General features: G+C 66.2%; 53 protein-coding genes and 1 tRNA gene (2 of these 54 running past the window's edge). 29 read left to right on the top strand and 25 right to left on the bottom strand.

What is annotated here, in order from left to right:
* The 3 genes from DVH23_RS04555 to DVH23_RS04545 form a co-directional block, all read right to left on the bottom strand.
* Positions 1-779: the 5' portion of a transporter gene (locus tag DVH23_RS04555; RefSeq protein WP_114576240.1), read on the bottom strand. It extends 541 nt beyond the left edge of the window; 779 of the gene's 1,320 nt are visible here — the first part of the coding sequence; it begins with the start codon at positions 777-779; its stop codon lies off the left edge, out of view.
* A 16-nt stretch (positions 780-795) separates the two neighbouring features.
* Positions 796-2,238 (bottom strand): permease, encoded by a 1,443-nt coding sequence (locus tag DVH23_RS04550; RefSeq protein ID WP_114576239.1) that lies wholly within the window; start codon positions 2,236-2,238, stop codon positions 796-798.
* Between the two features lie 176 nt (positions 2,239-2,414).
* A complete protein-coding gene (locus DVH23_RS04545; RefSeq protein WP_114576238.1) occupies positions 2,415-2,858 on the bottom strand; it encodes a hypothetical protein in 444 nt (147 codons plus the stop codon).
* A 190-nt stretch (positions 2,859-3,048) separates the two neighbouring features.
* On the opposite strand from DVH23_RS04545, the gene DVH23_RS04540 reads away from it, so the two are divergent.
* The 6 genes from DVH23_RS04540 to DVH23_RS04515 all read left to right on the top strand — a co-directional run bounded on the left by DVH23_RS04540 (position 3,049) and on the right by DVH23_RS04515 (position 7,909).
* The gene (locus DVH23_RS04540) at positions 3,049-3,591 is read left to right on the top strand and encodes a hypothetical protein (protein WP_114576237.1); all 543 of its coding nucleotides are present in this window, start codon (positions 3,049-3,051) and stop codon (positions 3,589-3,591) included.
* Between the two features lie 6 nt (positions 3,592-3,597).
* Positions 3,598-4,632, top strand: coding sequence for a TIGR00341 family protein (locus tag DVH23_RS04535; protein ID WP_114576236.1), 1,035 nt, complete (start codon positions 3,598-3,600; stop codon positions 4,630-4,632).
* Positions 4,629-5,927: a hypothetical protein gene (locus tag DVH23_RS04530; RefSeq protein WP_114576235.1), complete on the top strand. Its 1,299-nt coding sequence runs from the start codon at positions 4,629-4,631 to the stop codon at positions 5,925-5,927. The genes DVH23_RS04535 and DVH23_RS04530 overlap by 4 nt, the downstream gene beginning before the upstream one ends.
* Positions 5,924-6,886 carry a hypothetical protein gene (locus DVH23_RS04525; RefSeq protein WP_114576234.1) on the top strand — a complete coding sequence of 321 codons (963 nt, stop codon included), beginning with the start codon at positions 5,924-5,926 and terminating at the stop codon, positions 6,884-6,886. Before DVH23_RS04530 ends, DVH23_RS04525 begins: the two co-directional genes overlap by 4 nt.
* Before the next feature lie 62 nt (positions 6,887-6,948).
* Complete coding sequence (locus tag DVH23_RS04520) at positions 6,949-7,623, top strand: cytochrome c oxidase subunit II (protein WP_114576233.1); 675 nt, start codon at positions 6,949-6,951, stop codon at positions 7,621-7,623.
* An 85-nt stretch (positions 7,624-7,708) separates the two neighbouring features.
* On the top strand, positions 7,709-7,909 hold the full coding sequence (locus tag DVH23_RS04515) for a heavy-metal-associated domain-containing protein (protein WP_114576232.1): 201 nt from the start codon (positions 7,709-7,711) through the stop codon (positions 7,907-7,909).
* 126 nt (positions 7,910-8,035) lie between these two features.
* On the opposite strand, the gene DVH23_RS04510 is transcribed toward DVH23_RS04515, so the two are convergent.
* On the bottom strand, positions 8,036-8,305 hold the full coding sequence (locus DVH23_RS04510) for a hypothetical protein (RefSeq protein WP_198667834.1): 270 nt from the start codon (positions 8,303-8,305) through the stop codon (positions 8,036-8,038).
* 476 nt (positions 8,306-8,781) lie between these two features.
* On the opposite strand from DVH23_RS04510, the gene DVH23_RS04505 reads away from it, so the two are divergent.
* Positions 8,782-9,357, top strand: coding sequence for a hypothetical protein (locus DVH23_RS04505; protein ID WP_114576231.1), 576 nt, complete (start codon positions 8,782-8,784; stop codon positions 9,355-9,357).
* A 51-nt stretch (positions 9,358-9,408) separates the two neighbouring features.
* Here the strand turns inward: DVH23_RS04505 and DVH23_RS04500 are convergent, their stop codons facing one another.
* Positions 9,409-10,398 (bottom strand): endo-1,4-beta-xylanase, encoded by a 990-nt coding sequence (locus DVH23_RS04500; protein WP_114576230.1) that lies wholly within the window; start codon positions 10,396-10,398, stop codon positions 9,409-9,411.
* 951 nt (positions 10,399-11,349) lie between these two features.
* Between DVH23_RS04500 and DVH23_RS04495 the strand changes: the two genes are divergently transcribed.
* On the top strand, positions 11,350-11,925 hold the full coding sequence (locus DVH23_RS04495; RefSeq protein ID WP_114576229.1) for a hypothetical protein: 576 nt from the start codon (positions 11,350-11,352) through the stop codon (positions 11,923-11,925).
* Here DVH23_RS04495 and DVH23_RS04490 read toward each other — a convergent pair.
* The 4 genes from DVH23_RS04490 to DVH23_RS04475 form a co-directional block, all read right to left on the bottom strand.
* Positions 11,915-12,706, bottom strand: a complete 792-nt coding sequence (locus DVH23_RS04490; protein ID WP_114576228.1) for a hypothetical protein — start codon at positions 12,704-12,706, stop codon at positions 11,915-11,917. The two genes, DVH23_RS04495 and DVH23_RS04490, sit on opposite strands and share 11 nt — an antisense overlap.
* A gap of 235 nt (positions 12,707-12,941) precedes the next feature.
* Positions 12,942-13,043: transfer RNA gene (locus DVH23_RS04485), tRNA-Gln, on the bottom strand.
* A gap of 96 nt (positions 13,044-13,139) precedes the next feature.
* Entirely contained in the window at positions 13,140-13,574 is a 435-nt protein-coding gene (locus DVH23_RS04480) for a metal-dependent transcriptional regulator (protein ID WP_114576227.1), read from the bottom strand.
* Positions 13,575-13,650: 76 nt separating this feature from the next.
* Positions 13,651-14,145, bottom strand: coding sequence for a ferritin-like domain-containing protein (locus DVH23_RS04475; RefSeq protein WP_114576226.1), 495 nt, complete (start codon positions 14,143-14,145; stop codon positions 13,651-13,653).
* Positions 14,146-14,251: 106 nt separating this feature from the next.
* Here DVH23_RS04475 and DVH23_RS04470 point away from each other — a divergent pair, with 106 nt between their 5' ends.
* A complete protein-coding gene (locus tag DVH23_RS04470) occupies positions 14,252-15,076 on the top strand; it encodes an MBL fold metallo-hydrolase (RefSeq protein WP_114576225.1) in 825 nt (274 codons plus the stop codon).
* Positions 15,077-15,172: 96 nt separating this feature from the next.
* Here the strand turns inward: DVH23_RS04470 and DVH23_RS23480 are convergent, their stop codons facing one another.
* The 3 genes from DVH23_RS23480 to DVH23_RS04450 form a co-directional block, all read right to left on the bottom strand.
* The gene (locus tag DVH23_RS23480; protein WP_157972323.1) at positions 15,173-15,751 is read right to left on the bottom strand and encodes a hypothetical protein; all 579 of its coding nucleotides are present in this window, start codon (positions 15,749-15,751) and stop codon (positions 15,173-15,175) included.
* A 966-nt stretch (positions 15,752-16,717) separates the two neighbouring features.
* A complete protein-coding gene (locus DVH23_RS04455) occupies positions 16,718-17,686 on the bottom strand; it encodes a DUF5787 family protein (protein WP_114576222.1) in 969 nt (322 codons plus the stop codon).
* 59 nt (positions 17,687-17,745) lie between these two features.
* Positions 17,746-18,660: a helix-turn-helix domain-containing protein gene (locus DVH23_RS04450; RefSeq protein ID WP_114576221.1), complete on the bottom strand. Its 915-nt coding sequence runs from the start codon at positions 18,658-18,660 to the stop codon at positions 17,746-17,748.
* 232 nt (positions 18,661-18,892) lie between these two features.
* Here DVH23_RS04450 and DVH23_RS04445 point away from each other — a divergent pair, with 232 nt between their 5' ends.
* From DVH23_RS04445 to DVH23_RS04400, 10 genes are all read left to right on the top strand, one after another.
* Positions 18,893-20,128 carry a translation initiation factor IF-2 subunit gamma gene (locus DVH23_RS04445; RefSeq protein WP_114576220.1) on the top strand — a complete coding sequence of 412 codons (1,236 nt, stop codon included), beginning with the start codon at positions 18,893-18,895 and terminating at the stop codon, positions 20,126-20,128.
* A 19-nt stretch (positions 20,129-20,147) separates the two neighbouring features.
* Complete coding sequence (locus DVH23_RS04440) at positions 20,148-20,516, top strand: PIN domain-containing protein (protein WP_114576219.1); 369 nt, start codon at positions 20,148-20,150, stop codon at positions 20,514-20,516.
* A complete protein-coding gene (locus tag DVH23_RS04435) occupies positions 20,517-21,086 on the top strand; it encodes a DNA-directed RNA polymerase (protein ID WP_114576218.1) in 570 nt (189 codons plus the stop codon).
* A gap of 2 nt (positions 21,087-21,088) precedes the next feature.
* Positions 21,089-21,286, top strand: coding sequence for a transcription elongation factor subunit Spt4 (gene spt4, locus DVH23_RS04430; protein WP_114576217.1), 198 nt, complete (start codon positions 21,089-21,091; stop codon positions 21,284-21,286).
* 12 nt (positions 21,287-21,298) lie between these two features.
* Positions 21,299-21,892 (top strand): GTP-dependent dephospho-CoA kinase family protein, encoded by a 594-nt coding sequence (locus DVH23_RS04425; RefSeq protein ID WP_232833698.1) that lies wholly within the window; start codon positions 21,299-21,301, stop codon positions 21,890-21,892.
* 94 nt (positions 21,893-21,986) lie between these two features.
* On the top strand, positions 21,987-22,349 hold the full coding sequence (locus DVH23_RS04420) for a hypothetical protein (RefSeq protein WP_114576216.1): 363 nt from the start codon (positions 21,987-21,989) through the stop codon (positions 22,347-22,349).
* 145 nt (positions 22,350-22,494) lie between these two features.
* Positions 22,495-23,601 (top strand): iron ABC transporter permease, encoded by a 1,107-nt coding sequence (locus tag DVH23_RS04415; RefSeq protein WP_114576215.1) that lies wholly within the window; start codon positions 22,495-22,497, stop codon positions 23,599-23,601.
* Positions 23,601-24,518: an ABC transporter ATP-binding protein gene (locus DVH23_RS04410; RefSeq protein WP_114576214.1), complete on the top strand. Its 918-nt coding sequence runs from the start codon at positions 23,601-23,603 to the stop codon at positions 24,516-24,518. Before DVH23_RS04415 ends, DVH23_RS04410 begins: the two co-directional genes overlap by 1 nt.
* Before the next feature lie 60 nt (positions 24,519-24,578).
* Positions 24,579-25,925, top strand: coding sequence for an ABC transporter substrate-binding protein (locus DVH23_RS04405; protein ID WP_114576213.1), 1,347 nt, complete (start codon positions 24,579-24,581; stop codon positions 25,923-25,925).
* 46 nt (positions 25,926-25,971) lie between these two features.
* The gene (locus DVH23_RS04400; protein ID WP_114576212.1) at positions 25,972-27,072 is read left to right on the top strand and encodes a geranylgeranyl reductase family protein; all 1,101 of its coding nucleotides are present in this window, start codon (positions 25,972-25,974) and stop codon (positions 27,070-27,072) included.
* Between the two features lie 20 nt (positions 27,073-27,092).
* On the opposite strand, the gene DVH23_RS04395 is transcribed toward DVH23_RS04400, so the two are convergent.
* From DVH23_RS04395 to DVH23_RS04385, 3 genes are all read right to left on the bottom strand, one after another.
* A complete protein-coding gene (locus tag DVH23_RS04395; protein ID WP_114576211.1) occupies positions 27,093-28,526 on the bottom strand; it encodes an FAD-binding oxidoreductase in 1,434 nt (477 codons plus the stop codon).
* A 106-nt stretch (positions 28,527-28,632) separates the two neighbouring features.
* On the bottom strand, positions 28,633-29,721 hold the full coding sequence (locus DVH23_RS04390) for an aminomethyltransferase family protein (protein ID WP_114576210.1): 1,089 nt from the start codon (positions 29,719-29,721) through the stop codon (positions 28,633-28,635).
* A gap of 64 nt (positions 29,722-29,785) precedes the next feature.
* Positions 29,786-30,079 (bottom strand): DUF6432 family protein, encoded by a 294-nt coding sequence (locus DVH23_RS04385; RefSeq protein WP_114576209.1) that lies wholly within the window; start codon positions 30,077-30,079, stop codon positions 29,786-29,788.
* 170 nt (positions 30,080-30,249) lie between these two features.
* Between DVH23_RS04385 and DVH23_RS04380 the strand changes: the two genes are divergently transcribed.
* Both DVH23_RS04380 and DVH23_RS04375 read left to right on the top strand, forming a co-directional pair.
* Complete coding sequence (locus DVH23_RS04380) at positions 30,250-31,239, top strand: hypothetical protein (RefSeq protein ID WP_114576208.1); 990 nt, start codon at positions 30,250-30,252, stop codon at positions 31,237-31,239.
* Between the two features lie 85 nt (positions 31,240-31,324).
* Positions 31,325-31,708, top strand: a complete 384-nt coding sequence (locus tag DVH23_RS04375) for a DUF5611 family protein (protein WP_114576207.1) — start codon at positions 31,325-31,327, stop codon at positions 31,706-31,708.
* 6 nt (positions 31,709-31,714) lie between these two features.
* Here DVH23_RS04375 and DVH23_RS04370 read toward each other — a convergent pair whose 3' ends face one another.
* Positions 31,715-32,182 (bottom strand): helix-turn-helix domain-containing protein, encoded by a 468-nt coding sequence (locus DVH23_RS04370; RefSeq protein ID WP_232833697.1) that lies wholly within the window; start codon positions 32,180-32,182, stop codon positions 31,715-31,717.
* A gap of 420 nt (positions 32,183-32,602) precedes the next feature.
* Here DVH23_RS04370 and DVH23_RS04365 point away from each other — a divergent pair, with 420 nt between their 5' ends.
* From DVH23_RS04365 to DVH23_RS04340, 6 genes are all read left to right on the top strand, one after another.
* Positions 32,603-33,652 (top strand): glycosyltransferase family 2 protein, encoded by a 1,050-nt coding sequence (locus tag DVH23_RS04365; protein WP_114576205.1) that lies wholly within the window; start codon positions 32,603-32,605, stop codon positions 33,650-33,652.
* Entirely contained in the window at positions 33,649-34,722 is a 1,074-nt protein-coding gene (locus DVH23_RS04360) for a DUF354 domain-containing protein (RefSeq protein WP_114576204.1), read from the top strand. The genes DVH23_RS04365 and DVH23_RS04360 overlap by 4 nt, the downstream gene beginning before the upstream one ends.
* Positions 34,719-35,669, top strand: coding sequence for a glycosyltransferase (locus DVH23_RS04355; RefSeq protein ID WP_114576203.1), 951 nt, complete (start codon positions 34,719-34,721; stop codon positions 35,667-35,669). Before DVH23_RS04360 ends, DVH23_RS04355 begins: the two co-directional genes overlap by 4 nt.
* Positions 35,670-35,678: 9 nt before the next feature.
* Positions 35,679-37,724, top strand: a complete 2,046-nt coding sequence (locus tag DVH23_RS04350; RefSeq protein WP_232833696.1) for a DUF4396 domain-containing protein — start codon at positions 35,679-35,681, stop codon at positions 37,722-37,724.
* A gap of 82 nt (positions 37,725-37,806) precedes the next feature.
* A complete protein-coding gene (locus tag DVH23_RS04345) occupies positions 37,807-38,790 on the top strand; it encodes a DUF1616 domain-containing protein (RefSeq protein ID WP_114576202.1) in 984 nt (327 codons plus the stop codon).
* 187 nt (positions 38,791-38,977) lie between these two features.
* A complete protein-coding gene (locus DVH23_RS04340; protein ID WP_232833695.1) occupies positions 38,978-39,541 on the top strand; it encodes a hypothetical protein in 564 nt (187 codons plus the stop codon).
* Here the strand turns inward: DVH23_RS04340 and DVH23_RS23475 are convergent.
* Positions 39,538-39,870: a hypothetical protein gene (locus DVH23_RS23475; RefSeq protein WP_157972322.1), complete on the bottom strand. Its 333-nt coding sequence runs from the start codon at positions 39,868-39,870 to the stop codon at positions 39,538-39,540. The genes DVH23_RS04340 and DVH23_RS23475 overlap by 4 nt on opposite strands.
* Before the next feature lie 76 nt (positions 39,871-39,946).
* Positions 39,947-41,665 carry a hypothetical protein gene (locus DVH23_RS04335; RefSeq protein WP_198667833.1) on the bottom strand — a complete coding sequence of 573 codons (1,719 nt, stop codon included), beginning with the start codon at positions 41,663-41,665 and terminating at the stop codon, positions 39,947-39,949.
* A 330-nt stretch (positions 41,666-41,995) separates the two neighbouring features.
* Here DVH23_RS04335 and DVH23_RS04330 point away from each other — a divergent pair, with 330 nt between their 5' ends.
* Positions 41,996-43,849, top strand: a complete 1,854-nt coding sequence (locus DVH23_RS04330) for a polysaccharide deacetylase family protein (protein ID WP_232833694.1) — start codon at positions 41,996-41,998, stop codon at positions 43,847-43,849.
* 519 nt (positions 43,850-44,368) lie between these two features.
* Here the strand turns inward: DVH23_RS04330 and DVH23_RS04325 are convergent.
* Both DVH23_RS04325 and DVH23_RS04320 read right to left on the bottom strand, forming a co-directional pair.
* Positions 44,369-45,343, bottom strand: a complete 975-nt coding sequence (locus DVH23_RS04325; protein ID WP_114576200.1) for a glycosyltransferase family 2 protein — start codon at positions 45,341-45,343, stop codon at positions 44,369-44,371.
* 98 nt (positions 45,344-45,441) lie between these two features.
* A complete protein-coding gene (locus tag DVH23_RS04320) occupies positions 45,442-46,914 on the bottom strand; it encodes a right-handed parallel beta-helix repeat-containing protein (protein WP_232833693.1) in 1,473 nt (490 codons plus the stop codon).
* A gap of 310 nt (positions 46,915-47,224) precedes the next feature.
* Between DVH23_RS04320 and DVH23_RS04315 the strand changes: the two genes are divergently transcribed.
* Complete coding sequence (locus DVH23_RS04315) at positions 47,225-48,778, top strand: hypothetical protein (protein WP_114576199.1); 1,554 nt, start codon at positions 47,225-47,227, stop codon at positions 48,776-48,778.
* A gap of 37 nt (positions 48,779-48,815) precedes the next feature.
* Here DVH23_RS04315 and DVH23_RS25220 read toward each other — a convergent pair whose 3' ends face one another.
* The 5 genes from DVH23_RS25220 to DVH23_RS04285 form a co-directional block, all read right to left on the bottom strand.
* Positions 48,816-51,599, bottom strand: a complete 2,784-nt coding sequence (locus tag DVH23_RS25220; RefSeq protein ID WP_198667832.1) for an oligosaccharide flippase family protein — start codon at positions 51,597-51,599, stop codon at positions 48,816-48,818.
* 444 nt (positions 51,600-52,043) lie between these two features.
* Positions 52,044-53,273: a Fe-S cluster assembly protein SufD gene (sufD, locus tag DVH23_RS04300; RefSeq protein WP_114576198.1), complete on the bottom strand. Its 1,230-nt coding sequence runs from the start codon at positions 53,271-53,273 to the stop codon at positions 52,044-52,046.
* Between the two features lie 3 nt (positions 53,274-53,276).
* Positions 53,277-54,707, bottom strand: coding sequence for a Fe-S cluster assembly protein SufB (sufB, locus tag DVH23_RS04295; RefSeq protein ID WP_114576197.1), 1,431 nt, complete (start codon positions 54,705-54,707; stop codon positions 53,277-53,279).
* 61 nt (positions 54,708-54,768) lie between these two features.
* Positions 54,769-55,680 carry an ABC transporter ATP-binding protein gene (locus tag DVH23_RS04290; RefSeq protein ID WP_114576196.1) on the bottom strand — a complete coding sequence of 304 codons (912 nt, stop codon included), beginning with the start codon at positions 55,678-55,680 and terminating at the stop codon, positions 54,769-54,771.
* Between the two features lie 141 nt (positions 55,681-55,821).
* A protein-coding gene (locus DVH23_RS04285; protein WP_114576195.1) for a DNA polymerase domain-containing protein crosses the window boundary here: on the bottom strand, positions 55,822-56,900 show its 3' portion. The gene runs 2,929 nt beyond the window's last position; 1,079 of the gene's 4,008 nt are visible here — the last part of the coding sequence; its start codon lies beyond the right edge, outside the window — the gene reads right to left on this strand; the stop codon is at positions 55,822-55,824.

Below are 56,900 nucleotides of genomic sequence, written 5' to 3'. Positions count from 1 at the left end.
AACCCGTCGCCGACCGTTGCCGTGCGGACGCCGGCGGGCAGCGACTCCCACTCGCGGCGTAGCTCCGCTACGTCCGAAACTCCCGTCACGGGCGTGGGATCCGCTCGCGAGGGAGAGTCCCCGCGGTCGGGGTCGTCCGGCCGGCGGCGGCCGGCGGCGCCGACCGCCGCCGTCAGGCCACAGACCGCGCCGGTGACGGCCAGGACCGGGAAGCCGGCGCCGGCGCCGGTACCCGCGAAGGTCGCGGCCGCGAGGCCCGCCGCGCCGGCCGTGCCGACCGCGCCGGCGAGGTGACGGGTCCGCGGGTCGCGAAGCGGGCCGGCGTCGCCGGCCCCCCTCGAGCCGTCCGTGTCGGCGAGGGCTCCGGTCGCCGCGAACCCCGAGCCGTCCGGGCCGACCACGCCGTCGGCGTTCCAGGCAGCGAGGAGCATGGCCCCGACGAGGAGCCACCCGAGCGCCGACAGCGGCGTGCCGAGGAGGCCGTCGATGGCGGGCGCGCCGGCCCACACCACGAGGCCGAGGGCCGCGAGCGCCGCGACCGCCGCCCTCGGGAGGGAGTCGCCCGGGCCGAGGCCGCCGATTCCGACGGCGACGGCCAGGCCGACGGTCGCCACGACGCCGGCGGCGATCGGTCCCCATCCGAGGGCGGCGAGGAACGCGGGGAGCGTCCGCTCGGCGAGACGAACCAGGCCGTGACAGGCAACGCTCGCGACCGCGAAGACGAGCGTCGTGGGGCCGAGCCCGGCATCGCTCGGAGAGGGATGAGTGGCGGTATCCATGGTCGGGAGGTGTCGGTCAGCGCAGCCCGCGGTTCTCAAGGGCGTAGGCAACGCGCTCGAGGACGGCGTGCGTCCTGTAGAGGACGCCCGCGACGTGGGGCGCGAGGCGGTCGGCGAGCCGTCGGCGCCGTTGGGCGTCCATCGTGAGGACGATCTGCACCGCCAGCAGGGGTGTGGCGACGACGTTGAGGAGGGCCGTGTACGTCCCGGGGACCGAGCCGCCCGCGGCGTCGGGCGACGGGATCAGCCCGAGGAGGCCGAAGACGGCGTGGGCGGCGAGCCCGCCGACGACGGCCGCGAGGAAGAACGCGGCGGTGACGACGGCAGCCATCCGCGAGCCGTAGTACCGGCGGTAGGTCCGGACCAGCGGCGGGATCAGCAAGTCCGCGAAGACGAACGCGAGGACGGCGCCAAAGGAGACGCCGTTGGTCCAGAGGACGACTGCGAACGGGACGTTGCCGACCGAACAGAGGAAGGTCAGCGAGCCGATGACGGTTCCCATGAGGACGTGGACGAACACGCGCGTCGCGCTCCCGTCGGCTCCGACGCCGAAGGCCGTCGCCCACCACGGGTCCGGGACGACCGCCGCGAGGAGCCCCGCGATCAGGAACCCGAGGGCGATGTCCCGCCGGAGCATCTCCCACTCGGCGATCGTGTTCGCGGTCGCCGCCCGCCAGCGGCCGGGCGAGAGGAGTTCGGGACCGGCGGTCACCGCCTCCGTCGGCGGGTCGTAGGCGCCGAGACAGCCCCCACAACAGAAATAGCGACGCTCGCCGTCGAACTCGCGGCTCTCGGAGTCCTCCTCGCGGAGGTCCACCTCCATCCCGCAGGTCGCACACGTCGGGTCGTCGAACGAGCGGGCGTGGCGACGCGCGACCGCGACCCACTCCGCGGGGACGTACCGGCGGTAGAAAACCCCGACGGCCACCACTGCGACGAGCCCGCCGACGACCTCGGCGGCGAGGAACTGCCAGCCCAACAGGATCACCAGGACGAGTCCGAGCTCGACGACCAGATCGGTCGCCGCGAACTGGAAGACGCCCAGCGTCGCGGCCGCCGACCCGCCCTTCGCGAACAGCGACCGGGTCGTCGCCACCGCCGAGAACGAACAGCTCGAGGAGGAGGCGCCAAAGAGCGTTCCGTAGCCGATCTCGCGCCAGCCGTCGTCGCCGAGGTAGTCCACGAGGACGTCCTCCGGGACGAACTCGCGGATCGCACCCGTGACGGTGAAGCCGAACACCAGCGCCCACCAGCTGTCCCAGGCCATCCCGACGGCGATCCGGACGCCGTAGGCGACGTCCGCGAGCACCGCGCCCAGGAGGCCGACGAGCCGGACGGCGAGTTCGAACCCGCCGCTCGAGCCGGGCGCGAACGCCCGGCCGACCGCGAGGACGGGGTCGATCGCTCCGCCGCCCGCCGTTGCGGGGGGAGAGACGAGTACGGGGATGGGTTCGATCATGGCTGTAGCGGGCGGAGGGAAGTCGGTTGGAGGACTGTAGCGTCGCTATCGGGTCGGACGTCATCCACGCGGGAGCGTGTCGTCCGACCTTCCAGCAGTAATGACCAATGGTTCCAAGGGTATAAACCGTCCTGAATCCTAGCAATTCGAATGAGTCGCCGACCGGGCCGATCGCGTCAGCGGGCGAAGAGCCCGATCGCCTCGTGGCGGTTGAAGAGGTACACCACGCAGACGGCGATCGTCGAGACGAGAAAGGCGAGGATCGCCAGCGCGAGCCCGAGCGCGACGCCGGCGACGAGCGCGCCGAACACGCCCAGAAACAGGGGCGTCGCGACGGCCGCACCGACGTAGGTCCGGGGGTCGGGGTTCCAACGTTCACACGCCGCGTGGACGAACTCGGCGTCCCTCAGGATCGCGGGCAGCGAGACGATCCCGAACGCCGTCAGGACGATCACCAGGGCGACGCTGCCGAGGCTCGAGGCCAACATGGAGCCGCCGTCGTTGAGCCGCCCGATCAGGAGGATGCCCAGGAGACTCGCGACGGGGTAGCCGGTCAGGACGTACCAGTGCCAGGACTCCCACTCCCGCGAGTCGAAGTCGACGTAGTCGTTGGGACTCATGCGACACGCTCGGCTTGGTGGGCCCCGCCAATAAGATGTCGAGAATGGTATCATATCTATACAAAACCCTCGAGATGAGGTTCGGATGACGAGCTACGATCCCTTAGATCTCCTCACTATCTCGGTACCTTATGGGCCGTCGTCCGGTAGGCGGAGGTAGCCGATCGACGGAACCCGATCGGCACCCATCATGATCGGAGACCACGCGTTCTGTCCGACCAGCGGTGCGTCTCTCTCCGAAGAGAGCCACTACGACGAACGGGGAGTGCCCCAGCGGGCGCCCGCGACCGACGACCCCGTCCCGCTCACGACGGGGGGAACCCGGTCCTCGCGGCGTGCGTTGCTCCGGTACTTCCGTCGGTGCCACCGGCGCCACGCCGACCCCGACGGGAAGCTGTACGGGCGCGCGTCGCTCGCGCTCGCGCGGCTCAAACGAACCGCGAACGCTCGGGAGGGCCGCGACGAGATCGTCTGGTACGCCCTCGGCGAACGTCTCGCCCGACACGGGTTCGAGGTCGCGTGGATGCACGCCCACGCCGAACCCCGCTGTCCCGACTGCGGCGGCCGCCTCGCGTTCGAGCGCGGTCCGAGCGGGCTCGTCGCACCGTGTGGGCTCTCGTGTGCCCACGGAGGCGACCGTCTGGACGAGATCCGCGGACTCGTCGCCTCGCTCCACGAGCGTGCGTTCCCCGACGAACCGACCCCTCCGACCGACGACCTCCACGTGCTGTAACTCACCGTGAGCCGCTCGGATACGCGACTGATCACGGTGCTTGCGGAATCGAGCCGAAACGTCGAGGCGGTCGTCGAGGTCCTGAATCGGTACGACCTCGACTACAGCGTCACCGATCGCGACGACGGGAGCTCCCGGACCGTGATCGTCCCGGTGCCGACCCGGATCGTCGAGCGGATCGAGGAGGAACTCGCCACGGCCCCCGGGAACGTCACCGTCGTCGTCTCCGAATCGATGGCCGTCCACCCGGCCGACGACGCCTCGCTTCCCGCCACCGACGACGTCGAGCGCCTCGGCTTCGAGCGCATCTCCCGGAGCGAACTCAGATCGAAGGCCGAATCACAGCTCCCACCCGTGCCCATCTTCGGGGCGATGAGCGCGATCAGCGCCGTCGTCGCGACCGCCGGCGTCCTGCTCGACTCGCTCGCCGTCCTCGTCGGTGCAATGGTGATCGCGCCGCTGCTGGGTCCCGCGATGGGAGTCAGCGTCGCGACGGTGCTTGACGACCGGAGCCTCTTCGCCCGCGGCGTTCGCCTCCAACTGATCGGGCTCGCCGTCGGCTTCGCGAGCGCGCTCGCGTTCGCCGGCCTCGCCCGGACCTCGACGGTCGTCTCGAGCGCGGTCAGCCTGGAGGCCAGCCTCCGGCTCGGGAGCCACACGCTCCCGCCGTCGTTGCTGGTGACCGTCGCCGTCTGTGGCGGCGTCGCCGGCGGACTCGCGATGGCGACCAGCGGGATGACCGACCTCATCGGCGTGATGATCGCGGCGGCGATCATGCCCCCGATCGGCGTCGCCGGCGTCGGGCTCGCGTGGTACGTTCCACCGGTCGTGACCGGCTCGCTCGTCGTCGTCGTGCTCAACATCTTGGCGATCAACCTGGGCGCGCTCGGGACGCTGTGGGCGCTCGGCTATCACCCCCACGACCGGGCACGGATCGTCACCGCTCGGTCGACGATCCTCCGGCGGGTCGTCCTCATCACGCTCGCGCTCGTCCTCGCGATCCGACTACTCGAGTACGCCTCCGGAACCCTCCACCCATGACGGACAGCTCCGACGACACTGACGACCTCGACGACACCGGCGACGGCGACGAACCGACCGACAGCCCCTCCGAAACGGCGCTTCCCGCGGCGGGTCCGCCGCCGGAGCGAACGGAGTCGGGTGATCCCGGCGAGGAAGCCGGCGGGGCGGACGACGACGCGGATGACCCCACCGACTCCACGTCCACCGATTCCACCGCCACGGATTCCTCGCTCGGCCTCTCGTTCGTAACCTACGTCCTCCGCCTGACGTACGCCTTCCTCGTGATCGGTGCCGGCGTCCTCGCCGCGGGCGCCCGGATCGCGTTCCACCATCTGGGAGACGCCGACCGACGGGGCCGCAGCCGGCGATGGCTCTTTCTGGAGGGCGACCGCGGCGTGATCGTCGCCGGGTTCGTCGGCGGCGTCTTCGCCGTCGCGATCCTCCTCGGAGTGAGCGACGTCATCGGCGTCCGCGAGAGCCGGTTCGTCACGACGATGTTCTCGACGATGATCGCCGGCCTCTTCTCGTTCATCCCGATCGTCGTCTCGGTCAACCAACTCATCGTCTCCCGGCTGTTCGGGACGCCCGACCGGCTCAGCGAGCGCATCGACGACGTCCGGGAGTTCCGCAGGCGCGTCGAGTCCAGAACGCCCGGCAGCGGCGTCAGCCCGACGGAACCCGGCCCCTTCTTCGCCCGCCTTGCCGGCACGCTCGGCAACCGGGCCGACACGCTCGCCGCCCGCTGTGACCGAACCGACGACGACGACCGCTCGCCCGCCCTCGAGGCGGTCAGTGCGTACGCCGTCCGGACCGGCGATCACGCCGAACTGCTCTGTGACCGTCTCAACGAGGGCCCCGAGTCGGTGTTCGACGTCGTGCTCCCGGCGCTGGATCGGGACTACGCCAGCGACGCGAACGAAGCCCGGCGGCTGGCACGGCGCTTCGACGAGGAGCTCTCGACTCGCACCCGGACCCTGCTCTCGGAGCTTGGAGAGCTCAACGTCGTCGTCGACGCGACCCGCCAGTACTTCATGGCGATCTACCTCCAGCAGGAACTCGCGCGGCTCTCGAGGCGGATCACCTACAGCGGCACCGCCGCCTTGCTGACCTCGACGCTCGTGATCATGATCTACGCGAGCGGCTACCCGCCGGTCGCCCACGAGGGGCCGTTGCTCGTCCTCGTGAGTCTGGCGCTCGCGATGGCGTTCAGTCCGCTCGCGATCCTCTTTGCGTACGTGATCCGGATCGCCACCGTCCTCAAACGCACCTCCGCGCCCGGCGCGTTCACGCCGCCGGGGGAGTCGCGCCGATGAGCGACCGCCCCTCTCGCAGGCGGGTTCTCGCGGGGGCCCTGGCTTCCCTCGGCGCTGCCGGCTGTCTGAGCGATCCCGACGGCAGGTGGGTTCGCGCCGACGTGCCGACCGACGCGACCCTCCACGGCGTCGTCGCGACCCGGGAAGGGGCCTACGCGGTCGGCGAGGACGGCATCGTCCTCGCCCGCGCCGACGGCGGCTGGTCGGTCCGCCTCCCGTCCGGTCCCGCCGGCGCCCGAAACGAGCTGCGGTCGGTCGACGTGACCGACAACGGCCGGACCGTCTGGTTCGCCGGGGACAGCGGGGCCCTCGGCGCCTACGACGTCGTCGCCGACCGCGCCGTCGACTTCACCGCGCCGAACGGGCTGACGAGCTCCTGGGAGGCGATCGCCGTCGGCGGGCTCTCCGGGAGCGAGCGGCTCTTTCTCGTCAACAGCTCCGGATTCGTCCTCCGGGGCCGGCGCGACGGCACCGCCCTCGAGTGGGCCGGGGCGACCGAGCCGACGACCGGTTCGAGCGTCGCCGCCCTCGACGTGACTCCCCTCGAGTACGCCTACCTCTGTGATACCGACGGCGGCGTCTACGAGTCGGACGACGGCGGCGAGACCTGGCGACGGCTCGGTGTCGAGGGGGCGAGCGTCACCTTCCACGACGCCGCCGCCGTCGATCCGGGCCACGTCTCGGTCGTCGGCGGCAACGGCGTTATCTACCGATACGACGGCGGCACGTGGTCGAGGACCGTCGTCGGCCAGCAACCGCTGACGTCGATCGTCCGCGACCGCTACGACGGGCTCGCGGTCAGCGCCGCGGGCGGCGTCTACGAACGCTCGTTCGACGGCTGGGAGGAACTCGAGGCGATCGACGCCGGCAACGACCTCCGGGCCGTCACCCTGGGCACGTCGCGAACGCCCCGGATCACCGTCGGCGAGTCGGGCACGGTCCTCGAGCGGCGGTTCTGACGGTACGGGTTTCGAATGGATCGCCACGGTACTTCCCTGTCGACCCCGAACGTCGTCGTACGATGACGATGGTGCTCGCCATCGATTCGCTCGTCGCGTTCGGTCCCGTCCTCGACCCGGGCGTCCCGACCACCGTAGGCTCAGTCCCGGCGTCGACCTCGACTGCCGAGGTGATCGGGAGGCTCCATCGGCGCGTGATGGGTGCCGGGGTCGTGATCGCGCTCCTCGTCGGCCTCGCCCTCTATCACGCCGTCCGCACCGACGGACGCGAGGGCGTCGACCCCGTCCGGCGGTACGAGCTCGCCTGGATCGCCGGCTCCGCGGTCACCCTCGGGGGCGTCGGGGTCGCCGCAGCCGAGGCGCTGGGGACTCGGCCGGTTTCGAGCGCCGACGGTGGGGTGGACCTGGAGGTAGCCGTAAGGGCCGAACGGTTCGAGTTCCGGTTCGAGTATCCGGGCCAGAACGGACGGACGGCCGACGAGCTCGTCGTTCCTGTCGACCGATCTATCCACCTAACGATCAATTCCATGGACGTTATTCACTCGCTTCACGTTCCGGAGCTCGGACTCAAACAGATGGCGGTTCCGGGCGAGGAACACGCGATCCGAACGACGACGATCCGGGAAGGGGAGTACCGGGGCTACTGTGGGTCCTACTGCGGGTCCGGCCACGCGAAGATGGAATTTCGCGTCCGGATCGTCGACGACGAAACGTTCGAGGCGTGGCTCTCCGAGTGAGTGGACCGCGAAATACAGCAGAGCACTCATATATCTATGTATTAGTTATGATTTAAATGTTCGCCGTTCCGAGTACCGACCGCGCATGAACGAGTACACGGTTCGCGTAGACGGGATGGAGTGTCAGGGATGCGAACGCGTTATCCGCAGTCGGCTCACCGATCTCCCGGGCGTCACGGACGTCGTCCCCGACGCCGACACCGGCGAGGTGCGCGTCTACGCCGATCCGACCCGCGACCGGATCCGCGAAACGATCGTCGACGCCGGGTACGACCCGTCGACGTGATCCGCTACTCGACCGACCGTGGTCGGTCGCGCTGCTCGAGCGGACGGCACAGAGAACGAATGGGATACAGAGAACGGAGTCACGGCCGACGACATCGAACGGTCGAAGCCACGGAGAACCGTCGTCTTACTCCCCGTCGATCCCGATCTCGGTCGAGGAGTCCGCCCGTCCGGCAGCCTCGCCGGCTCGGTCGATACTGGCGTCACAGAGGAGAGCCTTCACCGCCTCGAGTTCCTCGAGGCGGTCCCCGATCTCCGAGAGCAGGGAGATACGCCTCCGTTTGAGTTTCGTCTTGGTGTATCCGTCGGTCGGTGCGTTCCGTTCGAGGAGTTCGACGTATTCGGTAAACAACTCGCCTTCCGAAAGCTCCTCGGGAGGTGTGTCGGTCGAGTCCATTCCTCGGGGGCTGTACGGGGACGCCACTTTATAATGTTCCCTTCGGTTATACACGAAAACCGGTTCCCGGCTCCTCGTGGCGCCGTTCGGCACCCGTTTCACTCGGCGAAAGCGCGTTTGCGGCCGATCTCGAGCTGTTTCACGGAGCCTAGACGACCGACGACACGCCGATTGTAGACGACATGACGCTCCGCATTGGTTAAATTTCCATTGGAAATGCTTAACTCTCTCCGGTAGTGATGCGGGAGCGCAAACGGTTCCGGCCGGGTGACGCGCCACAGTGCGGATGATCCTGGTCGAACAATCCCGGATACGGAACGATTCGAGAACGGATCGCCTACGAGCCAGCCAGGCTACGCCGCCTTCGCCGACGCCGTTCGAACGCACCGGTCGATGAACCGTCTTGATCCCAGCCGAGCACCGGGTACGGCTCAACCCACGAACTCGAGCCGGAACGATCCTCACGAGACAGGCCAATGATTGGGAAAGATTCGTTTTGTCCACGGACGGGCGCACCGCTTTCGAACGAAACCGAGTACGACGGGCAGGGCCGACCCGAACGGGCGACGGCCCCCGACGAGTTCACCGCTGACTCGGTTCTCGGGGGTGAGCTCACGAACGGGTCGGTGACGTCCTCCAAGGCAGCCCTCTTCAATCAGTTCCGTCGCAACCACCAGCGCCACGCCGCCCCGAACGACGGCCTGTACCGGAAGACGGCTCTTGCGCTTCGCCGGCTCAAACGCGCCGCGGAGGGACGCGCGAACTGGGACGTTCACGTCTGGTATGCCCTCTACAGACGCCTTCGTGAGACCGGGTTCGACGTCGAATGGATGCACGCCCACGCCGACCTTCGCTGTCCGCACTGCCACAGCCCGCTCAAATACGGATTCCACGACAACGGCGACGTATACGCGCTCTGTGCGACGAACTGTACCGAAGACAATGCGGATCAACTCCGGGAGATTCGGGAGATCGTCGCGTCAGTATACGGGCGGTCCTTCCCCGAATCGCCCGCTCCCGATAGCGTCCTTCAGTTCGATTATCGCGAGTGAACTCTCCGAGCCCCGAATCCCGGCACACGACACCCTTGGAGTTCGTACGCGTCAACTCCGGCTCTCTAAGAGATCTCGGATCGCGTAATACGCGGGTTTGGGATTGAAGTTCTCGTCGAAGAGCAGGGGATCGGCCGTCACCTCGTAGCGATTCTGGAGCCAGGATCCCGCGTCGTGGACGCCCCACGTGATGAGCGTGTTACAGCCGTTGTCGAGACACGCCTCGAGGACGTCTCGATAGTACTGCGCTTGGTGATCGAGGCGGTCGTCGAACTCCTCGTCGGGGCCGTACGCAACGTCCATCTCGGTGACCTGGACGTCCAAGCCGAGGTCTTTGAAGCGACGGATGTTCGCCCCGACCGCTTCGGGATCCTCTCGGCTGTGCTGATACGACGGAAGGGAGTGCATCTGGATCCCGACGCCGTCGATCGGTACGCCACGGTCGAGCAGGCGTTCCAGGAGGTCGTATACAGCGTCGGCCTTGTCGTTGTCCGAGGCGATTTCGTAATCGTTGTAATAGAGAGCGGCGTTCGGCGCGACGTCGTTTGCCCACTCGAAGGCCTTGTCGAGATACGCTTCGCCCATCGCCTCGTACCACACCGTCTCGCGCATCGATCCGTCGTCGGCCACCGCTTCGTTCACGACGTCCCAGACGTCCACCTTGTCGTGATAGCGGCCGGCCACCGTGTGGATATGATCCCGGACAAATGTTTCTAACTGGTCGTCGGTGTAGTCCCAAGCGAGAAACCACTCCGGAGTCTGCTTGTGCCAGAGCAACGTGTGTCCCCGGACAGTCATGCCGTTCTTGACACCGAAGTTCACGATCGCGTCGGCATCATCGAAATCGTAGACCTTGCGTGCGGGGCGCAACGGCCCCATCTTCAGCGCGTTCGCTGTCGTAACCGCGTTGAACTCCCGCTTGAGCGTCTGTGCGAGCGTCGGATCGTCGGGATACTGTCTGAACGACCGAGCGGGAATGCCTGCCCCGATCGTCACGCCATTTTCGTCGGCCAGTTCGCGGAGTGTCTTTTCGCTGGACATCCGCAAATACGGAAGCCTGAGGCGAGAAAGTCGTATGGATACCGGAAACGGGTGGTGATTCAACAGAGCCCCCCAAAGATACCGTCGTGGAAGTCCGCTAAGGTATGCGAGCCATCGACTTCGATATCTCTCCAGACATCGGTTTCTGGCTCGAGCTCTACCGGCAGGTTCGGAATTACCCACACTCGGAATCTGTAACTCGTCATATCTATTCCCTCCATCGCCCGGCTTTGTGGGCGTTACTCGTAGGCTACTGATCAGTTCAATGCACAAATCATCGGAACGGTGTGTCGGCCCACACGAGGCCTTGTAGTCGACCGCAGCACCTGCCGACCGACCGCTCTCCCTACCGACCGGCCCCCCGCTGACTCCGACCCTCTATGGCTCCCGACTGACGCTCGCGCTTCGCTTCGCTCCACGCTCGCTCAGTGGATAGTCAACCCTGCTGTAGTCAGGGCCAACCCCTGGTTGGGCGCTCTGGGAGGTCGCCCTGGACTGCTGAAGATCATCTGAAATCCGGTGTTCAGCACTCGGTTTGAGAGGTAAGTATCGCTGTTCTCAGCGTGGCCTGATAGCTCAGCTCTATGATAGTTGATAGTCAGATCGGGCTGGTTCACACACCACTGTTTCCGCTGTTCTCGGAGGTTTTTGCACACTGCTTGAGCACGCTCAGTTACCCTCTTCCCCGAGGAACTCAGTTCTCACTCAGTGTCGCTGCTGGCCACTTCGTTGGTGGTGGCTTCGCGCCGCAGTGCTCATGATTTCTCTCTCATAGTTCGGTGGGATTCCCCTCTTCCCCTATCACATCTGACAGTCGTTCTGGCTGGTGCTCCTGGGCCCATCCACGCAGTTCCCGACGTGGGGGGTTTACCGGGCTAGATACTGTCGGTAACTCAATTTGGAAGTAAAATTCCAGTAAAGATTTTTGATTCAACGGGTGGGATAGGATGCATGGACGAGACCGATGAGCCGTGGGAGATTGCCCGCGACCTAACACAAAAACAGTACAAATCACTCGCGGCGCTCCGGAACCTGGACGGCGAAGCACGGACTCCCGAGGTGACTGGCGCGGTCGAAGGCTTGTACGCTCAGATTGTGAACCAGCACTACCAGAAGATGATCGGCGCCGGCCTCGTCGAGAAGATAGACGAGGGGCGTGGAGACGGGAGCCATCCACTCCCGCGGGAGGGGTTCAAGTATCGGATTACTGATAGAGATGGTGAGGTCCTCACGGCGGCTCAAGAAGACTACGGAATGTCGCTCCCAGAAGAGCGCACAGTCCGCAAGCGCTTCGACCGTCTCGAGGGTCGGATCGGCTCGCTCGAACAGCAGGTCAAAGGGCAGTCCGGGAGCGGCGACGTCGACGGTGATCCAGAGGCCCAGGTAGTGGAGCTCGAGGAGCGCGTGGACACGCTCGAGGAGAACCAGGACCTCTTGGTGGATGATTTGCGTAAGGTGGCGGACTTCCTCGAGGAGACCCGCGAAGAGGTCGGCCTGGGCGGCTTCTGGGACGATTCTAACGATTGATTTTCGTGATCGCCCTGTAGGTGCAGGACCAGACTTTCTCGCACCCTCTCTCTTCATCAAGTGAGATGACTTCACGTGACCTCTTCCTCGCCGTCCGAAACGGCTCCTTCGCGCACGGCACGATCTGCGCGTTCGTGGTCAGCTCGAAACTGTTGAGCGGCTTCAGGAAGATCGGGCACGTCATCGACGACGTCACCACCGAGGAGTTCCCGAAGTGCACCGCACAAAATCGCGACGTAGCGGTTTGCAACTTCCTGAAGCAGCTCGACATACGCTTCGAGGGCCGCGATTCGTTCACGGTTGGCACTTCATCCTCGAGCGCGTCGCGATCCATCGCAAGTGGGGCCGGCTCGACTAGAAAATCCGTATCAGCACTCGATAGCGAAGACTGGCTGTTCGTCGACGGGGACGAAGCCGTCTTCCCATCACGCTCGTCACGGTGAGAATCAGTATTGCCGTTCACCCCATCCACATCGTCTAGCATTGTTTCGAGGAAATCCCCGGCCGACAGTGCATATTCCTCGTTGTCTTCGTCGTCAGCGTCGAGTGCGTCCAGGGCCGCACGGAAGTCTTGGAAGATCGGTCCGGGCCGATCCCGTTTGACTTGCAGAACGGCTTCTCGACAGAGATTGGCCATCGTCTCACATAGGACATCGTCGAACTCCGCAGCGACATCAGCTGGATCGAGACTGTCGCTGAGGATGAATCGTGAGTCCTCAATCGCGTCGGCCCACTGCTCGTCAGTGGCTTCTCGGAGTGTCTCGGCGCTTGCGCGAAGCACCTCGTGAACGGCGAAGATCCGCCGACAGTACCGACACTCCCAGCGACTCCGGTTGTAATCGAGGCGTCAGTATTCAAGAAGGATCTCCCCGCACTCTGGGCAATCGGGCTCGTAGGCCGGTGGCGTGGAGTTTACGCCGAACACCCTGCAAAACCGCAATATGAACCGTATACCAATAGATTCTTCTTCCCCGTCACGACTGCTAATGGACTGAGGATTATGTCGATCTTTAGTATAGTCCCGGGCGGATTCGAACCGCCGTCAACGGCTGTCTCCCGCGCCGGACGAGCCGAACGCGTCCAAAGGCCGTTATGATTGGCCGCTACACCACGGGACTGCGACCGGGCGGATCGGCCCGGGCTATCGCGTGATAGCCGATCGGCGCACAATAGTGTTGCTCTTTCCCTCAGACGCCGACCTATACCGTAGCAGGTTAATCTGCGTTCCCGCTCGCTTCGGGCTCAAGAAACTCACAGCAGTCCATGTCGGCGTCGAAGCAGTCTGGACACTCCTCGCGGCGGTCGATAATCGTATCGAGCCGCTCTGCGACCGTGTCGTCGATCACACTCTCTAAGGCGCGGGCTTCCTCCCGGAACGCCTCGACCTCAAGGACGTTCGAGAGGAAGCGCTCGATGATGCAGTAAGTCTGGAGGGCATGGTGGGCGCGGTCGAGCCCCTCGTCGGTGAGCTGTGTCCCCTTGTACTTCTCGTGTTCGACGAGCTCTCGTTGTTCAAGCTTGCCGACCATCTCGTTGACGCTCGCGGGGCTGACCTCAAGCATCTCCGCTAAGGTGCCCGTCGAGGCCGGCCCGTCCTCGAGTCGCTGTGCGAGATAGACCGCCTTCAGGTACTGGTCTGCCGTGTTCATGTCTGGCCCTCGCTCGTCCGCGGTCGATCGGAGATCCGGTCCCCTCGGTCGCTGGCCCCGTTCGCCCCGACCCCAATCATGCTCTGCGCTCCATAACTTCGGTGACCTCCTCGACGCCCTCGCGTTCCTCCTCGCGGATCTCCCGGAGGGTCCCGAGGAGGCGGGCACGATCGACGGCGAACGTCGCCTCAGAGGCCTCGACCGCCTCGATCAGGTCGTCGTAAAACTTGTAGGCGGTCTCCTCGTTACAGAGCTGGTCGTAGAGGACGCCGTCGGTGTCTTCCGGCGGGCCGTAACGGGCATCCACCAGGGCGTTGATCTCCTCGTAGGCGACGGTGTCGGCCTCCAGATCCGCGATCAGCGCCTCGAGGCGGTCCCGATGGTCGGCGGACTCCTCGGTGGCGTCGGCGAGCAGCTCCCGGACGTCCCGGTCGACCGCGTCGCGGTCCTCCGGGGGAAGGGAGTCGATGTGGTGGGCGGCACGCGACTCGACGACCTCCTCTAGCACGACCCCGATCTGGAGGAGCCGCGCGAGCTGGTGGTCGCTCGAGACGCGCTGTCCCAGGCTCATACGACCACGTGCGGGGTGGCGATACTTAACGCTCCCTACTGACGGCGGCCCCGGCCGTCGATCGCGAACGGAGCACCTATTGTGCCGACCGACGACGTTCGAGTGAATGCGGGTCACGCTGCTTGGCACCGGCGACACGACGGGAACGCCGACGGTCGGCTGTGACTGTGGGACCTGCCGCGAGGCCCGCCGTCGGGGCGTCGAACGCACCCGATTTTCCGTCCACGTCGAGAACGAGCGAACCGGCGAGACGCTGTTGATCGACGCGAGCCCCGACTTCCGCCAGCAGTTCCTCCGGGAAGAGGCCTCCCTTCCCGACGCCGCCGTCATCACCCACGTCCACTTCGACCACCTCGACGGGTTGGGCAACGTCTTCCGGGTGCTCGACTCCTTGGACGTCTACGCCGCGAACGAAACCGATCCCGCGACCGGCGAGAGCGTCGCCGAAACCGTCGCGAGCGACTACCACTACCTCGATCAGATTACAGTCCACCCCGTCACACCTCTCGAGTCGATCCGGATCTGTGGGTTCGACGTGACGCTCCTCCCGGTCGATCACCCGCCGATGGTCTGTTATGGACTGGTCGTCTCCGACCCCGAGACCGGGTCCAAGCTCTCGCTCACGGGCGATACGAGCTACGCGATCCCCGAGCCCTCGCGCGAGGCCCTCGCCGGCGCCGACCTCCTGCTGGCCGACGCCATCGTCCCCGCGAGCGTCTGTGCCGGTCACCCCGCGGGCGGGCGCCACGAGAACTCTGCAGGGACCCCTCGAACCTTCGGGACGAAACACATGACCCGGGAGGGCGCCCTCGAGCTCGCCGACGAGCTCGGAGCCACGAGGACGCGGCTGGTCCACCTCGCCCACTACTACCCCGCCGAGGACGCCTTCGAGGAGCCCCTGGCGGTCGACGGCGAGGTCTACGAGCTGTAGCATAGGGAATCATAGAAGAGTTCACAAGTAACTTGATTTACTTCCACTACAAGTGAATCTCGTTCTCAGTAGAGAGTAGCGATAGCTCGAAGAGGGTTATTCGATGTAGTGTGTACGTTGGGATCGGATATCCGACTGATCAGTAGAGGACTCATCTTCCGCAGGTGGTGGAGAGGGTGTATCAGTTTTTGTCGAGCCAGGGGAACTCGGATCAAAGGCCTGCAAATGGACAATCATTGCGCCCGCGAACGCTCCAACCGTAAGAACAAGAACAACGTTAACCACCGCATCGAAAAACAGAGCTGACGCCACGACAAAAGTCACAGTCGTTGGATTGGGGAGAATGAAGGCTCCTCCGAGTACGAGGCCGATGCCCAGAGAGCTTCCGATCGCGATAGTGACAAGAAACCGATGATATTCACGAGCGACGACGATTCGGCGTCCGATATAATACCCAAATCCGATTGCAATGAGTAGTGTCCCAAGTGGTCCGAGCGCTTCTGAAACTTGAGTATACACAGTTGCCGACGCACCTGCTGATCCAATCACCGGTAGCCCTTCCGGGATGCCGGAGGAACCAGTCCAATGATTAAAGATCGCTTCCGGGATGAATTGAACAATCCAGACGAGAATCCCGAAAAGCCCTGATATCGCACCGAGTCGTTTGGTATCCATACACGAAGTATCGGGCAACAAGAGCATAAGTGTTTGGACGGTGAACTATTTGCACCTTCAGTGAGCAACTTTTGCTCTTCAATGCAGCCGATTCCTGACTGAATCTCGTGCTCGGTACAGGGGGTAGGTCTAACAACGACGTCCTGCGTTCAATAATTAAGGCGGCTACTGAGGAAAGGATTGCAAAGACCACTGTGGCAATCCCAAAGAGATCGTATGGATTTTCGAAATCGGGACTAATGAGAAAGACAAATAACAGGAACGATGACACCATCAAAAATCGTGTCGATACGGGTCCGATCGAGAGGGAGGATGAAACTTTTGTGTGCTGTGAAGAATCTAATCATATATGGAATCTATACGTACGCTAGCCCCTATTCAATTCACTAAAGGGTGGCAGGAACTTCCAGATCACCATAAGAGAGTCCTCAAATTAGGATTTATTATCCTATTTTCGACTGTGATTACAGCTTCAATGGCTCTGTTTGCATTTTATTTGGCAGACTATACACCCCCGTTCGATGTTATCGAATCACTAGTGATTGGTATCGAGATGGGAGCAACGTTATTAATCGCGATCGGAATTTCTGGATTCACAGTACTATTCTATAGAAACGGATTTCCAATTGTCGCAACAATATCCTTGATGTTTTATATATTTTTCTTCGGTAGTTTCTATTGGATGATATTTCACTCTTTAGGCCTTAGATTCGCCCCGTTTCTGATAGGTTTTATTTTCCCGCTTATTTTTGTGACTATCCTACAATTACATGCTAAGGTGTGATTCGGACCACAAGGTGGATTGAGGGTGTCATAGAACGGTTGGCATGGTTTTCTACTACCGGTTGAGAGGTCTTCTACCACTGGTTCCGAAAAGCGGCGAACATATCTACTTCACAAGTGGCTGCTTCACCGGCTGTTGCCGGGGTGTGTGAAGAGTTCTATGACACCCTCTCCGCCCACTAGCTACCACCGATCGAGCCCCGACTGCCGGCGCGGCCCCGCGGGATCGGCGACCCACGGGGTTCGTCGCTCGCGTTCGGCCTCGAGGTCCGCTTCGAGACCCGCCTCGGCCGCGACCGGCTCGTAGCCCGGACACTCCGAACCGCACTCGCTTGCGGGCTCGACGATCCGTCCCTTCCAGCGGCAGTAGGGCACCGTCGCCGCCGCGTCGGCGCCGTCGGGATCGCAGGCGTCGCACGCCGGGAGGTCGTACGTCCGCCACCCCTTCCCGTAGGCGCGCTCGGCGATCCGTCTCCGCTTCCGGGCCTTCCGCTCCGGGGAAACGACGGCGACGTCGGTCCGGCCGGGACGCTCCGCGAGCGGTTCGACCCCCGGCTCGCCCGGCTCGAGGGCGGTCGGCTCGCGGACGACCTCCAAGGTATTTTCCGAGAAGCGCCAGACGCCGACCTGATCGGGCAGTCGGTTCAAGTGTGCGCGCGTGACGTAGCTCTCCGTGGCGAGGATCACCCGGTCGAAGAGACCGAGGGCGACGTCGGTCCGCAGTTGGCCCTCGAGGTCGCCCGGCCGGTCCAGATCGGGTTTGTTCTCGATTCCGACGAGCTCGCCGTACCAGTCGGGGTAGCGGGCGGTCCGGCGGACGTAGTCCCGGCCGCCGCGGCGCTCGCGTTCGAAGAACCCGACCTCGCAGGCCCGCTCGGTCGCCCGGCGGGCCCGCTCGGGATGACAGTCGAACGCGTCCTTCCAGTAGCGCGCCCGACCCGTTCCGACATCGGAGTCGATGGCGGCGTCGGGAATCGCCTCCCCGGTGATCGCGACGCGCTCCGCGAACTCTGCGCCGGGGGAGACGACGACACAGTCGACGACCCGGCCGCCGGGGTCGGCGACGCTGCCCCCGAGCTGACGGGCGACGATCCCGTCGGTCTCGCCCTCAAGGTGGGCACAGAGGCGAAGTTCGAAGTCGAACTCGCGCACGGGGGAGAGAGGTGACCGGGCGAGAAAAGCCCGCGGGTTCGGCGATTACGTGGATCGGGTTATCCGGTTTCGATCTCGGTTCCGACGACTGCGAGCTCGTCGTCGAGAGTCGCCCGCAGTTCGTCGCCCGCGAGGGGGATCGAGAGCTCGAGCCGGACGGGGTCTTCCGCCCGGACCCGCGTGTATTCGTCCGAGACACACCACGGGAGCGTCCAGTAGGACCGGTCGGCAACGGAGACGCCCCGGTCGCGGTGGAAGCCGACGACCTCGGGATGGTCGAGCAGGCGCAGACCCGCGGCCGAACAGAGGCTGTGGCCACACTGTCGACACTCGTGGTCGACCCGGACCGAAACACCGAGACAGCACTCCCCGTCCTCGACCAGACTGGTATGCATCCTGCCGGCACACTCCGGGCAGACGCCGTCGGCGGCCAGACAGTGGAGGTGGCGCACCCGCTGGTCGAAGGCCGCCGCGACCTCGGCGGGCGTCCGGTCGGTGAGCCCGCCCGGCGGGAACGAGTACTCGCCGTGGCCCTCTCCGCAGGCCCGGCAGACGATCGCGAGCCGTTCGTCCTCGTAGCGCGCCTCGAGGGCGCCCTCGCAGGCGAAGCAGGTTCCCTCGACGCCGAAGGGCTCGACCGTGGGATGTTCGTTGAACGAGCCCGCGATCACCGACCGGACGACCTTCTCGCCGGCGTGTTTGAACGCGTACCCCTCCTCCGTCTTGCGGACGAAGTGGCCGACCAGCCGCTGGAGGTGGTAGTTGAACTGCGCCGAGTCCTCGGTCCCGACGACCCGGCGGAGCTCCGAGAAGGGAACCGGGCGTTCGTCGGCGAGCCACAGCGCCTCCAGAATCGCCAGCCGGGTATCGTCGCCAATCAGGGCGAAGGCGTCGGCGGGCGCCAGACAGTCGGTACACTCGAGGAGGGACCTCTCCTCGCGGCCGTCCGAGGTCGAGGCGTCCGATCCGCTCATACGCGATCGATCGACGGCAGTATCCTAAAAGGTTCCCTGAAGCAGCTTTGTGTAAGAATTCCGATCTGTACACGGGCGTGGAGGCAGGGTCGAACTCTACCCGAACGAGAACGCCGGAGATACCACGGCCGGCGCCGTCGTCGGCGAGTGAACGGGTATCGTCCCTGCGCCCCCGGAACAGTAGGTTTATCAATCGCAGCGCGGAAGCTGTAGCTACGATTATTCCCGTCTCATGGAAGGAAATCGACAACCGGAGGTGAACATCGGGCTCGTCGGCCACGTAGACCACGGCAAGACGACGCTGGTACAGGCGTTGTCCGGCTCGTGGACCGACCAGCACTCCGAGGAGATGAAACGCGGCATCTCCATCCGGCTCGGCTACGCGGACGCGACGTTCCGTCGCTGTCCCGGGGTCGACGAACCCGAGTGTTTCACCGTCGAGGAGGAGTGTCCGGACGGCTCGGCAAGCGAGCCCGTCCGGACCGTGTCGTTCGTCGACGCCCCGGGTCACGAGACCCTGATGGCGACGATGCTGTCTGGTGCGGCGCTGATGGACGGTGCCGTCCTCGTCGTCTCGGCCAATGAGCCCGTTCCCCAGCCCCAGACCGAAGAACACCTGATGGCCCTGGACATCATCGGGATCGATAACATCGTCATCGCCCAGAACAAAGTCGACCTGGTCGATGGCGACACCGCACGCCGGAACTTCGAGGAGATCCAGGAGTTCGTCGCGGGCACCGTCGCCGAGGACGCTCCAGTGGTTCCGATCTCGGCCGGCCAGGAGGTCAACATCGACCTCCTGATCGGCGCGATCGAAGCGGAGATCCCGACGCCCGACCGGGACCCCGACGCCGACCCCCGGCTCCACGTCGCCCGCAGCTTCGACATCAACAAACCCGGGACGGCCTGGGAGGACCTCGCAGGGGGGGTCCTCGGCGGCAGCCTCGTCGAGGGCCAACTCGAGGTCGACGACGAACTCGAGGTTCGCCCCGGCCGGGAGGTCGAGGAGGGCGGCCAGTCAGAGTACGTCCCGATCGAGACGACGGTTCGGTCGCTACAGGCCGGCGGGGAGGGAGTCGACGTCGCGACCCCCGGCGGGTTGTTGGGGGTCGGCACCGGGCTCGACCCCGCGCTCACCAAGGGCGACGCCCTCGCGGGTCGGCTCGCGGGCCCGCCTGGTTCGTTGCCACCGACCTGGGAGTCGTTCACGATGGAGGTCGATCTCTTAGAGCGGATCGTGGGCAACGTCGAGGGCGAGACCGACGTCGAGGAGATCTCGACGGGCGAGCCCCTGATGATGACCGTCGGGACGGCGACGACCGTCGGCGCCGTCTCGAGCGCCCGCGACGACGAGTGTGAGGTGCGGCTCAAACGTCCCGTCTGTGCCGAACCCGGCGCGAAGATCGCGATCAACCGCCGGATCGGCGCGCGCTGGCGGCTGATCGGCGTCGGCACGCTCACCGACTGACCCCGTGGCACGTATCGCGATGGACACGAGCGCACTCATGTTACCGGTCGAAGCCGACGTGCGGGTCTTCGAGGAGGTAGAGCGGCTGCTCGACGCCGTCGAGCCCGTCGTTCCCCGGTCCGTGCTCGCGGAACTCGAGGAGCTCTCGGCGGGCAGGGGTACCGAGGGGAGGGCGGCCTCGGTCGGCCGGACGCTGGCGGAAGAGCGGTGTCGGCCCGTCGAAACCGACGCCGAGTACGCCGACGACGCCCTGGTCGAACTCGCCCGCGAGGGTGACGTGGAGTACGTGGCGACGGCCGACCGGGCGCTTCGCGATCGCGTGCTCGACGAGAACGTACCGGTACTTGCATTACGCGGGAGAAACAAGTTAGCGATCACTCGACCATAGATGTACAAACGGGTTAGATTGACTGATACGATAGAAGTGCCCCCCCGGGCGCTCGGCGACGTCTCGCCGATGCTCGTGAAGCGACTGCTCCAGGAGAAACTCGAAGGGCGGATGGACGAGGAGGTGGGAAGCGTCGTCTCCGTCACCGAGGTCCACGACATCGGTGAGGGGACGGTCCTGCCGAACCGTCCGGGCGTCTACTACGAGGCGGAGTTCGACGCGGTCACCTTCGACCCCCAGATGCAGGAGGTCGTCGACGGCACCGTCGTCGAGGTCGTCGAGTTCGGTGCCTTCGTCGGGATCGGCCCCGTCGACGGCCTGCTCCACGTCTCACAGATCTCCGACGAGTACCTCGCCTACGACCGGGAGAACCAGCAACTGGCCTCCAACGAGTCCAACCGGACGTTGGGCGTGGACGACGCCGTCCGCACCCGGATCGTCACCAAGTCGATCGACGAGCGCAACCCCCGGGACTCGAAGATCGGCCTCACCGCCAAACAGCCCGGCCTCGGGAAACACGGCTGGCTCGAGGAGGACAGAGAGAAGCGCGAAGCCACGGCGGGTGAGTAGTCGTGGCATCCGATCGCCTCGTCTGCCGGGAGTGCCACCGGGTGAACGACGCCGACGTCGCGACCTGTACGTCCTGTGGCTCCTCGTCGCTGACCGAAGACTGGGCGGGCTACGTCGTGATCGCCCACCCAGAATCGAGCGAGATCGCCCGCGAGATGCAGGTCGACGAGCCGGGCGCCTACGCGCTCAAGGTCCGCTGACGGGGCCGAGCCGTGAGTCGCGACGATCCGGAGCCGACCGCGGAGCCGACTGACGCCGACCAGTTACTGGTTCTGCCGGACGAGCTCCGCCGCGAACTCAAGGAGCCGATGGGGCCGATCGAGACCGACGCCGCCCGGCTCCTCGCGGACGTCGACGGCCCTCTCGTCGCCGTCGGCGACGTCGTCACCTACCACTTCCTGCGGGCCGGCCGTCCGCCGGAGGTCGCTTTCGTCGACGAGCGGACCGAGCGGTCGGCGGTCGACGAGGAGGTCCGCGAGACCGTCACCGAGGCGACGACCGTCGAGGTCGTCAACCCGCCCACGACGATCTCGCGGGCCGTCGTCGAGGCGCTCCTGGAGGGACTCGCCGAGGACGAGCCGACCACCGTCCTCGTCGAGGGCGAGGAGGACCTCGCGGCGCTGCCGGCGATCGTCGCCGTCCCGGAGGGCGCAAGCGTCGTCTACGGCCAGCCCGGCGAGGGGATGGTCCACGTGAAGGTGACCGACGGCAACCGCCGGGACGTCCGCGCCCTGCTCGATCGGTTCGAGGGCGACGTCGATCGGTTCTGGAGCCTCCTCGAGGAAGGGGCGCCGGACGACGAGTAGCGGCCTCGAGAGTGGCGTTCGACCGGGGAACGACGGTCGGAGCGGTTCGTGCAGGTTTCACAAGACTATTGTCACTCGTTCTGTAGGTCCGGGTATGGAGAAGGCCGTCATCGCCGGACTCGCCATCGGGGCGGTCGTCGGCGGGGTGCTGTATCTCGCGTTCGCGTCGAACTGGCTCCTGGTCGCCGCCGCGACCGCGCTCTACGCCGGCTTGGGCTACTTCGTCGTCCGGTACCGACGACTGCTCGCGCGCGAGTTCCCCGCGTTCGATCGGCGTTCGGACCGACTCGGCTACGCGATCGGGCTGTTCGGGGCCTGCATCGCGTCCGCCGCGCTCGAACGCCGGTACGCCGCGGGCGACGCCAGCCTCGAGTTCGTCGTCGTCTACGTCGGCGTCGTCGGCTTCCTCCTCGCTTCGAGCGCCGCGGCCGCGGATCCCGACATCGGCGCTCGGTGAGGGAGTTCGGGCGGTCTCCCGGCGGGGGAGCCGCGGTCCGTTCGCGCTACCGGTGACCGGACGGCAGGCGAACGGAAACGGCCGTCCGGGCGGGCCGAGAAGAGACCGTAACGCCTATACGTTTTTTAGGCATTCCTAAACGCGAATGGCGGAATCGCAGACGGCCGGCGGCCATCCCACCCGCCAGCGCGATGGGTGGGTGACGCCGACGCTCGTGGCGTTCTGTGCGGCCAGCGCGGCGATCACCGTCGTCGCCGGGCTCGTCCAGGTGAGCTTCGGGTCGTACTCGATGACGCTCCTCGAGGCCTGGGAGGCAGTGGTCGATCCGGCAGTCCTCTTCGACGGCGACGCCTGGCGGGCGTTCCTCCTGGGCGAGGAGCTCCCCGAGATGGGCTCGAACAGCCTGGTCGTCTGGGAGATCCGGCTCCCGCGCGTGTTCGTCGCGATCATCACCGGTGCGACGCTCGCGATCTCGGGGGCGATCTTCCAGGGCGTCACGAGAAACGAGCTCGCGAGCCCGTTCGTCCTCGGCGTGAGTTCCGGAGCCGGCTTCGCCGTGCTCGCGACGCTGGTGGTCTTCAGCGGGCTCACGACCTTCCTCCCCTTTATTGCCACCGCCGGCGGAACCGTCGCCTTCCTGATCGTCTACGTCATCGCCTGGAAGGGAGGGACCAGCCCCGTCCGGCTCGTCCTCGCGGGCGTCATCGTCAACATGGTGTTCCAGTCGCTCCAGCAGGGGCTGTTCTTCTTCGCCGACGACCTGGGCGTCGTCCAGACGGCGATCTCGTGGCTCACCGGCTCGCTGACCGGCACCGGCTGGAGCGAGGTCCGGATGGCCGCGATCCCGGCGGTCGTGGCGATCGTCGCCGCGCTCGCGGGCGCGCGCCAGCTCAACGTCCTCCTGCTGGGCGAGCGGACGGCCCGGTCGCTCGGGATGCGCGTCGAGACCATCCGCTTTGGCCTCTCGGCGGTCGCCATCCTCGCGGCCAGCGTCGCGATCTCGGTCGCGGGCGTCGTCAGCTTCTTCGGGCTCGTCGTCCCCCACATCGTCCGCAACGTCGTCGGCAGCGACTACCGGCCGCTGATGATCGGCTGTCTGTTCGCGGGCCCGGCGCTGATGGTCGTCGCCGACGTCGGTGCGCGCCTCGCGCTCGGGGGCACCCAGCTCCCCGTCGGCGTCGTCACCGGGCTCGTCGGCGGCCCCTACTTCCTCTATCTGATGCGCAGACAGCGCTCGATGGGTGAGCTCTGATGGCCGGGAACGAACGCGTGACACCACCACGATCGACCGACACGAACCGATCGGACGACTCGGAGTCGACCGAGGGCTCGATTCCCGACGAGGGACAGACGCCCGACGCCACCGAGGACGCCGCGAGCGCCCTCGCCGGCGACACCCTCGAGTTGACCTACCCGACCGCCGACGGGACGGTCGTCGAGTGTGGCCGGGTGGACGTCCCCGAAGGCGAGATCACCGCCCTCGTCGGGCCCAACGGCAGCGGGAAGAGTACGCTCCTGAAGGCCTTAGCGAGCCACCTGGAGCCCGCGGCGGGGGTCGTCCGCCTGCGGGGTGAGGATCTGCGGTCGTTCGGACCCAAGGAGATCGCCCGCGAGCTCGGACTGCTCTCGCAGGAAAACGAGTCGGTGGGGGACGTGACCGTCGAGGACCTCGTCGCCCACGGCCGTTATCCCCACCGGGGGTTCTTCGACGGGCTCACCGAGACGGATCGCGAGGCCATCGACCGGGCGATCGAGCTCGCGGGGATCGACGACCTCCGGACCACGGAGCTGGGACAGCTCTCGGGCGGCCAGAAACAGCTCGCCTGGATCGCGATGGTGTTGGCCCAGGACACCGACATCCTCCTGCTCGACGAACCCACCACGTTTCTCGACCTCCACCACCAGTTCCGGGTCCTCGAGACGATCCGCGAACTGAACGAGCGCCGGGACGTGACGGTCGCGATCGTGCTCCACGACGTCTCCCAGGCCGCACGGTTCGCGGATAACCTCATCGCCCTCTACGAGGGCGAACCGTACGACTGGGGGCCCCCTGAGGAGATCGTCACCGAGCAGTTGCTTGCGGATGTCTTCGGCGTCGAGGCCACGGTCCAGTACGAGCCCGAACTCCAGATCAACCCCAAGCGCGCGCTCGGAAACCGCACCCGGTGATCGCTCGGCGAGCGCGCGGACTTTCGGAACGCTTTTATTATTTTAGGTTGGCCTAAAATCATGGGACGCGAACCGAGCCGACGAGACCTGTTGAGAACCGGCGTCGCGGCCGCCGGGATCGGAACGATCGCCGGCTGTCTGGGCGACGACGGCGGGAACGGCAACGGAAACGGAAATGGGAACGGAGACGGCGGAGCTGAGGAGAACGACACTGAATCCGGGGACGGAGACGACGAGACCGGAACGGAAACCGAGGTCGAATCCGAGGCCAACGAGAGTGGAGGCGCCGACAGGGAGAACGGGACCGACGACGGAAACGAAAGCGGCGGGAACGAAACCGGCGGCGACGGAAACGAGAGCGAGGGGGACAACGAGACCGACGGCAACGAGAGCGACGACGCCGACGGCGAGAGCTACTCGGTGACGATGGAGCCCGTCGGCACCGTCGAGTTCGACGCCGTGCCCGAAACGTGGGCGGCCAACAACGGGAGCTGGGCCGACATGGGGATCGCGCTGGGACAGGAGCCCCCCGAAGCGGTCTATCTCGCCAACCGGTATCACACCCAGCTCTACGACGAGATCCCCGGCGTGGAGGTCGACAAGAGCGGGATGACCTCGCTGTGGGAGGGCGAACTCGATCCCGAGGAGTTCCTGGCGCTGGGCGAGGACGTCGACGTCTTCGTGATGGACCCGAACTTCCCCGTCGGGCGAAGCGACAACTGGGAGGACGGCGACATCGAGCAGATCGAGTCCGCGGGGACGCCCTTCTTCGGCAACAGCATCTTCTCACGGGGCTACGAGTGGCACGACTACGAGTACCTCACGCTGTACGAGGCGTTCGGAAAGCTCGCCGAGCTGTTTCAGGAGGAAGAACGCTACGAGGCGTTCGTGGAACTTCACGAGGAGTTCCAGACGAACCTGGAGGACGTCGTCCCCGGAGAGGAGGAGCGCCCGTCGGTCGCGATCATGTGGCCCCAGCCCGCGGAGGCGCCCGAGGAGTTCTCGCCGTACCTCATCGACGAGGGGACGAGCTTCAAGCAGTGGCGCGACCTGGGCGTCGAGGACGCCTTCGCGACGACCGACGTCGAGGACTTCCACGCCGGTCGGTCGGCGATCGACTACGAACTCCTGCTCGAGATCGATCCCGACGTCCTCCTGATCCGGGGCAACGAGGCCAAAACGGCCGAGGAGTTCGAGGAGACCGTCCTCGCCTACATGGAGGGCCACAACGTCGCGAGCGATCTCACAGCCGTCGAGAACGGCGACGTCTACCGCGGCGGGCCGCTCTACCAGGGCCCGATCACGAACCTCGTGCTCACCGAGCGGGCCGCGAGCCAGGTCTACGGCGTCGACGGGGAGCTGTTCGACCGCGGGCGGGTCGCCGATATCGTCAACGGCGACCTCTGAGCGCGAACGGAGAAGTTCTTTACCGCCCGCGTTCGACGGGAGGGATATGTACGACTTCGTCGTCGTCGGCGTCGGCCCCGCCGGGGCGCGTTTTTCGCGTCGGGCCGCCGAGGCGGGCCACGACGTCCTCGCGCTGGAACAGGGAGAGATCGGCGAGCCCCTGGCGTGTTCGGGCCACGTCAGCTCCGACGTCTGGAACTATACGGGCGAGGGCGCACGCGAGGACCTCCTCCAGAACCAGGTCCGGGGCGCACGCTTTCACGTCGGCGGCCCCCACGACGGGAGCGGCCGCGATTCGTATCCGTTCTACAAGGACGAGGTCGTCTCGAACGTCATCGACCGGGTGGGACTGGACCGCCACCTCGCAGAGCTCGCCCGCGAGGCCGGTGCGGACGTCCGGGAGGGCCACACCGTCACCGAGCTCTACGAACACCACGACCGCGTCGAGGTCGTCGCCAAGAGCGGGGGGGAGATCCACGAGTTCGAGGCGAAGATGGTCGCGGGCTGTGACGGCCCCCGCTCGCGGGTCCGTGACGCCCTCTCGCTGCCGGAACCGGGCGAACTCCTCCACGGCGTGCTCGCCTTCTCCGAGGAGGACGACCCCGGCGACTTCGTGGACGTCCACCTCACCGCGCCCCGTTTCTTCGCGTGGCGCATCCCCAGGGGGGAGGCGGGCGTCGAGTACGGCCTCGCGGCACCTCCGGGGGTGCACGTCGGAAAGCAGTTCGAGGAACTGATCGACGGCTACGACGTCTCGGTCTCCCACCGCTGCTCGGGTGCGATCCCGATCGGCCCTCCGGATCGAGTCACCGGCCGCCGCGGGTTCCTGATCGGCGACGCCGCTTCCCAGACCAAGCCGTTCACCGGCGGTGGAATCCTGTATGGCATGACCAGCGCCGACCACGCGGCCCGCGAGATCGACCCCGACCGGCCGACGACGCTCGCGGCGTACGAACACGCCTGGCGCGAGGATTTAGAGCGAGAGATCGAACTCGGCCACTGGCTGCGCCGGGCGTACTCGCTTCCCGAACCGATCCAACACGCCGGGCTCGCGGCCGCTGCCGGCGAGATCGGTGTCCACATGGATCGGCCAACCTCCCTGCTCTCGACCGACCACCTGAAGGCGATGCTTTCAGGACGTCGCTGACCGGGAGGGTTGGCGCCCGATCAGCCGCTTACCGGCTGGGGCTCGATGAACCCGTTGCCCGGGAACAGGTTCTCCGGGTCGTAGCGCGTCTTCACCTCGACCAGGCGCTCATAGTTGTCGCCGTAGACGGCCCGAGCGGGCGCCTCGTTCGTTCCGGGGAAGTTCCCGTACCGGCCCGACGCCGCCGGGAGGTCCCGAACGTCGGCGATCAGCTCGCGGGCCCAGCGGCGGTTTTCGTCGTCGTCGGCGGGGTCGTCCCAGTTTGCCTCGACGGCGAGCAGGTGGGGCTCCTCGCGGTGCCAGAACGCGGTCGCCTCGCGGGGAACGTCCGCGACCGCGCCGCCGAGATGCCAGAGGTCGACCGTCGAGAGCGCCGACGGAGCGGCGTCGTTGGCCGCGAGCATCCGTTCGAGGAGTCCATCGGGAAGCTCCGCGAGGTAGATCGACGACCAGTAGTAGCGCCGGCCGTCGGGGTAGTCCTCGTCCAACATCGACTGCAGGTCGAGATACGTCGTCCGCCCACTGAGATCGGCGATCGGAGGTGCGGCCTCGAGCAACGGGGCAAACACCTCGGCGCCGTCCCCGGGGTCACCCCGATAGGAGCCAAGCATCGCGAACGCGGGCTCTCCCCACCGGTCTTCGGGAAACTCCTCAACGTCGGGGACGTGGGCGGCGAACGCGAGGACGCCCGCCTCGTGGGGCGGGTCGGCGATCCACTCGCGGTAGCGGGCCATCACCGCGTCGGCGTCCTCGACACGGAACCACGGGAAGAAGGCGTAGACCTCGGGGCCGACGGGGTGGAGGTCGTACTCGAAGGAGGTGACGACACCGAGACTTCCGCCGCCCCCGCGGAGTCCCCAGAAGAGGTCCGCGTTCCGGTCGTCGCTCGCCGTCCGGACCTCGCCGTCGGCGGTCACGACGTCGACGCTCCGGAGGGCGTCGAGCGCGAGTCCGTACTGGCGGCTGAGGTGGCCGTAGCCGCCGCCCAGCGTCAGCCCGGCGATCCCGGTCTGTGAGACCGCCCCCAGCGGTGCCGCGAGCCCGAAGATCTGGGTCTCGCGGTCGACGTCGCCGAGCGTCGCGCCGCCCGCCGCGCGGACGGTCCGTGCCTCGCTATCGACACGCACGCCGGTCATTTCCGAGAGGTCGACGACGACGCTCGCGTCCCCCATCGCGGTGCCCGCGACGTTGTGGCCGCCGCCCCGGACGGAGACCGGCAGCCCCTGCTCGCGCGCGAACGCGACCGCCTCGACGACGTCGCTCGTGCCGGTACACCGGGCGATCAGCGCCGGGTAACGGTCGATCGAGCCGTTCCAGACGCCCCGGGCCTCGTCGTAGTCGGAGTCGGAGGGAGCGATCACGCTCCCGGCGAACGCCTCCTCGAACGACCGGAGCGCGGGACCGGAAAGCGACGCGAACGATTCCTCGCCCAGTGACCGATCCGTGGTACCCATACACATAGTACCGCCGTCCGTCGAGATAAGTCCCTACTCGAGGAAACCGAACCGTCACGAGCCGCGACCTATCGGCGCCGGCTCCCGACAGCGAACCACCGCCCCGTTAGTAGCTGGGGATCCGTCCCGATCGATCCGAGCCCTCGACGAACGGCAGGTCCCGGACCTCGGCGCCGACGTCCTCGCCGCCGACCCGGACCGTGAGCGCCATGTCATCCAGTCCGAACTCGACGACCGCGAGCGCGATCGGAGTCTCCAGAAGCGGGCTCCGTTCGGCGCGGGTGACCTCGCCGACGGAGGCGTCGCCGGCGAACACCGCGGCGCCCGACCCGGGAACCGCCTCGCCGGAGACGGCGAGGCCGATGAGCCGCCGCGAGGGCTGGCCCCGGTTCTCGACGCGGGAGACGACCTCCTGGCCGACGTAACAGCCCTTCTCGAAGTCCAGCGCCGAGCGCAGGCCGAGCACGTTCGGGATCCGCCCGGCGAGTTCGTTCGCGAACAGGGGCGTGCCGGCCTCCAGCGTGAGCGTATCCCAGCTCCGGTAGCCGAACGGTGCGGCGTTCAAGCCGATGTTGGCGAGCGTGTCGTAGACCGACTCGGCCTCGCTCGCGTCGCAGACGACGTCGTAGCTCTCCTCGCCCGCGAGCGCGTCGGTCCGGACGACGCTCACGCCGCGGTCGTCCATCCGCCCGCGGACGAACGAGAGGCGCCTGTCGGGCGAGGCCGCGCCGTTGAGCACGCTCGCGATCTTCTCGGTGGCCTGTGGCCCGTGAATCCCGAAGACGGCGAACTCCTCTGTCGCGACGCGGATCTCGACGTCCTGGATGAACACCTTCTCCGACCACTCCTCGGCCAACGGTTCGGCCCGGTCGGGCGCCGTAAACAGCAGGAGGCGCTCGCCCGCGTTGTAGACGTAGAGTTCCTCCTCGATTCCGCCCTGGGGGTCGAGCACGAGCGCGTAACAGCCCTCGCCGTCCTCTCCCGGCACGCGGTTGGTGACGACGTTGTCGACGTACTCGACGCGGTCGTCGCCCTCCACGACGACGACGCCGTAGGCCGGCTCCCAGATCCCGACCGCGTTGCGGACCGCGCGGTGGGCGCGCTCGGGCCGGCCGTAGTGTTCGACGACCCGCCGGCCGGCACGCTCGCCGAATGTCGCCCCGCGATCGGCGTGGACGGATTCGATGACGCTCATGGCCCTACGGAGCGGGCGGGGCCGTATCAGGGTTTCCGATCCTGCTGGAGACCCACGGTCGGGATCAGAAGGGAAGCCGCCGACGAAGCCAGTCTCCGACCGACTCCTCGTCGTCTTCGGGTGCCTCGGGAATCACCCGGTCGGCGGGCTTGATGACCGTCCGGCCCTCCGTTTGCTCGACCGTGATGAGGTCGTCCTCCTTCAGCGCCGACAGCGCCGCCTCGAGGGCGTCGATCTCCGCGGGGACGGCGGCCCGGAGTTCGAACACCGACATCCCGTTCTCGGAGCGATCGACCAGGGCGTCGAGGGCGTCGACCTGGGTCTCGGGTCTGTCCCGGTACTCCCGCTTCGCTCTCATCTACCGGCGTGTTCGCCGGCCCGGGGTTTTATACTGTCGGCTGTGGATCGCGGCGCCCCCTCGTCGTTCGGATCGGCGGCACTGGGCTCGGGTGAGGCCGTCTCCGCGCGAGAGCACGTATCGAGACGGGACGGTACGTTTTTTACGCTGTGAACGGCTACGGTGTAGCAATGGTCCTGCGATGTTCGCTGCTCGGACACGACTACGGGGAACCCGAAGTCGATCGTGAGCGAGAGGAACGGGGCAGCGAAGTCGTTCTCACCGTACAGACGTACGAGGAGTGCGCGCGCTGTGGCGACCGACACATCATCAGCGAGAACACGGAGATCACGAGCCTGACGCCCGACGAGCGCAGGAGAGAGGTCGATCGGGTCGGCGAGACGACCACCCGATCCGAGGATCCCGACGGGGACGAGTCAGAGGCCCGACGAGGCCCCGACCCCGCTTCGGCGGGCGCGAACGGGGCCGACCCCCAGGAGGACGACGGCGACTGGCCCCGAACGGGAGGGAGGGCCGCCGGAAGCCGGACCGACGATCCGGTCCGAGGGCCCGGTGGCGACGACGCGACCGGACCCGACCGAGCGTCGGCCTCCCAGACGCGAGACGACGCCGCCGGCGCGGACACCGACGGCGGCACGCGATCGGACGGCCCGGGGGACGCCCCCGAGCCCACCCCCGGCGGGAGCGAGCCGGCAGAGACCACCACCGGCCGGAACGTCCCCACCGACGAGGCCGGCGAGCCGATCGAGGACGGCGAGGTCCTAGAGGACGACGGCCGAAAGCCCGGCGAGTGGCCCGACCCCGACGACGTCGGCCCGCCCGCCGACGAGGACGGTCGCGAACGCTGGGCCGACCTCGATATCGACCGCGTCGGCGGCGAGGAACTCACCTACGAGGAGCCCGAGAGAGTCGAGGGGACGTCGAACGAACCCACCGAGGACGCGGGATCCGGGTCGGCGGTCACCGACCCCGGGACCGGGATCGCGAGCGCGACGTCGGCGCCCGCGCCCGGCGAGAACCCGACCGTCGAGCCCGCTGACACCGAGTTCTACTGTCCGACCTGCGCGTTCGTCGCGCCCGGCGACCACGGCTCGCTCCGGCCAGGGGACATCTGTCCCGACTGCGGGCGGGGCTACATCGGCGAGCGCAACCGGGAGTGAGGCGAGCGAGCCGTCGGCGAACCGGCCGGCGGCGGGTCCGCTCCCTATGAAAAAACGTAAACGCACCCCCGTCGATGCTCGTTCCATGAAGGAGTACAAGATGCGCCGCGGCGAACACCTAGAAGAGCGGATCCCCGACATGGAGGCGACCGTCGAGGAGTACTTCGGGACGATCTCGGCGACCCAGGAGTACAAGGGAAGCGACCTCCACGTGGTCGAATCGCCCGAGAACCCCGTCTTCGAGCGGATCGTCGTCGGTGCCGTCGAATACTCCGGCAAGAAGGACAAACTCGGCGTCGAGTTCCACGAACGCGACCCGACCGAACTCGGCCCCGACGAGCTCGAGGCCGCCGGCGACGCCGTCGACGCGAAAAACGACTTCCTGCTCGAGGCGACGGGACGGGACGCGAAGTCCCGGCGGGACTCGATGAAGCGGACCGTCGAGGACGACGACGACACGGATTTCTGAGCGGCTTCAGCCGTCGTCTCCCTCGGATTCTCCGGTCGACTCCTCCCCCGCGAGTTCGATCGCGTTCTCCCGGCCGACCGGCACCTTCCTGATCGTGCCCCGCTCTTCCATCCGCGAGAGCAGTCGGCTCACCTTCGACTTCGACCAGTCGGTGCGGTCGACGACCGCCTGCTGTCGGAGGCTGCCGCCCTGGGCGGAGAGCAGTTCGACGACGCGGTCCTCGTCGGGGATCGGTTCGGGTGCGTCCGCCGGGTCCTCGGGGCGAGCAGAGGGCGTCGGCCCCGCGAACTCGTCGCCGGCGGGCTCTCCCGTCCGCCCGTCCCCGGAGAACGCCTCGGCGATCCGGAGCGCGAGCAACGCACCGATCAGTGCGAACGAAACCCCCGCGAGGGCGATCTCCCAGGCGGTCACGGCCGTCCCGACCTCCTCCCGATGGATCTCCCGGGAGGGACGGAGCCGGGAGACTCCCCCCACGCGACGCTCGACCCGACTGTCGTTCGGCCGCCGGTGTCTCCTGTCACCACGATCGGTGTCGGATCGACGGGGAGCCGCCTTCATTATACACCGATAAACCACGAGCTTATCGGCTTGCTAAGCGATCCGGCGACGGGCCGAGGCGGCCGACCGGCCCCGGCAGGCTCCGTCCGGACGCGATCGGAGCCCGAAACGATTTACCCGACTTATAATAATGCGCCCGGGGGAAAGAGGGCATAACGACTATGGCCGACCCTGCGGGGACGGCGGACGGAGACCCCGCGAGGGCGGCACCGGGGACCACACGCATGATTTCGACGACCAGCGAGAGCCGACCGGACGCGAGCGGGGAACGGGCGGTTTCGAAACGAGGAACGGAACCGACCGCCAGCCGGACGACCGGAGGGGGACGATAGCTCGATGTATCGGGGCCACACGATCGGCGTCGTCGTTCCGGCGTACAACGAGGCCGATCACGTCGAGGGCGTGCTCGCGACGCTTCCGGGATTCGTCGACCGGGTCTACGTCGTCGACGACCGCTCGACCGACGACACCTGGGACGCGATCACGTCGTTCGTCGAGTCCCGGGACCGGCAGGAGGTCACCGACCGCGACGGACTCGACGAGGACCCCGTCTCAGAGGACCCGCCCGCGGTTCCCGACGGCGGCCGGGCGGCCTGGTCGCGGTTCGTCCCGATCCGCCACGCCGAAAACCAGGGGGCGGGCGGCGCCCTCCGGACGGGCTACCGCCACGCCCACGCCGACGGGGTCGACGTCACCGTCGCGATGGACGCCGACGGCCAGATGGACCCCGACCGGATGCGGGCCCTTCTGGACCCGATCGTCGGCGGCGTCGCCGACTACACGAAGGGAAACCGGCTCGGAACGGGAGAAGACAGCCGGGAGATGCCCCCCTTCCGGCTGCTGGGCAACCGACTGCTGACGGCGCTGACGAAGCTCTCTGCTGGCTACTGGCACCTCCAGGACCCACAGAACGGCTACACCGCGATCTCACACCGCGCGCTCGCGGCGATCGACCTGGATCGGATCCCCGACGACCACGACTACACGAACGACCTGCTGGCCCAACTCAACGTCGCGGGCATGTGCGTCGCCGACGTCGCGATGCCGGCGAAGTACGGCGACGAGGAGAGCACGATCGACTACCGAACGTTCGTCCCGGCGACCCTCGGAACGCTCGCCTACGGCTTCATCCACCGAATGGCCCGGACCTACCTCGAGAACGGCCGCTACACGGTCCCCGCGTTGTACGCCGCGGCGACCGCCGGCGCCGCCGGATCGGCGCTCGCGGCCATCGGCGTTCTCGGGGCCGCCATCGCCGGCTCCGTCGCGATCTGGCCCGCACTCCTCGTTCCGGTCGCAACCGTGGTACTGACGGTGCTCGCGTTCGTGGGAGGAACAATGATCGACGCAGCCCACAACCGCCCGCTCGGGGTGACCCGTACGTGAAGGTGGTCGTGACGATCCAGCATCCGGGCCACGTCCACTTCTTCAAACACGCGATCGCAGAACTCGAGGGTCGGGGCCACGAGGTGTTCGTCTTCGCACGGGAAAACGAGGTCACCGCCGACCTCTTGGAGCGCTACGACATCGACTACGAGATGCTCGCGGGCACGTACGACTCGCTTCCCACCCTCGTCGCCGTCCAGGCGACCTACGAGGCGCGCCTGCTCGCGCGCGTCCTCCGGATCAGGCCGGACGTGATCACGGCGATCGGCGGTCCCGCGGCGACCCACGCCGCGAAGGTCGTCGGCGCCAGAAGCGTCGTCTTCTACGACACCGAACACGCGACGATCATCAAGAAGCTGGCCTATCCCTTTGCCGACGCGATCTACACTCCAGAGTGCTACCGCGACGAGATCGGCCCGAAGCAGGTCCGCTACCCCGGCTACCACGAACTCGCCTACCTCCACCCCGACCGCTACGAGCCCGATCCCGGCGTGCTCGCCGAAAACGGGATCGACCCCGACCGGAAGCTCGCGATCGTTCGCTTCAGCGGCTGGGACTCCTCGCACGACATGGGCCAGGGCGGGTTCGACGACCCGAGCGAGGTCGTCGCCCGGCTCGAGGACGCGGGCGCGCGCGTCCTCATCACCAGCGAGGTCGACCTCCCCCCCGACCTCGAACCCTACCGGCTGACGACCGATCCCGCCGGGATGCACGACCTGCTCTACTACGCCGACGTCTTCGTCGGCGAGGGCGCGACGACCGCGGCCGAGGCCGCGCTCCTGGGGACCCCCGCGGTCTACGTCAACACGCTCACGATGGGCTACATCGACGACATCGAGGAGCGGGGCCTGCTCTTTGGCTACGACGGCCCCGACCGCCACGAGCAGGGCCTGAAGCGTGCGATCGAGATCTTGGAGGACGACGATCCCGAACGGTGGGCCCGGAGCCGCGACCGGGCCATCGAGGGGATGATCGACGTCACCGACGTGATCGTGGCGGCACTCGAGGGCGCCGGGATGGAGCGGGGTCGGCGGGCCGAACCCGCCGACGCGGTCGACGCACGGACATGAAGGTCCTCCAGCTCATCACCTCGACCCGGTCGTTCTTCGAGGGACAGGTCGAGGCCCTCGAGGCGCGGGGCGTCGAGTGTACCGTCGTCGACGCGCCGGGGGCCTACAGCGCGGACTCGCCGCGGACGGTCACCGACTACCTCAAGTACCAGCCCAAGGTGCTCCGGGAGCTCCGACGGGAGGAGTACGACCTCGTCCACGCCAACTACGGGCTGGTCGGGCCGTTCGCGCTCGCCCAGCCGGTCCGGCCGGTCGTGCTCACGCTGTGGGGGACCGACCTGATGAGCGAGATGGCCTGGCTGCGGGCAGCAAGCGAGTGGAGCGCCCGCCTTGCGGACGCGGTCGTCGTCCCGAGCCCGGCGATGTCCCGGGCGCTCGACGTCGAACACGTCGAGATCCCGTTCGGGATCGACACCGACCGCTTCCGGCCGGCCCCCCGCCAGGAGGCCCGCGAGCGGATCGGCTGGGATCCGGAAGGGGCGGTCGCGCTCTTTCCCTACGACTCCGCGCGACCCGAGAAGGACTACGCGCGGGCCGAACGGATCGTCCGGCGGGCCGGAGTCGACGTGGAACTCCGAGAGGTCACCGGCGTCCCCCACGAGGAGATGCCCGACTACATGAACGCGAGCGACGTCCTGCTCGTGACCTCGGTCCGGGAGGCCGGGCCGATGGTCGTCAAGGAGGCCGCCGCGTGTGGCCTCCCGATCGTCTCGACGGACGTCGGCTTCGTCCGGGAGACCGTCGGCGGGCTCGATACCTGCACCGTCGCCCGATCCGACAGCGGTTTAGTCGCCGGGCTCGAAGCCGCCGTCGAAAGCGACGCCCGCCCGGACGGCCGGGCGGGTATCGACGGGCTGAGCACCGACGCGATGGGCGAGAAGCTGCTCGAGCTCTACGAACGGCTCTGCGACGAGCCGGAGCCTCGAGCCGACCGACGTGCGGGCTGAGACACGATCATGGCATACAACTCACCGAGCAACCGGGCGTGGTACACGCGCCTCGACGTGGTCGCGGCCGTCGGCGGGCTCGCCGTCGCGCTGCTCTTGTTCCCGCTGCGCTTTTTCGCCTCACAGGTGTACATCCAGACCGTCCCGATCGTTCTCGGGCTCGCCTGCGGGCTCTACTTGCTCGCGATCCGGGCCGGCGAGCAGACGGCAACCGACCAGGAGACGGCGTTTCCGACGCTTCCCTCGCCGGTCGCGCTTGCGCTCCCGAGCGTGGCGATCGTCGGCATGGGGCTGCTGGTCCTCATCGTCGCGATCCAGGACACCCGATCGGTCCTCTTTTTCGCCATGGCGAGCGCCGTCGCCTCGACGATCTTCGCCCAGATCGCGTTCGCGAGCGAGCGGGACTTCAATCGCCGGCTGCTCCTGTCCCAGATCATCGCCTTCGCGACGGTCTTCTCGGCGACCGCGTTCTACGTGACGCCGGGACTGATCGGGATCGACGCCTGGACTCACGTCCCGATGCTCTCCGAGACGATCCACGAGGCGGGCGAACTCGGCGCTATCTCGGGGAACAAACACTACACCTCCCCGTTCTATCATCTGACCGTCGTCGCCTCGGCGCTCGTCTACGACGTCTCGCTCGTCTACGCGCTGTACCTCTCGATCGGACTCGTCATCCCGCTGTCGGCCCTGCTCGTCTACGCGACGGCGGCGTTTTTCGTCCCCGAACGGTGGGCGATACTCGCGGCCGCACTGTACGCGTGTGGCACCTACACGCTCCACTGGTCGATGCACGTCATCCCGACGAGCCTGGGCCTGGTCTTCTTTCTCGGAGTGGTCTACGCGCTCGTCCGCGTGATGAGAACCGACTACTCGCTTCGGGACTTCGGCTTCCTGGTCTTGCTCACCATCGCCGTCATCCTCACTCACCAGGTCTCGACGTTCATCATGCTCGTCATGCTCGGCTCGGCGTTTCTCGCCCAGCTCGTCTTTACGGTCGGGCCGTTGACCCCCGAAGCGGGATCGCGGGCCTTCCAGAGCCAAAAGCCGGTCAACCTCGTCGGTCTCGTCGTCTTCGACGCCGGGCTGACGATCTTCATGTGGTCGCTGACTCCCTTCCGGGAGGGATCCTTCCTGGCAACGGTACTGACCTGGTTTCAGGAGACGATCGCACAGAGCGCGGGCTTTCTGAACATCGCCAGCTCGACCGGCGACACGACTGAGGTTGCCGAAGCCGGGACGACGTTCCTCGAGGAACTCCTGCCCTATGTGGAAGTGTTCGGGTTCCTGATCCTGCTCGGGATCACGTTCGTGGGCTGTCTGTACGTCGTCGACAGATCGCGGGCCGAGCAGTCGGTGTTGAGCCTGCTTTTCGCCACTGCGATCATGCTCGTCTTCATCCTCGGGTTGCCGATGTTCGGCATCGATAACTTCATTCCGACCCGATGGTTCGCCTTCCTCTACGTCCCGATGGCCCTCCTCGGCGTCGTCGGCCTCCGATACCTCGCCGGACGCCTCGGCGCGAACGTCGTCGTCGCCTGCTTGCTCTGTGTCGTCCTGTTGTACCCGGGAGCGATGCTCTTTGCCCCCCAGAGCAGCGCCGACAACCCGATCTTTCCCGGCCAGAACGAACGCCTCGCCTACGAGCAGGACGAACTCGCGGCGGTCTCGTCGATCGGCGAACTCTCTGGCCATCCCGAGGCCGACGGGATCCGGCCTGATCAGATACTCTACACCGACCACCCCTACCAGACAGTCTTCTACAGGACCGGGGCCTACCACTCCGATACGGCAGTCGTTCCCTACGACGGCGCCGCCGAACACCCGGTCACCGTCCACCGATCGACCGACGAGGGTGCGACCTTCTACCGCAACGAGGACGGACGGGGCGAACCTCGCGACGTCGAACACGACCGGCTCTGTCGACCAACCCAGGCGGTCGTCTACACCAACGGCGACGTCTCGATGTGCGTCGCCTCGCCGGTGACGGAGATCCCCGACGACCAGCCCGAACCCGGCGGCGACGACGGCGGGACCGGAGGCGGCGGTCCGTGAGGGGACGGTCGTCGGGGCGGAAGCGAACTCTCGGGCCGGATACCGCCGGGACTAATACCGTCGCCGCCGGAGGGCCGTTCGAATGAGCGACGGCGACTGGTGGTACATCGATCTCGCGCTCGTGATCTGTGTCGCCGGCGTGGCGACCTTCGGGTTGCTCGCCGGAGCCCCGGGCGCCCTCCGGATCGCCCTCGGGGCGCCCCTGGTACTCTTCCTGCCCGGTTACGCGCTCGTCTCGATTTTCTTTCCGGACGCCGCGCCCAAGGACCGGGCAGCCGACGATCTGGGGGGCGGCCTGCGGAACCCGCTGTCGGGCGGCGGCGGGATCGACGCCACCGAACGGATCGGGCTCTCGCTCGTCGGAAGCGTCATCGTCGTCCCCTCGGTCGCGCTGGCGGCGACCGCGACGCCGTGGGGGATCACGGCCCGGCCGGTCATCGTCGGCCTCGGCCTTGCGACCATCGGCCTCGCAGTCCTCGGGATCGTCGCCCGGTTTTACTGCCCCGCGAACGAACGGTTCGTCCCGTCGGTCCCTGCCGGCATCCTCTTTTCGGGCGACGGCCGGAGCGCCTACGACCCCGACGTGACCGTTTTCAACGTCGCGATCGTCTGTAGCCTCCTCTTCTTGCTCGCCGCTGGCGGCTACGCGCTCGCGTCCCCGCCCACCGGCGAGGGGTTCACCGAGTTCTCCGCCGAGACCGAGAACGTGACCGGCGAGACTGAGACGATGTACCAGGACACCTACACTCAGGGCGAGCCCCAGGAGCTCACGGTCGAGATCACCAACCACGAGGGCCAGGAGACGACGTACACGGTCCTCACGCTCCTCCAGCGCGTCGAGTACGTCAACGACACGACCGTCGAGGTCGTAGAGGAAGAGGAACTCGCCCGCGGGGAGACCACGATCGAGGACGGCGTCGTCGCCCCCCGCACGATCGAGTTCACGCCGACGCTGGCGGGCGACGACCTCCGGCTGGTCGTCCTGCTGTTCGAGGGCGAGGTTCCCCAAGACCCCTCAGCCGAGGAGACCGAGTACGCGATCCGCCTCCCGATCGTCGTCGAGTAGACAGCACCGACAGTCACCCCTGAAAAACTGTTTGAACCGTCTGAACGATCGGTCCGAAACCGGGACCGACCTACAGAACGGGTGATACAGCGCTCGATGACCGGTTTAGGGGCGTGAACCGGTAATCGGCCAGGGTGTGGCGAATTAGGAATTTATTACTGGGTCGAGCAACAGAGTGGGGGTAACAATGAGTGTCCAGGCCCAGAAGACGAAGGCGACCGACGGCGACGACGAGGCCGACGCGGCGTCGACGGAGCTGACCGAGGACCAGATATTCCACGTCCTCCAGAACGAGCGCCGACGGAACGTCCTCCGATACCTCCAGGACACCGACGAACCCGTCCGGATGCGCGACGTCGCCGAACAGGTCGCCGCCTGGGAACACGACACGACCGTCGAGGCGCTCACCTCCGACCAGCGCCAGCGCGTCTACATCCCCCTCTACCAGTCTCATCTCCCGAAACTCGACACCGAAGGAATCATCGACTACCAGCAGAGCCGCGGGATCGTCGAGCGCCGGTCCTCGGCCGCCCAGCTCGAACCCTACCTCGACGTCGGCGACGACGAGAGCGACGATCGGTGGGACGACTACTACATCGGCGCAACCGCCCTCGCCGGACTCCTCCTCTTCGGTGCCGTCCTCGAACTTCCGGTCGTCTCCGCGATCTCCGGGACCGTGATCGCCGGGCTCGTCGTACTCCTCTATACGTCCCTGACGATCGGCAGGTTCGCCGAGGGCCGCGCCGCCTAAGCCTCCTTGGGAAGCTTGACGAGCCCTGAGTCGGAATCGAACTCGATGGCCCCCTCGGCGTCCAACGCCGGCAGATCGACGAAGTAGAGTCGCTCGTGGACCGCACTCCAGCCGGCCAGATCCGCCTCTGCTTCGACGACGCGGTCGACGACCTCGTCGATCGTCACCGGTGCGCTTCCCTCGTCCCCGACGGCCAGGACCGCATCGTAGCCGTCGGCCCCGATCCTGTTTCTGGAGGCCGCCGACTCGAAGGCGACGCCCGTGCTCGCGGAGCTAGCGGCCCCGTCGCCCCGCCGTCTGCCCTCGGTTCCGTCGGTAACGGCCCGCATCGCTCCCCGAAGTCGGTTCGATACCGGGTTCCCCATCAGGGGAACCTACGACGTCCGTACCGTAGTTATCGGCCGACTAAATCGCGGATCGATCGTCCGACGGTCGGCGGACGCCACCGGCGCCGGGCTCGAGCAGCCCCTCCAGGGCCCGCTCGGTCGGCTCCGAACTCTGACCGAGCCAGCCGAGGACGTCGTGGATCCGGAGCTTGTGTCTCCCGGGCAGGTCGTAGAGGTGCTCGTGGTCGGGGAGGAGCCGTCGGTCGAGATCGTAGACCTCGAACAGCGTCTCCCGGTCGGGCCAGGGGGGCTCGAACGACCGGAGGAAGGGCGTCTTCCGGCGGAGAAAGCCTTCGATATCGTTGAGCGCGCGATGAGAGCGCGGGCGGTCGGGAGGCTCGTGGCGCAACATCCCCGGGTCGATCCGCTCGCAGGCCGCCAGGAACGTCTCGGTCGTCCGGTACTCGGGCGGCGTCGAGAGATGCCAGTCGAGCAGTTCTCTGTCGACGGCCAGAAACGACGAGAAGTAGTTGTCCGCGAGCTGGACGTGAAAGGGTAACGAGGGCTGGTTCAAGATGCCACAGCAGTTGAGCTGGTTCTGCGGGGAGTCGACCCGGGAGGCCGACGCCTCGAGTTCGGTTCTGACGGCGTCCCGGACGAACTCGTCGGGGTCGTCGACCCCACAGTCGACGTGTGCCGAGAGCTGTCGGCTCGCCTCGCGGTCGTAGCCGAACTTCGAGAGGAGGACTGCGACCGGCTTTGGATCCGGGTCCGTCCGGTAAAGGGGGATCCGTTTTCCGAACATCTCGAGCTCGTCCTCGCCGGTGAAGTGCCCACGGAAGAAGGTATCGGAGAGCAACCCGTGGTAGATCGTGTCGACGTTGATCTCGTCGGTGTACCCCGCGTGGTGGATGTGCAATGACTCCTTTATCCCCTGGGAGTAGCGCACCTTCCGGTCGTCGGCGAGCAGGTACCGGTGGTCCGGCGGGAACGCCGTATGCCGGGCGCCGTACTGGTGGGCGAGACGCTTGGCACCGCGGACCTCCTGGGAGGCCGGGTCGCCGACGGTGTAACAGTGTTCGATCCCCGGGACCCCCGAGAGCAGCGTCCGCGAGTCGTACCCCGCCGAGAGCAACAGTCCCTTCCGTCCCGGTAGCTGCGCCCGCCGCCGGATCGCCCGCTCGAGGCGGTCGGCGAGTTCGGCGACGTAGTCGAACTCCCGGGGCTCGTAGACGAACCGCTCGAGGGGGTCGAGCCCGTCCGGTCGGAGGACGGTGTCGGCGCGAAGCCGTCGGAGCTGTTCGATGCTCGTCTTCTCCCCGAGAGTTACCCCCGCGTGGAGATACTCCAAAACCGCGGGAAGCCGGAGCGTGGGGTCGTCGATCGTCCGGGCGACGGTCGCCGCGTCGGTGCCGAACAGCCGGACGTCGCCGTTGTCGGTATAGAAACATTCACACGAGCGGACCGGGTCGGTCGCGACCAGCGCCTCGCCGTCGTGCTCAACGAAGACGAGATAGGAGCCGTTGAGCGCGTCGAACGCCGCCCGGCCCTCGGCCGCGTACTGCTCGAGGAACCACCGGGCGCCGTTTTCGCCCTCCTCGGGGTAGTTCTCGCCCCAGATCAGACAGCTGCCGTCCTCGTCCTCGTGGCTCGCGCTCCAGCCGAACGTTCCCAGGCCCGGGTCGCGGATGCCGACGGTTGCGACCTCCCCGCGGACGACCTCGTCGAACTCCGAGGGGCAACGGTGGTCGGTAAACGCCTCCTCGTCGTCGAACACACCGAACAGCTCCCTGTTCATGCTATCGCTTCCCCGTCGGTCGCGAGAGCGCCGAGCCGGCCGAAAGCGTCGAGAACCGTCTCCTCCATCGGCCGACCGGTCGGTCGGACGACCCATTACTATCGGGTCAATAATCGGCGACGGCGAGGGGTGACCCCCTCGAGTCGACCCCCCGATGTGGCGGAGGGAGAGTCGACGGCCACGAGCGGGTGTCGTTATCGGCGCCCGCCACGAGCCGTTTTAGGCCCGTTATAAGCAACCACGGGAGCAACGGCTACCGTAACTATAATAAAGAGCTGAGACCCAAATCCTCAGACCGAAATGGTTCCCGAACCGACGACACGACGTCGAATGCTCGCGCTCTCCGGGGTCGCAGCCGTCTCCGGACTCGCCGGCTGTGCCGCCTTTGGCGGCGACGACGGCGACGGCAGCAACGAGACCGACGACGAAGGCAACGACACGAACGAGACCAACGACGAAACCGACGAGACCGACGCCGGAAACGAAACCGACGAAGGCAACGTCACGGACGGAGACAACGCCACGGACGAGGACAACGAGTCCGACGCCGGCGAAGGCAACGAATCCGACGCCGAGGACGGCTACTCGCTTTCCGTGACCGTCGAGACCGGTGACGGCGATCCGATCGAGGGAGCGACGGTCTGGCTCGAGGGCGACCAGCTCGCGACCGGAGACGCTCCCGAGGAGGCGAGCGACGCCGGAAACGAGACGAGTGCCAACGAGACCGGAAATGAAACGGGCGCCAACGAGACCGGAAACGAAACGGGCGCCAACGAGACGAACGCAAGCAACGAAACGAGTTCGGGCAACGGGACGAACGCCAACGAGACCGGGAACGGAACGGACACTTCCAGCGAGTACGAAAACGAAACCGGCGGCAACGGTACGGTCGAGTTCACCGGACTGGCCGACGGCGAGTACACCGTCCTCGCCAGCGCCGAGGGCTACGCCGAGAGCGAGGAGACCGTCGAGATCGACGGCGGCAACACCGAGACCACGATTACCCTCGAGGAGGGCGGGAGCGACCTCGCCGTCGAGACCGAGTACAACAGCCGCGAGGAGTACGCCCAGCCCGGCGACTCCTTCGACGACTTCGAAGACCTCTCTTCGTGGTCGATCACGGAGGGCAACGCCGAGGAGGACACCGACATCTCCTTTACCGGCTCCCAGAGCGTCCGGCTGTACACGGAAGAGGAGGGCGCGAACATGGTCATCGAGCGCGACCTCGAAAGCGACAACCCCGACCTGACCGACCTCGACTTCTCGATGGCCGTCCGGACGCCGACGCCCGAAAACATCGCCGTCGAGCTCCGATTCGTCGACGTCTACGGCAGCAGCCGGATCTACCAGCTTCCCTCGATCGCCTACCGCGGCGGGGACGCCGGCTGGTTCCGGACGGCCCCGGGCGTCTTCGAGGAGGACGAGTATCCCCCGGAGATGGACTTCCTCGACCGCCTCGAGGTGCGGATTCACCACACGGGCGAGGGTGCCGAGGTCTGGGTCGACGACATCCGGACCCACCAGAAACCCGACTCGGGATACGTCGTCCTCGGCTGGGACGACGGCCTGCGGACCTTCTACGAGGAGGCTTCGCCGCTACACGACGAGTACGGCGTCAACGCCGTCCAGTCGGTCGTCCGCCAGTGGATCATCGGCGGCCGCGAGGACGTGATGACCCGCGGGGAGCTCTTAGAGCGCCAGGAGGCGGGCGACCAGATCGTCGGCCACGGAACCCACGCCCGCTTCGCCGAGATGGAACCCGACCAACTCAGAGACTCCGTCGAGACCGACAAGCAGTTCAAGGTCAACAGCGGCTTCGAGGGCGCGAACTTCCTCACCTTCCCCCACAACAGCTTCAACAGTACGGTCCTCGACATCGTCTCGGACTACTACTATGCGGGCGGCTACAACCAGGCCGGGAACGTCAACCTCACCGCCGTCTACGGCTTCGACCCCCTCGTCCTCCCCCGGACGATCGGCCACGACCTCGAACTCTGCCAGGACTGTGTCGACACTGCCGCCCAGTACAACCAGTGTACGGTCCTCAACTTCCACGACTTCGGGCTCGACAACACCATCGACCGTGACGAGTACGACCAGCTCCTCGAATACATCGACGGCACCGACAACGTCGAAGTAATCACTCTCGACGAACTCTGGGAGATGCGGACCGAGAACCAGTAGACTACCCCGCCCTACTCGCTCTCCCGCCTTGCGGCGGTCGGTCACTCCTTGAGGGCGGGGCGTTACCGAAACGACAGTGTGCCCCGCGATCCCATGCATGGACGCGGCCCGGCTTCCTCTTCCCGTCCACGCTTCGAGCGGGGGCTTTCAGGCCCACCTTCGACCGTCCGCGTGGATTGTCCTGCCGATTCAATTCCCGGTGTTCTCACGCTCTCCCCTCAACGGAGGGGCGGGAGTCGAACCCGCTCGCGGTCGTCGGTCCCGAGTATAGGGTGCGAGAACGCCGTCCTCGAACCACGGGAGCCAGTTTACTGGTGGCTCCTATCCACCCGGACTTGTGCCGAGAGAACAGTACCCGATATATGGGGCGGAGAGTGCCTAATCCTTGCGGTTTCGCCCAACTTCGCAACGCGCTCCTCCCCTCCCTACTCGCGGCTTCGTCGCTCGGTGAGGAAGGGCGCTCCGCGCTATCCGCCAAAGCTGAACGGCTCGTAACCCGACTTTCCTTCTCTCCGCCAGTCAGGACGGCCGGATCGACCGTCCGAGAGCGGCGATCGCGACGACCGACAGCACGACCGCGACCAGAGCGAGCGGGCGCCGGCGAAGCCCGGTGCCGGCGGTCCAGGCGACGCCGGGGTAGTGGCGGGGCGACACCGACGCCGCCCGGAGGTGGGCGAGCCCGCGGAGGGGCTTGCCGTCCGCGAAGTAGTGTTTGGCGATCACGAGCTCGTGGCTCCCGCGGATCTCGTAGCCCTCCGCCTCGAGACGATCGACGTCCTCCTCGTAGGCCGCGAGGTACTGGCGGCTCGCCCGCTCGACGAGTTCGGCCGACGGGTTGCCCGTGTCGTAACGGACGACGAGAGGTTCGTCGACGTACGCGATCTTTCCCTCGCCGAGGATCCGGACGACGATCTCGGGGTCCTGGAACCGCTCTAACTCCTCGTCGAAGCCGCCGATCTCGCGGACCACGTCGGTCCGGACGAGCAGCGTCGACCCCGCCCCAGGGTGGACGTTGTCCGCCAAGATGTCCCCGAGCAGCTCCTCGCCGCCCTCCATCCGGCGGTCGTCGTCCGCGACCGCGAGGAGGGTTGCGGCCAGCGAAAGCAACGGTCCGGTCGAGCCCGGCGTCTCGACGGTAAAATCACAGTAGGCGGCGACCCACTCCTCCGAACGGCCCTCGACGAGTTCCAGTTGGCGCTCGAGCTTCGTCGGCCGCCACTCGTCGTCCGAGTCCAGAAAGGCGACGTACTCGCCGTCCGCGTGCTCGATCCCCGTGTTCCGGGCGACGTTCGCCCCGTGGTTCGTCTCGTGGGAGATCGTCCGAACCCGGTCCGTTCCGTACCCCTCGAGGACCTCGCCGGTCCCGTCGGTCGAGCCGTCGTCGACGACGACGACCTCGAGGTCGTCTACGGTCTGGGCGAGCGCGCTGTCGATGGCGCGTGGCAGCGTTTCGGCCCTGTTGTACGTCGGAACGACGACGCTAACGAGTGGCATCCGGAGGTACTTGTGGCGTCGGGCGCATTATTATGGCTCGGCTAAGCCGAGCGCCGTCGTGGTACCCGTCTACGAGTTCGGCTCCGAGGCCGAGTGCGCTATCGGTCGATACCGCTCGGCGTGCTGTTCCCGGAGAGGTCGACGCTGCCGCTTCGGACCTGGATCGAGGAACCACTGGTGGCGCTCGCGTACGTGTTCCGGATCTCGATCCCGTTTCCTTCAGTCGAGATCGCGTCGTAGTCGGTTTCGATCTCGCTGTCGGTGACGACGATGTCGTCGCCGGTGAGCAGGAGTCCGCGCCGGCCGCTGCCGGGCTGGTCGATATCGAGGTTTGCGAACCGACAACCGTCGCGTTGGCAGAGTATCGTCTCCTGGATCGGGGAACCGGCCACGTCGCCAGTGACGGCGAAGCCATCGACGTCGACCGGAGCACCTCCCTGTGGGATCTTGAGTGCGTTCCCGTTTACTCCCATATCGACGCTGACGCCATAGAACGACGTACTTCCCGCACCCGAGTTGACCCGGATCGCGGTGTTGGGGTTGGGGCCGTCGTTCGAAACCGTGACGTTTCGGAACGTCGCCTCGTCGACCTCGTCCATAACCCGGATTCCGTTCCCGTTCGCCCGGGTCATCCGAACGTCCACGTTCTCCACGGTGAGACTCCCGTAGTCGAGCCTGAGGGGGATCTGCCGGCGCTCGTAGCTGGCCGTGCCGGTGACCTCTATGTCCGCATTCCGTACGCGACCCTCGCCGACGCCCATACGGACCGTCGTCCCGGCGCTGTTGGCGTACTCTCCGTCCTCGACGAACACGTCCCCGGGGCAGTTGACGTACAGTCCGTTTCCGGGATAGCTGCCGAGCACACAGTTCTCGAGCCTGAGCGCGCCCTCGTGGTATCCGTTCGTGTGGATTCCCGTCGGCCCGCGGCTTACCTGACCCGCGTGGGGGGTCTGGTTGGCGTGGATACCGCCATCCGGAGCCTGGAACCGTCGAACGACGCCAACGCCGTCCGGATCGGTGATGTTGAACAGGCCAGGACCCCACGTCCCGCTGTCGTGGAGGCCTTCGACGATGACGTCGCGAACGGTCAGCCCGGTCGAAACACCCACGTCGAGGACTCGGATTCCGGTGTCGGATTCGGTCTGATCAACGTGGAATCCCTCGACACGGAGGTCACGGCCCGGATCCCACGGTGTTCCCAGCCGGAAGAGCCGGTATTGAGGACCCGAGAAGTCGCCGTAATTCGCCGGGACGAGCGTCGCGTCGCCGTCCCCGACGAGCCCGAAGTTTTGGAAGTTCGTCAGCCGAAGCTGGCTGTCCATGTAGTACCGGCCCTCCGGGAACCGGAGGAGCGTATCGTCCCCGGCATGCTGGCGCAACACCGGCGTAATCGACGCGTTCCCGCTCGTGTCCGCCCCGGCGTCCGCGACGTCGATGACCGTCCCGTACCGGTCCTCGAGCACGGACGTCGCCGGCGAACCCGGAATCTCGGACGGCGAGATCGTCGCCGCCGCATTGTTCAAGAGTCCTCTCCGTCCCTCCGTCGACCGCGTATCGCTCTCTCGCGTCACGCATTCCCCTCCGGAAGCAGGCCCCTATAGTACACGGAAACTAATTACACGAAGCCGATGATAGTCGTTCAAACTTGAATGTACTTGCGCGAACTGGGGCTTACTGTCCGAACAACGTTCGTGAACTGTTTTGCAGACCCGCGCGACCACCCACCATTTAATTCTTCTCTACAGGTGTTATTAATCAATCGTCCATGATTCCGGGAATAGCCGGAGGTCCGAGGGGTTATCGACATTGGTCGTAGCTTCGATATCCCGTATCTAACGGGACCATAAGAAAGGGGTTGTGCCTGCAAGAACGGTTGATACGATGACAGACCGACGATCGTTCCTGGCCGCAGCCGGCACCACTGGGGCGCTGTCGCTTGCCGGCTGTCTCTCGGATGACATTTTAGGCGGAAACGGCAACGACACCGAGGACGAAGGCGAGGAGGCTACCGAAAACGGAACAGACGAAGACCAACGAAACGAGACGAGCGGGACTGGGGACCAAGAAGGAACCGAGACCGAGGAGAATGAGACCGGAGACGACGAGCGAGGGGAGAACAACCAAAGCGGAGACGACGATCAGACAAGCGACGACGAAGGAAACGAAAGCAACCAGACGGGGAACGATGAAGACGAGGGCGAGGGTGGAGCGGACGACGAGCTCGCCGACCTCCCCGGGGAAAGCGTCGACGACTTCGAGGACGTGGACGCCTGGAGCCCGATAGTGGGTGATGACGCGATCGAAGCGGAGACCGAAGAGGTGTACGCCGGCTCGAGCTCCGCCCGGATCACGGCACCCGAAAGCGAGGAGGAGGCGACCGTCTTTCGGACGTTCACCGACGGGCTCGATCTGAGCGGACAGGGTCTCTCGCTGGCGATCAGGTACACCGGTCGCGAGCAGTTCGACCTCACCGTCCAGTTGCTGGCGTCGGACACGCGAAACCGGATCGACCTCCGGCGGGTGCTGACCGGGGCCGCCGATCGCTGGCAGCGGGTCGACCTCGGCGTCGACGTGATAGAGGGCGACCCCGATCTCGCAGACGTCAGGGAGATCCGCATCGTCGGCCGCCGCCGCGGCGACGAGGGCGGAGAGATCGAGTTCGCAGTCGACGACCTCCGTCGCGCGGACTCGCCCGACCAAGGGGCGGTCATGTTGCTCTTCGACGGCGGGCTCGAGTCGCACTTCACCACCGCCTTCGAAGTTCTCGAGGAGTTCGACGTCCAGGGCGTCGAGGCAGTCACGCCCGAGGCACTCGGGAACGAGGGCCGGCTCACGATCGAGAATCTAGAGGAGATGTCGGGGGCGGGCTGGGACGTGATCTCCCGGCCCCGAACCGGCTCCCAGTTCCTCGGGGAGTACACCCCCGAACAACAGGAGGGGTTGATCCGACGGTCCAAGGGGTTCCTCGAGAACCGCGGATTCGAGGACGGTGCCAGACACTTCCTGACCCCCCGGAACCTTCTGAGCCCCGAATCCCACGACCTGATCCGGGAGTACCACGAGCAGGCGTTTCGGTTCGGCGGCGAGCCCAACAGCCTGCCGATAACTGACCACCACAACCTCGGATTCCTCTCGGGCGACGAGGAGAACGCGGCAGCGACCAACCTTGATCAGGCCGCGGCGTACAACCAGCTCGCGATCCTTCATTTCGTCTACGTCGACGACGCGGACGAGGGAGTCGACAGGGGGTACATAGAGGACGTCCTCGAGTACATCGACGACCAGGACCTCCAGGTCGTCACTGCGTCGGATCTCCTCGATTCGGGCCAGGGCCAACTCACCGGTGGAAGCGGAAACGGCGGCAATGAAAGCGCGAACGAAACCGGAGACGGGACCAACGAAAGCGACAACGAAACCGGCGGCAACGAATCCTAGCGTTCCCAGTCGGCGGGTGAAGTCGACGTCCGATCCCTCAGTTTCCGTCGGCCGGTTCGGTTCCGTTCTCGGTCGTTGTCTCGTTGCCCACCGGACGGTCGGTCTCCGTCGACGCCGTCGTCGTCGGTTCGTCGGTTTCCGTCGTCTCGGTGTCGGTCGGCTCCGCGCTTTGTGTCCCGGTGTCGGACGAGGTCGCCGTCCCGTTGTCGGTCGACGTATCGGTCGCCGAGGACGTCCCGGTCTCCGTCGGCGATTGGGTTTCGGTCCCGTTCGGGGTCTCCGCCTCGGTGTCGGTTGCGGTCTCGCCGTCGGTCGCCGTCTCGGTGTCGGTGCCGGTTTCCGTCTCCGTCGTCTCGGTCGGAGACTCGGTCTCGTTCGGCGTCTCCGTCGCCGTCGGCATCTCCGTTGCCGTCGCCGTCTCGGTGTCGGTCGGAGAGTCGGTCCCCGTGTCTGTCCCGTTGGGCGTCGGAGTGTCGGTTGCCGTTTCGGTCTCGGTTTCCGTCTCCGTCTCGGTCTCCGTTTCCGTCTCCGTCGCTGTTTCCGTCTCCGTCGGTGGCTCGGTCTCCGTCGCCTCGGTCGGAGACTCAGTCTCGTTTGGCGTCTCCGTCGCCGTCGGCGTCTCGGTGTCGGTCTCGGTTTCCGTCTCCGTCTCGGTCTCCGTTTCCGTTGCGGTGTCGGTGTCGATGTCGGTTTCAGTCTCGGTCGGCGTCGATGATTCCGATTCCGTGGGCTCCTCGGTCTCGGTTTCCGTCGCGGTCGGCGTCTCGGTTTCGGTCGGAGTATCGGTCGCCGACGTTTCGGCCGGCGTGTCGGTCTCCGTCTCGGTCGGGCTGTCGGTCGACTCCTCTCCACCGATGTCGCCCGACGTCTCGGTCTCGGATTCAGATTCGGGGTCGCCGGCGTCCGTGGCCTCGGACTCCGACTCGAGGGGGACCTCCTCCTGATCCGCCTCCCCCGGAAGGATCTCCCCGTCATCGGTCGTGTTCGGAGAGTCGGGCGGCGTCTCCCCCGTCGACGCCGTGTCGGTTCCGTCCTCGGGCGACGCCGACTCGGCCGTCGTCCCGTTTCCGTCCGTACTCCCGGTCGATCCCGTCGAGTTCTCTCCTGTCGTGTCGACCGGGGCATCCGTTTCCGGCCCGGGGTCGTCGCCGGAACCGGCCGTCGGCGAGTCCCCCACTCCGGGACCGACCAGGGCGAACGCGAGGCCGACGACGAGCAACAGTATCCCGCCGCCGATCAACAGGAGCTGGAGGGAGTTCCCCGATAGCTCCCGGAGATCGAACGACTGGAGACGATCGATCGCCGTCGTCGCCGTCGAACCGATCGGATCGGGGAACTCCGCGAACAGCGAGGCGGTCTCGTCGACCCCTATCGCCCCCGTCAGGAGGGTGAAGCCGGCGAAGATCAGGAAGCCGACGGGGGGGACGACGAACAGCGAGACGGGAGCCGCTCCGAGGACGGGGATCGGGATCGTTATCGAGAGCGCGTCGGCCAGGAGGAAGATCGGAACGGCCGCGAGGACCGTCGTCAGCGCGACTCGACCGATCCTGGCGTCCGAGAGCGGATAGAAGCCGACCTGGCGCGCGCTCAGGCAGTGAAAGAGGAACATCGAGCCGTAGCCGGTGGAGGTCGCGATCGCCGCGCCGGCCATCCCGTAGCGGGGGATCAGAAGCAAGTTCAGGACGAGGTTGATGCAGGCGGCAGTGCCCGTCGCGACGATCGGGTACCGAAGCTTGCCTTTCCCCTGGGAGATCGCGAGGATCGGCCGCGCGAGCGCAAAGCCCAGCGCGCCCGGCAACAAGAGCAGTAGCGGTTCGACCGCGGGTGTCGCTTCGGGGCCGAAGTAGAGCGGAACGACGGCGTCCGCGAGGGCAGCGAGCCCGACCGCCATCACGGCAGTGAGCAGGAAGGTGTATCGGGTGGTCTGCGAGGCGATGGTCGTGATCCGATCGATCCTGTCCTGGGACCACAGCTCCGACATCGAGTGGACGTAGACCGTCTGGAGCGCGAGGGGAACGAACCAGAGGAACTCCGCGAGCGTCAGCGCCGCCTTGTAGTTGCCGACCTCGGAGCTCTCGCGGAACGTCTGGAGCATGACGACGTCGATGTGGTACAGCGAGGACAGAAACAGGACGAGGACGATGCTCAGCGAGTTGAACGTGAACATCGTCCGACGGGGAAAGTGAGCGGGCGGCCGTCGGACCAGATACGACAGCGGGACCTGTCTCTGGACCAGGAAGAACCCGATGATGGCCACGAGAAAGCTCGCGAGCATCAGCCCGACGAGCGCGCCGAGAACGCCATATCCGAGGTAGACCAGCGGGATGGCGAAGGCCGCGAACGCGGCGGTGTCGAGGGCGTTCAGGGGTTCGGAGTAGCGTTCGAGGCCGAATCCCATGAGCGTTTTTCGGGCGTAGGCCCGGAACTGGGCGGTGACGACGAGGCCCGCGAGGACGTAGAAGTACGGCGTGAACTCCGCCCCCCAGATGGCCGCGACCAGCCCCTCGCGGGCGGCGATAAAGAGCGCGACGGCGCCGACGACCGCGAACACGACCGCGAGCCGAAAGTAGTAGCCCACGACGTGGGCCTCCCAGTCGGGCAGATCCCGCTCCTCGGCGACGAACTTCCGGACGCCGTCGGTGATCCCCGAGCTGACGAAGATCATGAAGATGGCGAACACGGACTGCAGAGACGCGTAGTCGCCAAAGCCCGAGGGCTCGAGGAGCCGGTAGAGAACCGGCGTCGTCACCAGCCCGATGACCATGATGACGACCTTGCTACTGAGGACCGAGAAGACACCGCTGAGAAGCGACCGGTTCATGCGACCACCGGAGCCGCCGGCTCGAGTCGTGCGGCTGTGTGACGACGTTCCTGATCGATAACGTGACGCGAACGGTGCCGTAGACAGTAGGGGCGATTCCGGAACGTCCTCACGCCGGCGTCCGACTGCAACCGACCCGTCGGATCGTCCGCTCTACGGCCGAGCGGAGCGTCGGCGTGGGCGGGACGGCGTTCGACCGGAGCCGGACGATGGAATACCATGCGCTGATTCGAGGGGCATCGAGGACGCCGGGTGGCCCGAAACGTCCCACCCGCGCTCCGTGGTATCGTTCCGGACGAACGCCCGCCGTCCCGAGTGACCGGTTCGTTCTGAGTTCCGGGTCGGCGACACTTAACGCTCCCTACTCCGATCGGTAGCCGTCGGCCGACACGCCACAGGCCGTATCGACGAGCGATGACGAAAACGGAACCGACGAAAAACCGACTACTCGCGAAGGCGGGCCGCGACGAGTTCCTCGACGTCCTCGCGGAACTCCTCGACGGCGATCTCCTCGAGAACGGGAACGAAAAAGCCCTCGACGAGCATGTTTCGGGCAGCACGCGGCGAGATCCCCCGGGAGGTCATGTAGAGCAGGTCCTCCTCGTCGATCTGGCCGACGGTCGCCGAGTGGCTGGCCTCGGTGTCGTGGTTGTTGATGATGAGCTTCGGCGAGGCGTCGGCCTCGCTCTCGTCGCTCAACATGAGCGTGTTCTCCCGCTGGTAGGAGCTCGTGTCCCAGGCGTCGCTGCCGACGTCCTGGACTCCCTCGTACACCGAGCGGGCGACGTCGTCCGTGACCCCGCGGGTGACGAGGTCGGCGGTCGTGTGCTCGGCCCGGTGCCAGACCTTCACGTCGAGATCGAAGTGCTGGTCGTCGTGGCCGAAGAAGGCGCCGACGATCTTCGTTTCCGAACCATCGCCCTCGAGGATCGTCGACGTTCCGGTCTTCGTGAGCTTCGAACCCAGGTTGCCCTCGATCCAGTCGATCGAGGCGTAGGTGTCGGTTCGGCCGCGTTTGGTCGTGAAGTTGTAGGTGTCCGCAGAGAGGTTCTGGAGGCTGCCGTACTGGATCGAGCTGTTCTCGCCGGCGTCGACCTCGACGATCCCGCTGTAGTAGCGGTCCTCGTCGCCGCGGGCCGGACCCTCGGTGCCGGTCGACTGGCGCTCGAGGATCGTCACCGAACTCGACTCCTCGGCGACGACGAGCGTGTAGTTAAAGAGCGACCGGGAGTTCATCTCGGTCCGGATCGTCACGTCCTCGGCGTCGACGCCCTCGGGAACGTAGATCACTGTCCCGGTCGAGAAGAGCGCCGTCGAGAGCGCAGTCAGGTAGTTCTCCTGGGGATCGACGATCGAGCCGAATTCCTCCTTCAGGAGCGCCTCGCGTTCGTCGACGGCCTCGGCCCACGAAAGGACCTCGACGTCGTCGGGACCCTCCTGATCCTTGTTCTCCGCCCAGTTCAGCGGATCGACGAGCGTCTCGAAGTCCAGATCGTGGAGGTTCGTCCAGTCTCGCCCCGGCGTCCGGATGACGTCGGGCATCTCGAGTTCTTCGAGCGCCTCCAAGGCCTCCAGACGCGTCTCGAGGAGCCACTCGGGCTCGCCCAAGTCGTCGCTGATCTCCCGGACCTGTGCGTCGGTCAGATTCGCGTGTAGTTCCGTTCCTGCGCTCATGTCTTATCCGAGGCTCCCCTCCATCTCGAGTTCGATCAGTCGGTTGAGTTCGACCGCGTACTCGATCGGTAGTTCTTCGGTGATCGGCTCGATGAAGCCGGCGACGATCATCTTCTTTGCGTCGTCGTCGTCCAGTCCGCGGCTCTGGAGGTAGAAGACGTCCTCGTCCCCGATCTTCCCCACTGTCGCCTCGTGGGCGACGTCGACTTTCGACTCCTCGATCTCCATGTACGGCATCGTATCGGAGGTCGACTCGTTGTCGAACATCAGGGCGTCACACTCCACTGCGGTCGAGGAGTCCTCGGCACCGTCGGCGATGTGGACCAGTCCCCTGTAGTTGGTCCGCCCGCCGTCCTTGCTGATCGACTTCGACTCGATCGTCGAACTCGTGTTGGGGGCGTTGTGGTAGACCTTCGCGCCGGTGTCGATGTCCTGGCCCTCGCCGGCGAACGCGATCGTGATGTGGGTGTCGGTCGCGCCGCGGCCCTTCAGGATCGTACACGGGTAGAGCATCGTGGCCTTCGAGCCCATCGAGCCCGAGACCCACTCCATCTTCCCGTCGTCCTCGACGATCGCTCGCTTCGTGTTCAGGTTGAACGTGTTCTTCGACCAGTTTTGTACTGTGGAGTACTGGACGTGGGCGTCCTCCTTGACGAAGACCTCGACACAGCCGCTGTGGAGGTTGTGGCTGCCGTATTTGGGGGCCGAACAGCCCTCGATGTAGTGGACTTCCGAACCCGCTTCGGCGACGATCAGGGTGTGCTCGAACTGGCCCATCCCCTCCGAGTTCATCCGGAAGTACGCCTGGACGGGCATCTCGACGGTGACGTCCTCGGGGATGTAGACGAAACTGCCGCCCGACCAGACCGCGCCGTGGAGCGCGGCGAACTTGTTGTCGCTGGGCGGAACACACGTCGTCATGAAGTACTCCTTGACGATCTCGGGGTGTTCCTTGACGGCCTCGTCCATGTTCATGAAGACGACGCCCTTCTCCTCCCAGCGCTCCTGCATGTTCTGGTAGACGACCTCGCTTTCGTACTGGGCGCCGACCCCCGACAGGGCCTTTCGCTCGGCCTCGGGAATGCCCAGTTGCTCGAAGGTGTCCTGGATCTCCTCGGGGAGTTCGTCCCAGTCGTCGACGCCCTCGCGCTTGTCCACGTCGGGGCGGATGTAGGGAACGATCTCCTCGATGTCGAGTTCGGAGAGGTCGGGCTGGCCCGGCCAGTCGGTCGGCATCGGCATCGCCTCGTACTGCTTGAACGCGCGGAGGCGACGCTCGCGCATCCAGTCGGGCTCGTCTTTGTCCTCGGAGATGAGTCGGACGACCTCCTCGGTCAGTCCCTTCTCGGAGCGGACGGCCGATCGCTCCTCCTTGTGGAACTCGAAGCGCGCCTCGGTGTCGGTCTCTTGTAGGTTTTCTTGGTCGGAACTCATGATTGGTCGTGTCCGTGGGTAGCGGCTGTAGCGCCTTGAGGGTTTGCGTGGGTGGTCACGATCAGGCGGCCTCGTACACTTCCTCGCGGACCCAGTCGTAGCCCTCGTCCTCTAGCTTCTCGGCGAGCTCCGCGTCGCCGCTCATGGCGATCTCCCCGTCGAGCATGATGTGAACGCGGTCGGGCTCGACGTAGTCGAGGATGCGCTGGTAGTGGGTGATCTGGAGGACGCCCGTCCCCTGGATGTCCCGCAGGGCGTTGATCCCGTTCGAGACGTCCTGCAGCCGGTCGATGTCGAGCCCCGAGTCGATCTCGTCGAGCACGGCGATCGACGGCTCGAGGATCGCGGCCTGGAGCACCTCGTTTTGTTTCTTCTCGCCGCCCGAAAAGCCCGCGTTGAGATAGCGCTGGGCGAACTTCGCGTCCATGTCGAGTTGGTCCATCTTCTCCGAGAGGATTTCCTGGAACTCGGCGACGCCGACGTCGCCGTCGTCGGCCGGACCCTCCATCGGCGAGGTCTCGAATCCCGTATCCTCTTCTTCGTCCTCGTCGGCGGCCTCCTCCTCTTCGAACAGCTCCTCGCGCTCCTCGATCTTGGCGTTCAGCGCCGTTCGGAGGAAGTTCGTCATCGTGACGCCGTCGATCTCGGCGGGGTACTGGAAGGCGAGGAAGATGCCGAGCGCCGCGCGCTCGTTTGGCTCCAGGTCGAGGACGTTCCAGGTCCGTTTGTCCTCGGGGATGTCGATCCCGTCGAACTCGTCTTCTTCCAGATGGAGGAGAACCTCGCCGTCGGTCACCTCGTAGGCGGGGTGGCCGGCGATGACCTTCGCGGTCGTGGACTTCCCGCTGCCGTTGGGTCCCATCAGCGCGTGGATCTCGCCGGACTCGACCTCAAGGTCGACCCCCTGGAGAATCCGTTCTCCGCCCTCCTCGGCGACTCTCGCGTGTAAGTTGTTGAGCTCTAAGCGTGCCATAATACGGTTACCTCGGTCGTTCGAACGGTGGGGCGTCATCCCCATAACGGTTTCGTATGTGGGCGGATAGAGTGTCGAAACGAGAAGAAAAGTTTTCGTATCAGAAACAGGGCCGGGCTTTCGGGCAGGGGCCGACGGGATTCAGACGAAACTGTCCAGCCCGGTCTGTTCCTGGCCCGACTTGGCCTCCTCCCAGGAGATTCCCAGGGCCTCGAGAATGCGCGCAATCGGCCCCTTCAGCGTCTTCTCTAACATCTTGCCGTAATCGACCTCGAACTCCTCGGGAAGCTGGTCTGCGTACTCGAAACAGATGACGTCGGGATCGCGCTTGAACTCACCGTACAGCGGGTCCTGGCGGGCGTCGAGATCCCGCTCCTCCTCGACACGCCGGAAGAACGCGGGATCGACCCGCTTCAGGTAGAGCCGTTTTGGCTTGCTCCCCCGCTGGAAGTTCGTTCCCAGCAAGCGGTTCGCGTACTTCGCCCCTCGGACCTGGGCGGTGTCGGTGTCGTAGTCGTCGAGGCGCTTCCCGATCCCGCCGGGAATGCCGATCTCATCGACGGAGATCTCCCCGGTCCGGACCTCCTCGATGATGCCGTGGAGGTACTCCTTTGCCCCCTCGACGTCGCCCTCTTTGACGATCATCTCGATCACGCGGTGCTGGACCTCCTTGGTGATCGGCGCGATGTCCGAACGCTGGTACTCGAAGCCGACGATGTCGATCGTGTCGACGTCCTTGCCTTCCTTCCAGGTGATGTGGCCGGCGTACCGTTTCTTCTTTCCCGCCTGGAAGAAGCGCCGGTAGAGCTTCTCGAACTCGATCTGGAAGCGGTGGTCCTCGGCATCGAGAACGTCGCGGGCGAAGTGGTCGTAGCGCTCGTTGATGTGTTCCTCGATGTCGAACGACTGCTCGATGGCTTCCTCCTTCGATACGTCGGGACCGAGTTCGAGCATGACGCTGTCGGTGTCGCCGTAGGCGACCTGTTGGCCGATCTCGTTTGCAGCCTCCTCGGTGAACTCGATCACCTCGCGGCCCGTCGCGGTGATCGCCGACGCCGCGTCCTTGTCGTACAGCCGGAACTGTTCCCACCCGGACACACCGTACAATGACTGTCCGACGAACTGGAACTTGCCGTTACGACCCGCGAGCAACGTGTGATTGTCTTCGACCGTGACGCAATACACGCCGTTTTCGGCCGTACTGCGGGACGAACTCCGAT

Origin of the sequence: Saliphagus sp. LR7 (genome assembly GCF_003344565.1) — an archaeon.
Taxonomy (GTDB): Archaea; Halobacteriota; Halobacteria; order Halobacteriales; family Natrialbaceae; genus Saliphagus; species Saliphagus infecundisoli.
Note: the sequence above shows the minus strand (reverse complement) of the source record. Positions and strands in the feature narration are given on the sequence as shown.

Bases quoted from the DNA above. Each gene is read 5' to 3' on its own strand.
- DVH23_RS04350 (WP_232833696.1), top strand. From the start codon at position 35,679: ATGGCATACAACTCACCGAGCAACCGGGCGTGGTACACGCGCCTCGAC.
- DVH23_RS04290 (WP_114576196.1), bottom strand. From the start codon at position 55,680: ATGGCACGCTTAGAGCTCAACAACTTACACGCGAGAGTCGCCGAGGAG.
- DVH23_RS04525 (WP_114576234.1), top strand. From the start codon at position 5,924: ATGAGCGACCGCCCCTCTCGCAGGCGGGTTCTCGCGGGGGCCCTGGCT.
- DVH23_RS04445 (WP_114576220.1), top strand. From the start codon at position 18,893: ATGGAAGGAAATCGACAACCGGAGGTGAACATCGGGCTCGTCGGCCAC.
- DVH23_RS04495 (WP_114576229.1), top strand. From the start codon at position 11,350: ATGGACGAGACCGATGAGCCGTGGGAGATTGCCCGCGACCTAACACAA.
- DVH23_RS23480 (WP_157972323.1), bottom strand. From the start codon at position 15,751: ATGGATACCAAACGACTCGGTGCGATATCAGGGCTTTTCGGGATTCTC.
- DVH23_RS04405 (WP_114576213.1), top strand. From the start codon at position 24,579: ATGGGACGCGAACCGAGCCGACGAGACCTGTTGAGAACCGGCGTCGCG.
- DVH23_RS04385 (WP_114576209.1), bottom strand. From the start codon at position 30,079: ATGAGAGCGAAGCGGGAGTACCGGGACAGACCCGAGACCCAGGTCGAC.
- sufD (WP_114576198.1), bottom strand. From the start codon at position 53,273: ATGAGCGCAGGAACGGAACTACACGCGAATCTGACCGACGCACAGGTC.
- DVH23_RS04330 (WP_232833694.1), top strand. From the start codon at position 41,996: ATGCTCGCGCTCTCCGGGGTCGCAGCCGTCTCCGGACTCGCCGGCTGT.
- DVH23_RS04550 (WP_114576239.1), bottom strand. From the start codon at position 2,238: ATGATCGAACCCATCCCCGTACTCGTCTCTCCCCCCGCAACGGCGGGC.
- DVH23_RS04390 (WP_114576210.1), bottom strand. From the start codon at position 29,721: ATGAGCGTCATCGAATCCGTCCACGCCGATCGCGGGGCGACATTCGGC.
- DVH23_RS04515 (WP_114576232.1), top strand. From the start codon at position 7,709: ATGAACGAGTACACGGTTCGCGTAGACGGGATGGAGTGTCAGGGATGC.
- DVH23_RS04400 (WP_114576212.1), top strand. From the start codon at position 25,972: ATGTACGACTTCGTCGTCGTCGGCGTCGGCCCCGCCGGGGCGCGTTTT.
- DVH23_RS25220 (WP_198667832.1), bottom strand. From the start codon at position 51,599: ATGAACCGGTCGCTTCTCAGCGGTGTCTTCTCGGTCCTCAGTAGCAAG.
- DVH23_RS04540 (WP_114576237.1), top strand. From the start codon at position 3,049: ATGATCGGAGACCACGCGTTCTGTCCGACCAGCGGTGCGTCTCTCTCC.
- DVH23_RS04340 (WP_232833695.1), top strand. From the start codon at position 38,978: ATGAGTGTCCAGGCCCAGAAGACGAAGGCGACCGACGGCGACGACGAG.
- DVH23_RS04365 (WP_114576205.1), top strand. From the start codon at position 32,603: ATGTATCGGGGCCACACGATCGGCGTCGTCGTTCCGGCGTACAACGAG.
- DVH23_RS04510 (WP_198667834.1), bottom strand. From the start codon at position 8,305: ATGGACTCGACCGACACACCTCCCGAGGAGCTTTCGGAAGGCGAGTTG.
- DVH23_RS23475 (WP_157972322.1), bottom strand. From the start codon at position 39,870: ATGCGGGCCGTTACCGACGGAACCGAGGGCAGACGGCGGGGCGACGGG.
- DVH23_RS04470 (WP_114576225.1), top strand. From the start codon at position 14,252: ATGCGGGTCACGCTGCTTGGCACCGGCGACACGACGGGAACGCCGACG.
- DVH23_RS04450 (WP_114576221.1), bottom strand. From the start codon at position 18,660: ATGAGCGGATCGGACGCCTCGACCTCGGACGGCCGCGAGGAGAGGTCC.
- DVH23_RS04530 (WP_114576235.1), top strand. From the start codon at position 4,629: ATGACGGACAGCTCCGACGACACTGACGACCTCGACGACACCGGCGAC.
- DVH23_RS04410 (WP_114576214.1), top strand. From the start codon at position 23,601: ATGGCCGGGAACGAACGCGTGACACCACCACGATCGACCGACACGAAC.
- DVH23_RS04345 (WP_114576202.1), top strand. From the start codon at position 37,807: ATGAGCGACGGCGACTGGTGGTACATCGATCTCGCGCTCGTGATCTGT.
- DVH23_RS04325 (WP_114576200.1), bottom strand. From the start codon at position 45,343: ATGCCACTCGTTAGCGTCGTCGTTCCGACGTACAACAGGGCCGAAACG.
- DVH23_RS04440 (WP_114576219.1), top strand. From the start codon at position 20,148: ATGGACACGAGCGCACTCATGTTACCGGTCGAAGCCGACGTGCGGGTC.
- DVH23_RS04380 (WP_114576208.1), top strand. From the start codon at position 30,250: ATGGTCCTGCGATGTTCGCTGCTCGGACACGACTACGGGGAACCCGAA.
- DVH23_RS04375 (WP_114576207.1), top strand. From the start codon at position 31,325: ATGAAGGAGTACAAGATGCGCCGCGGCGAACACCTAGAAGAGCGGATC.
- DVH23_RS04480 (WP_114576227.1), bottom strand. From the start codon at position 13,574: ATGAACACGGCAGACCAGTACCTGAAGGCGGTCTATCTCGCACAGCGA.
- sufB (WP_114576197.1), bottom strand. From the start codon at position 54,707: ATGAGTTCCGACCAAGAAAACCTACAAGAGACCGACACCGAGGCGCGC.
- DVH23_RS04520 (WP_114576233.1), top strand. From the start codon at position 6,949: ATGACGATGGTGCTCGCCATCGATTCGCTCGTCGCGTTCGGTCCCGTC.
- DVH23_RS04335 (WP_198667833.1), bottom strand. From the start codon at position 41,665: ATGAACAGGGAGCTGTTCGGTGTGTTCGACGACGAGGAGGCGTTTACC.
- DVH23_RS04435 (WP_114576218.1), top strand. From the start codon at position 20,517: ATGTACAAACGGGTTAGATTGACTGATACGATAGAAGTGCCCCCCCGG.
- DVH23_RS04395 (WP_114576211.1), bottom strand. From the start codon at position 28,526: ATGGGTACCACGGATCGGTCACTGGGCGAGGAATCGTTCGCGTCGCTT.
- DVH23_RS04505 (WP_114576231.1), top strand. From the start codon at position 8,782: ATGATTGGGAAAGATTCGTTTTGTCCACGGACGGGCGCACCGCTTTCG.
- DVH23_RS04315 (WP_114576199.1), top strand. From the start codon at position 47,225: ATGACAGACCGACGATCGTTCCTGGCCGCAGCCGGCACCACTGGGGCG.
- DVH23_RS04355 (WP_114576203.1), top strand. From the start codon at position 34,719: ATGAAGGTCCTCCAGCTCATCACCTCGACCCGGTCGTTCTTCGAGGGA.
- DVH23_RS04415 (WP_114576215.1), top strand. From the start codon at position 22,495: ATGGCGGAATCGCAGACGGCCGGCGGCCATCCCACCCGCCAGCGCGAT.
- DVH23_RS04500 (WP_114576230.1), bottom strand. From the start codon at position 10,398: ATGTCCAGCGAAAAGACACTCCGCGAACTGGCCGACGAAAATGGCGTG.
- DVH23_RS04475 (WP_114576226.1), bottom strand. From the start codon at position 14,145: ATGAGCCTGGGACAGCGCGTCTCGAGCGACCACCAGCTCGCGCGGCTC.
- DVH23_RS04420 (WP_114576216.1), top strand. From the start codon at position 21,987: ATGGAGAAGGCCGTCATCGCCGGACTCGCCATCGGGGCGGTCGTCGGC.
- DVH23_RS04545 (WP_114576238.1), bottom strand. From the start codon at position 2,858: ATGAGTCCCAACGACTACGTCGACTTCGACTCGCGGGAGTGGGAGTCC.